This window comes from Mycobacterium venezuelense, from assembly GCF_054919535.1.
Genome location: NZ_JBONDW010000007.1, coordinates 112350 through 167836 on the forward strand (window position 1 = coordinate 112350; position 55487 = coordinate 167836).

General features: G+C 67.1%; 58 protein-coding genes (2 of these 58 cut by a window edge). 31 read left to right on the plus strand and 27 right to left on the minus strand.

Annotated elements, in window-relative coordinates; all coding sequences use genetic code 11:
• Window positions 1–1430 carry the 5' portion of an FAD-dependent monooxygenase gene (locus tag ACRCUN_RS13520; protein ID WP_462142155.1) on the minus strand. It extends 34 nt beyond the left edge of the window, so the window shows 1430 of its 1464 coding nt (coding positions 1–1430); the start codon lies at window positions 1428–1430; its stop codon lies beyond the left edge, outside the window.
• A gap of 88 nt (window positions 1431–1518) precedes the next feature.
• On the opposite strand from ACRCUN_RS13520, the gene thyX reads away from it, so the two are divergent.
• From thyX to ACRCUN_RS13535, 3 genes are all read left to right on the plus strand, one after another.
• Window positions 1519–2271 carry an FAD-dependent thymidylate synthase gene (gene thyX / locus ACRCUN_RS13525; RefSeq protein ID WP_462142156.1) on the plus strand — a complete coding sequence of 251 codons (753 nt, stop codon included), beginning with the start codon at window positions 1519–1521 and terminating at the stop codon, window positions 2269–2271.
• Between the two features lie 114 nt (window positions 2272–2385).
• The gene (gene dapA / locus ACRCUN_RS13530) at window positions 2386–3234 is read left to right on the plus strand and encodes a 4-hydroxy-tetrahydrodipicolinate synthase (RefSeq protein WP_462142358.1); all 849 of its coding nucleotides are present in this window, start codon (window positions 2386–2388) and stop codon (window positions 3232–3234) included.
• Between the two features lie 8 nt (window positions 3235–3242).
• Window positions 3243–4919, plus strand: coding sequence for a ribonuclease J (locus ACRCUN_RS13535; RefSeq protein ID WP_462142359.1), 1677 nt, complete (start codon window positions 3243–3245; stop codon window positions 4917–4919).
• On the opposite strand, the gene ACRCUN_RS13540 is transcribed toward ACRCUN_RS13535, so the two are convergent.
• Genes ACRCUN_RS13540 through ACRCUN_RS13550 form a run of 3 tightly spaced genes read right to left on the minus strand, consistent with a single transcriptional unit; the run spans window position 4916 to window position 6479 of the window.
• Entirely contained in the window at window positions 4916–5341 is a 426-nt protein-coding gene (locus tag ACRCUN_RS13540) for a hypothetical protein (RefSeq protein WP_462142157.1), read from the minus strand. The genes ACRCUN_RS13535 and ACRCUN_RS13540 overlap by 4 nt on opposite strands.
• Entirely contained in the window at window positions 5338–6165 is an 828-nt protein-coding gene (locus tag ACRCUN_RS13545; protein WP_462142158.1) for a mycofactocin-coupled SDR family oxidoreductase, read from the minus strand. The genes ACRCUN_RS13540 and ACRCUN_RS13545 overlap by 4 nt, the downstream gene beginning before the upstream one ends.
• Window positions 6165–6479, minus strand: a complete 315-nt coding sequence (locus ACRCUN_RS13550) for a putative quinol monooxygenase (protein ID WP_462142159.1) — start codon at window positions 6477–6479, stop codon at window positions 6165–6167. The genes ACRCUN_RS13545 and ACRCUN_RS13550 overlap by 1 nt, the downstream gene beginning before the upstream one ends.
• 159 nt (window positions 6480–6638) lie before the next feature.
• Between ACRCUN_RS13550 and ACRCUN_RS13555 the strand changes: the two genes are divergently transcribed.
• Window positions 6639–9170 (plus strand): FtsK/SpoIIIE family DNA translocase, encoded by a 2532-nt coding sequence (locus ACRCUN_RS13555; protein WP_462142160.1) that lies wholly within the window; start codon window positions 6639–6641, stop codon window positions 9168–9170.
• A 113-nt stretch (window positions 9171–9283) separates the two neighbouring features.
• Here ACRCUN_RS13555 and ACRCUN_RS13560 read toward each other — a convergent pair whose 3' ends face one another.
• A complete protein-coding gene (locus ACRCUN_RS13560; RefSeq protein ID WP_084356691.1) occupies window positions 9284–9805 on the minus strand; it encodes an amino-acid N-acetyltransferase in 522 nt (173 codons plus the stop codon).
• Window positions 9806–9847: 42 nt separating this feature from the next.
• On the opposite strand from ACRCUN_RS13560, the gene pgsA reads away from it, so the two are divergent.
• The 5 genes from pgsA to pspM all read left to right on the plus strand — a co-directional run bounded on the left by pgsA (window position 9848) and on the right by pspM (window position 13147).
• Complete coding sequence (gene pgsA, locus ACRCUN_RS13565) at window positions 9848–10453, plus strand: CDP-diacylglycerol--glycerol-3-phosphate 3-phosphatidyltransferase (RefSeq protein ID WP_462142161.1); 606 nt, start codon at window positions 9848–9850, stop codon at window positions 10451–10453.
• Window positions 10431–10919 (plus strand): CinA family protein, encoded by a 489-nt coding sequence (locus ACRCUN_RS13570; protein ID WP_462142162.1) that lies wholly within the window; start codon window positions 10431–10433, stop codon window positions 10917–10919. Before pgsA ends, ACRCUN_RS13570 begins: the two co-directional genes overlap by 23 nt.
• An 83-nt stretch (window positions 10920–11002) precedes the next feature.
• Complete coding sequence (gene clgR / locus ACRCUN_RS13575; protein WP_462142163.1) at window positions 11003–11335, plus strand: transcriptional regulator ClgR; 333 nt, start codon at window positions 11003–11005, stop codon at window positions 11333–11335.
• Window positions 11336–11492: 157 nt separating this feature from the next.
• Window positions 11493–12308 carry a phage shock protein PspA gene (pspA, locus tag ACRCUN_RS13580; protein ID WP_462142164.1) on the plus strand — a complete coding sequence of 272 codons (816 nt, stop codon included), beginning with the start codon at window positions 11493–11495 and terminating at the stop codon, window positions 12306–12308.
• Window positions 12309–12328: 20 nt separating this feature from the next.
• Window positions 12329–13147, plus strand: coding sequence for a phage shock envelope stress response protein PspM (gene pspM, locus ACRCUN_RS13585; protein ID WP_462142165.1), 819 nt, complete (start codon window positions 12329–12331; stop codon window positions 13145–13147).
• A 2-nt stretch (window positions 13148–13149) separates the two neighbouring features.
• Here the strand turns inward: pspM and ACRCUN_RS13590 are convergent, their stop codons facing one another.
• Both ACRCUN_RS13590 and ACRCUN_RS13595 read right to left on the minus strand, forming a co-directional pair.
• Window positions 13150–13566, minus strand: a complete 417-nt coding sequence (locus ACRCUN_RS13590) for a DUF5313 domain-containing protein (RefSeq protein WP_462142166.1) — start codon at window positions 13564–13566, stop codon at window positions 13150–13152.
• A complete protein-coding gene (locus ACRCUN_RS13595) occupies window positions 13563–13997 on the minus strand; it encodes a limonene-1,2-epoxide hydrolase family protein (protein ID WP_462142167.1) in 435 nt (144 codons plus the stop codon). The genes ACRCUN_RS13590 and ACRCUN_RS13595 overlap by 4 nt, the downstream gene beginning before the upstream one ends.
• Window positions 13998–14038: 41 nt before the next feature.
• On the opposite strand from ACRCUN_RS13595, the gene ACRCUN_RS13600 reads away from it, so the two are divergent.
• The 5 genes from ACRCUN_RS13600 (at window position 14039) to recX (ending at window position 17407) form a co-directional block, all read left to right on the plus strand.
• Window positions 14039–15211 carry a glycosyltransferase gene (locus ACRCUN_RS13600; protein ID WP_462142168.1) on the plus strand — a complete coding sequence of 391 codons (1173 nt, stop codon included), beginning with the start codon at window positions 14039–14041 and terminating at the stop codon, window positions 15209–15211.
• 9 nt (window positions 15212–15220) lie between these two features.
• A complete protein-coding gene (locus ACRCUN_RS13605; protein WP_462142169.1) occupies window positions 15221–15415 on the plus strand; it encodes a DUF3046 domain-containing protein in 195 nt (64 codons plus the stop codon).
• A 42-nt stretch (window positions 15416–15457) separates the two neighbouring features.
• Entirely contained in the window at window positions 15458–15661 is a 204-nt protein-coding gene (locus tag ACRCUN_RS13610; RefSeq protein WP_462142170.1) for a hypothetical protein, read from the plus strand.
• A gap of 167 nt (window positions 15662–15828) precedes the next feature.
• Window positions 15829–16878, plus strand: coding sequence for a recombinase RecA (gene recA, locus ACRCUN_RS13615; RefSeq protein WP_066896764.1), 1050 nt, complete (start codon window positions 15829–15831; stop codon window positions 16876–16878).
• Window positions 16847–17407, plus strand: coding sequence for a recombination regulator RecX (gene recX, locus ACRCUN_RS13620; RefSeq protein ID WP_462142171.1), 561 nt, complete (start codon window positions 16847–16849; stop codon window positions 17405–17407). The genes recA and recX overlap by 32 nt, the downstream gene beginning before the upstream one ends.
• A 1-nt stretch (window position 17408) precedes the next feature.
• On the opposite strand, the gene ACRCUN_RS13625 is transcribed toward recX, so the two are convergent.
• The gene (locus ACRCUN_RS13625; RefSeq protein ID WP_462142360.1) at window positions 17409–18014 is read right to left on the minus strand and encodes a LysE family translocator; all 606 of its coding nucleotides are present in this window, start codon (window positions 18012–18014) and stop codon (window positions 17409–17411) included.
• Window positions 18015–18096: 82 nt separating this feature from the next.
• On the opposite strand from ACRCUN_RS13625, the gene ACRCUN_RS13630 reads away from it, so the two are divergent.
• Window positions 18097–18633 carry an AAA family ATPase gene (locus ACRCUN_RS13630; protein ID WP_462142172.1) on the plus strand — a complete coding sequence of 179 codons (537 nt, stop codon included), beginning with the start codon at window positions 18097–18099 and terminating at the stop codon, window positions 18631–18633.
• 10 nt (window positions 18634–18643) lie between these two features.
• Here the strand turns inward: ACRCUN_RS13630 and ACRCUN_RS13635 are convergent, their stop codons facing one another.
• From ACRCUN_RS13635 to ACRCUN_RS13650, 4 genes are read right to left on the minus strand one after another with little or no spacing between them, the layout of a single operon-like run.
• Window positions 18644–19555, minus strand: coding sequence for an amino acid ABC transporter permease (locus tag ACRCUN_RS13635; protein ID WP_462142173.1), 912 nt, complete (start codon window positions 19553–19555; stop codon window positions 18644–18646).
• A gap of 31 nt (window positions 19556–19586) precedes the next feature.
• The gene (locus tag ACRCUN_RS13640; protein WP_462142174.1) at window positions 19587–20267 is read right to left on the minus strand and encodes an amino acid ABC transporter permease; all 681 of its coding nucleotides are present in this window, start codon (window positions 20265–20267) and stop codon (window positions 19587–19589) included.
• A gap of 24 nt (window positions 20268–20291) precedes the next feature.
• Window positions 20292–21122: a glutamate ABC transporter substrate-binding protein gene (locus tag ACRCUN_RS13645; RefSeq protein WP_462142175.1), complete on the minus strand. Its 831-nt coding sequence runs from the start codon at window positions 21120–21122 to the stop codon at window positions 20292–20294.
• A 25-nt stretch (window positions 21123–21147) separates the two neighbouring features.
• On the minus strand, window positions 21148–21876 hold the full coding sequence (locus ACRCUN_RS13650) for an amino acid ABC transporter ATP-binding protein (protein WP_462142361.1): 729 nt from the start codon (window positions 21874–21876) through the stop codon (window positions 21148–21150).
• Window positions 21877–22064: 188 nt separating this feature from the next.
• On the opposite strand from ACRCUN_RS13650, the gene miaB reads away from it, so the two are divergent.
• Both miaB and ACRCUN_RS13660 read left to right on the plus strand, forming a co-directional pair.
• Complete coding sequence (gene miaB / locus ACRCUN_RS13655; protein WP_462142362.1) at window positions 22065–23636, plus strand: tRNA (N6-isopentenyl adenosine(37)-C2)-methylthiotransferase MiaB; 1572 nt, start codon at window positions 22065–22067, stop codon at window positions 23634–23636.
• Window positions 23624–24229, plus strand: coding sequence for an Rv2732c family membrane protein (locus tag ACRCUN_RS13660; RefSeq protein ID WP_462142176.1), 606 nt, complete (start codon window positions 23624–23626; stop codon window positions 24227–24229). The genes miaB and ACRCUN_RS13660 overlap by 13 nt, the downstream gene beginning before the upstream one ends.
• A 3-nt stretch (window positions 24230–24232) precedes the next feature.
• Here the strand turns inward: ACRCUN_RS13660 and ACRCUN_RS13665 are convergent, their stop codons facing one another.
• Window positions 24233–25573 (minus strand): DUF349 domain-containing protein, encoded by a 1341-nt coding sequence (locus tag ACRCUN_RS13665; RefSeq protein ID WP_462142177.1) that lies wholly within the window; start codon window positions 25571–25573, stop codon window positions 24233–24235.
• A gap of 164 nt (window positions 25574–25737) precedes the next feature.
• Here ACRCUN_RS13665 and ACRCUN_RS13670 point away from each other — a divergent pair, with 164 nt between their 5' ends.
• From ACRCUN_RS13670 to hflX, 5 genes are read left to right on the plus strand one after another with little or no spacing between them, the layout of a single operon-like run.
• Complete coding sequence (locus ACRCUN_RS13670) at window positions 25738–26613, plus strand: DMT family transporter (RefSeq protein ID WP_462142178.1); 876 nt, start codon at window positions 25738–25740, stop codon at window positions 26611–26613.
• A gap of 9 nt (window positions 26614–26622) precedes the next feature.
• Window positions 26623–27309, plus strand: a complete 687-nt coding sequence (locus ACRCUN_RS13675) for a class III extradiol ring-cleavage dioxygenase family protein (protein ID WP_462142179.1) — start codon at window positions 26623–26625, stop codon at window positions 27307–27309.
• Window positions 27306–28226 (plus strand): tRNA (adenosine(37)-N6)-dimethylallyltransferase MiaA, encoded by a 921-nt coding sequence (miaA, locus tag ACRCUN_RS13680; RefSeq protein WP_462142180.1) that lies wholly within the window; start codon window positions 27306–27308, stop codon window positions 28224–28226. Before ACRCUN_RS13675 ends, miaA begins: the two co-directional genes overlap by 4 nt.
• A gap of 4 nt (window positions 28227–28230) precedes the next feature.
• The gene (gene dapF / locus ACRCUN_RS13685) at window positions 28231–29109 is read left to right on the plus strand and encodes a diaminopimelate epimerase (protein ID WP_462142181.1); all 879 of its coding nucleotides are present in this window, start codon (window positions 28231–28233) and stop codon (window positions 29107–29109) included.
• Window positions 29110–29154: 45 nt separating this feature from the next.
• Complete coding sequence (gene hflX / locus ACRCUN_RS13690) at window positions 29155–30564, plus strand: GTPase HflX (protein ID WP_462142182.1); 1410 nt, start codon at window positions 29155–29157, stop codon at window positions 30562–30564.
• 11 nt (window positions 30565–30575) lie between these two features.
• On the opposite strand, the gene ACRCUN_RS13695 is transcribed toward hflX, so the two are convergent.
• Together ACRCUN_RS13695 and ACRCUN_RS13700 are read right to left on the minus strand one after the other, a co-directional pair.
• The gene (locus ACRCUN_RS13695) at window positions 30576–32078 is read right to left on the minus strand and encodes a PE-PPE domain-containing protein (RefSeq protein ID WP_462142183.1); all 1503 of its coding nucleotides are present in this window, start codon (window positions 32076–32078) and stop codon (window positions 30576–30578) included.
• 85 nt (window positions 32079–32163) lie between these two features.
• Entirely contained in the window at window positions 32164–34452 is a 2289-nt protein-coding gene (locus ACRCUN_RS13700) for a molybdopterin guanine dinucleotide-containing S/N-oxide reductase (RefSeq protein ID WP_462142184.1), read from the minus strand.
• Between the two features lie 121 nt (window positions 34453–34573).
• On the opposite strand from ACRCUN_RS13700, the gene ACRCUN_RS13705 reads away from it, so the two are divergent.
• Window positions 34574–35734 carry an acyl-CoA dehydrogenase family protein gene (locus ACRCUN_RS13705; protein WP_462142185.1) on the plus strand — a complete coding sequence of 387 codons (1161 nt, stop codon included), beginning with the start codon at window positions 34574–34576 and terminating at the stop codon, window positions 35732–35734.
• A 177-nt stretch (window positions 35735–35911) separates the two neighbouring features.
• Window positions 35912–38236, plus strand: coding sequence for an LGFP repeat-containing protein (locus ACRCUN_RS13710; RefSeq protein ID WP_462142186.1), 2325 nt, complete (start codon window positions 35912–35914; stop codon window positions 38234–38236).
• A gap of 18 nt (window positions 38237–38254) precedes the next feature.
• Here the strand turns inward: ACRCUN_RS13710 and lexA are convergent, their stop codons facing one another.
• Window positions 38255–38983, minus strand: coding sequence for a transcriptional repressor LexA (gene lexA / locus ACRCUN_RS13715; protein ID WP_462142187.1), 729 nt, complete (start codon window positions 38981–38983; stop codon window positions 38255–38257).
• A 219-nt stretch (window positions 38984–39202) separates the two neighbouring features.
• On the opposite strand from lexA, the gene ACRCUN_RS13720 reads away from it, so the two are divergent.
• Both ACRCUN_RS13720 and nrdR read left to right on the plus strand, forming a co-directional pair.
• Window positions 39203–39685 carry a LysM peptidoglycan-binding domain-containing protein gene (locus tag ACRCUN_RS13720; protein WP_462142188.1) on the plus strand — a complete coding sequence of 161 codons (483 nt, stop codon included), beginning with the start codon at window positions 39203–39205 and terminating at the stop codon, window positions 39683–39685.
• Window positions 39686–39846: 161 nt separating this feature from the next.
• Window positions 39847–40296 carry a transcriptional regulator NrdR gene (nrdR, locus tag ACRCUN_RS13725; protein WP_462142363.1) on the plus strand — a complete coding sequence of 150 codons (450 nt, stop codon included), beginning with the start codon at window positions 39847–39849 and terminating at the stop codon, window positions 40294–40296.
• Window positions 40297–40303: 7 nt separating this feature from the next.
• On the opposite strand, the gene ACRCUN_RS13730 is transcribed toward nrdR, so the two are convergent.
• Genes ACRCUN_RS13730 through ACRCUN_RS13740 form a run of 3 tightly spaced genes read right to left on the minus strand, consistent with a single transcriptional unit; the run spans window position 40304 to window position 43128 of the window.
• The gene (locus ACRCUN_RS13730; protein WP_462142189.1) at window positions 40304–40990 is read right to left on the minus strand and encodes a PhzF family protein; all 687 of its coding nucleotides are present in this window, start codon (window positions 40988–40990) and stop codon (window positions 40304–40306) included.
• Window positions 40991–41040: 50 nt separating this feature from the next.
• Entirely contained in the window at window positions 41041–42063 is a 1023-nt protein-coding gene (locus tag ACRCUN_RS13735; protein WP_462142190.1) for an alpha/beta fold hydrolase, read from the minus strand.
• A gap of 39 nt (window positions 42064–42102) precedes the next feature.
• Window positions 42103–43128, minus strand: coding sequence for a proteasome assembly chaperone family protein (locus tag ACRCUN_RS13740; RefSeq protein ID WP_462142191.1), 1026 nt, complete (start codon window positions 43126–43128; stop codon window positions 42103–42105).
• Between the two features lie 115 nt (window positions 43129–43243).
• Here ACRCUN_RS13740 and ACRCUN_RS13745 point away from each other — a divergent pair, with 115 nt between their 5' ends.
• Window positions 43244–44041, plus strand: coding sequence for a trypsin-like serine peptidase (locus tag ACRCUN_RS13745; RefSeq protein WP_462142192.1), 798 nt, complete (start codon window positions 43244–43246; stop codon window positions 44039–44041).
• On the opposite strand, the gene sthA is transcribed toward ACRCUN_RS13745, so the two are convergent.
• Window positions 44038–45444, minus strand: coding sequence for a Si-specific NAD(P)(+) transhydrogenase (gene sthA, locus ACRCUN_RS13750; RefSeq protein ID WP_462142364.1), 1407 nt, complete (start codon window positions 45442–45444; stop codon window positions 44038–44040). The genes ACRCUN_RS13745 and sthA overlap by 4 nt on opposite strands.
• A 187-nt stretch (window positions 45445–45631) precedes the next feature.
• Here sthA and ACRCUN_RS13755 point away from each other — a divergent pair, with 187 nt between their 5' ends.
• Complete coding sequence (locus tag ACRCUN_RS13755; RefSeq protein ID WP_462142193.1) at window positions 45632–46693, plus strand: DUF4192 domain-containing protein; 1062 nt, start codon at window positions 45632–45634, stop codon at window positions 46691–46693.
• Between the two features lie 10 nt (window positions 46694–46703).
• On the opposite strand, the gene ACRCUN_RS13760 is transcribed toward ACRCUN_RS13755, so the two are convergent.
• The 3 genes from ACRCUN_RS13760 to ACRCUN_RS13770 form a co-directional block, all read right to left on the minus strand.
• Entirely contained in the window at window positions 46704–47399 is a 696-nt protein-coding gene (locus ACRCUN_RS13760) for an iron-dependent transcriptional repressor DtxR (RefSeq protein WP_462142194.1), read from the minus strand.
• A gap of 190 nt (window positions 47400–47589) precedes the next feature.
• Window positions 47590–48579 carry a sigma-70 family RNA polymerase sigma factor SigB gene (sigB, locus tag ACRCUN_RS13765; protein WP_462142195.1) on the minus strand — a complete coding sequence of 330 codons (990 nt, stop codon included), beginning with the start codon at window positions 48577–48579 and terminating at the stop codon, window positions 47590–47592.
• A 117-nt stretch (window positions 48580–48696) separates the two neighbouring features.
• Window positions 48697–49113 carry a DUF3099 domain-containing protein gene (locus ACRCUN_RS13770; protein ID WP_462142196.1) on the minus strand — a complete coding sequence of 139 codons (417 nt, stop codon included), beginning with the start codon at window positions 49111–49113 and terminating at the stop codon, window positions 48697–48699.
• 77 nt (window positions 49114–49190) lie between these two features.
• On the opposite strand from ACRCUN_RS13770, the gene ACRCUN_RS13775 reads away from it, so the two are divergent.
• Entirely contained in the window at window positions 49191–49427 is a 237-nt protein-coding gene (locus tag ACRCUN_RS13775) for a DUF3039 domain-containing protein (RefSeq protein ID WP_067851152.1), read from the plus strand.
• On the opposite strand, the gene ACRCUN_RS13780 is transcribed toward ACRCUN_RS13775, so the two are convergent.
• Window positions 49417–50400, minus strand: a complete 984-nt coding sequence (locus ACRCUN_RS13780; protein ID WP_462142197.1) for a YihY/virulence factor BrkB family protein — start codon at window positions 50398–50400, stop codon at window positions 49417–49419. The genes ACRCUN_RS13775 and ACRCUN_RS13780 overlap by 11 nt on opposite strands.
• A 75-nt stretch (window positions 50401–50475) precedes the next feature.
• Complete coding sequence (locus ACRCUN_RS13785) at window positions 50476–50667, minus strand: DUF7455 domain-containing protein (protein WP_462142198.1); 192 nt, start codon at window positions 50665–50667, stop codon at window positions 50476–50478.
• A gap of 159 nt (window positions 50668–50826) precedes the next feature.
• Here ACRCUN_RS13785 and ACRCUN_RS13790 point away from each other — a divergent pair, with 159 nt between their 5' ends.
• Window positions 50827–51189: a DUF952 domain-containing protein gene (locus ACRCUN_RS13790; protein ID WP_462142199.1), complete on the plus strand. Its 363-nt coding sequence runs from the start codon at window positions 50827–50829 to the stop codon at window positions 51187–51189.
• Between the two features lie 204 nt (window positions 51190–51393).
• A complete protein-coding gene (locus tag ACRCUN_RS13795) occupies window positions 51394–54285 on the plus strand; it encodes an AfsR/SARP family transcriptional regulator (RefSeq protein ID WP_462142200.1) in 2892 nt (963 codons plus the stop codon).
• On the opposite strand, the gene ACRCUN_RS13800 is transcribed toward ACRCUN_RS13795, so the two are convergent.
• Together ACRCUN_RS13800 and ACRCUN_RS13805 are read right to left on the minus strand one after the other, a co-directional pair.
• Window positions 54265–54975 carry a phage tail protein gene (locus ACRCUN_RS13800; protein ID WP_462142201.1) on the minus strand — a complete coding sequence of 237 codons (711 nt, stop codon included), beginning with the start codon at window positions 54973–54975 and terminating at the stop codon, window positions 54265–54267. The two genes, ACRCUN_RS13795 and ACRCUN_RS13800, sit on opposite strands and share 21 nt — an antisense overlap.
• Window positions 54972–55487, minus strand: the 3' end of a protein-coding gene (locus tag ACRCUN_RS13805; protein WP_462142365.1) for a putative baseplate assembly protein. 1452 nt of this gene lie beyond the right edge of the window; only the last 516 of its 1968 coding nucleotides appear in the window; its start codon lies off the right edge, out of view; the stop codon is at window positions 54972–54974. Before ACRCUN_RS13805 ends, ACRCUN_RS13800 begins: the two co-directional genes overlap by 4 nt.

A 55487-nucleotide genomic window follows, 5' to 3' on the forward strand; every position in this document is an offset into this window, starting at 1 on the left:
TGCAAGTCAGCCGGGTCGGAGCCGAGCCACGCCAGGTGTCCATCGGGCCGGATGAGTCGTGCTTGCGAGGTGTCCGCGCCGTCGTGCAGCGCGGTGACGTCGCCAAGTCGGTCGCGTGCCGCGTCGGCGTACTCCGGCGCGCCGAGCACCGCCCATGACGGGCCGAGCGCCTCATACAACCGCACTGCCGACCCGTCGGCGGCTACGCACTCCCGGTCAGCTACCCGGTCGCCCGGACGTATCCCGGGCGACCACCGAGACGCACCCCACGGACCACGCCGATACGAAACCTGAAGCTGTGACGACTTTTCGGCGATGAGCCGCCGCATCCATGCCCGGTTGAGCAGTGGAACCGCGATGTGGTCCCGGATGAACCGCGCCGTCCGGCCCGGCCCGGCCACGATCTCGGTCAGGCCACTCGTCGTTTTCAGCACGTCGCTGGCGATCGGGCGTCGTTCGGCCTCGTAGGTGTCCAGCAGTTGCGCATCGGCCCGGCCCGTCACGACGAGTGCGAGCTTGAACGCCAGGTTCTCGGCGTCGCCGATGCCGGTGTTCATCCCTTGGCCGCCGAACGGGCTGTGGATGTGCGCGGCATCGCCGGCGAGCAGCACTCGACCGCGCCGGTAGGCGTCGGCGAGGCGGCGATGAATCCGGAACGACGACGTCCAGACGATCGAGTCGATCGTTCCTTCGGTCTCCTCGGCGAGCCGCGACCCGAGGTAGCAGGCGATGTCGTCGGCCGCCGGGTCGTCGGGCACGCCAGGAGGAGCCGGCGTCATCAGCCGCCAGAGATTGTCACCGGGCAGTGGGAATGCGGCGAGCAGCTTCTGCCCGCGAGCCCACGCCGTCGCGCCCTCGCGGGTCTGATCGATTGCGGCGTGGACATCGGCCAGCAGGAAGCGTTCGATGATCGGCACCCCGGGGAACCCGATACCGGCCGCCTTGCGCACGACGCTGTGTGCCCCGTCCGCGCCGACAACCCAGCCGCATCGCACGTCGGTATCGGTGACGCGCAGCGTCACGCCGTCCGGGCCGGCTGTGAGGCCGGTCACCGGCATGCCCCACTCGACGGTGCCACCGAGTTCGGTCAGTCGCTTCCGGAGCGCACCCTCGATGTCGGCCTGCGACATCAACAGCGCAGCGGGCCCGTGCAGGCGGACGGGCCGCCCGATCGGCAGCATTGCCAACGGCCGGCCGTCGACGTGGACGGCCACTCGCGCAACCGGCAACCCATGCTCCGGGAGATCGCCCAGCGCGCCGAGCCGATCGAGGACCTCGACCCCGCGGGGTTGCAGCCCGAGGGCACGCGACGTCACGGCGGGTCCGTCGGCCTTGTCGAACACCCGCACCGTGACGCCGGCGGCCTGTAGGGCACAGGCCGCCGCCAAGCCGCTCGGTCCGGCTCCCACTACGACGACATCGACTGTCATGTCAGCTCCTGATGTTAGTAACTAACATGTTAGGTGACTAACATCAGTCGGGCAAGGCGCGCGCCGATCGGGACACTAAGGTGAGGCCGTGGCCGACATCGCGCCGCTGCGCGTACAACTGATCGCCAGAACCGAGTTCTCGGCGCCGCCTGACGTTCCATGGGAGACCGACGCCGACGGCGGATCCGCGCTCGTGGAGTTCGCCGGCCGGGCGTGCTATCAGAGCTGGTCGAAGCCCAATCCGAGGACCGCGACCAACGACGCTTACATCCGCCACATCATCGATGTCGGGCATTTCTCGGTTCTCGAGCATGCGTCGGTGTCGTTCTACATCACCGGGATCTCGCGGTCTGCGACCCACGAATTGATCCGCCACCGGCACTTCTCGTACTCGCAGCTGTCACAGCGGTACGTACCCGAACACGATGCCGAGGTGGTCGTGCCACCGGGGTTCGAGGACGATCCGGAGCTGGTCGAGATCTTCACCGCTGCCGCCGACGCGAGCCGCGCCGCTTACACGGAGTTGCTGGCACGGCTCGAAGCCAAGTTCGCCGATCAGCCCAACGCTGTCCTGCGTCGCAAGCAGGCCAGGCAGGCCGCCCGAGCGGTCCTGCCGAATGCAACCGAGACCCGCATCGTCGTGACCGGCAATTACCGGGCGTGGCGCCATTTCATCGCCATGCGGGCCAGCGAGCACGCCGATGTCGAGATCCGCCGCCTCGCCATCGCGTGCCTGCGGGAACTGGTCGCCGTCGCCCCGGCGGTGTTCTCGGATTTCGACATCTACACGCTCGCCGATGGGACCGAAGTGGCAACCTCGCCTTTGGCCACGGAGGCTTGACGGAGTGGCCCGCCGGTATCGCGACAGAAGCGTGACAACGACCGGGTAATCTTGGTGCCCGTGAGCACCAGCGCAATTGACGTAACCGCCCAGTTGGGCACCGTGCTGACCGCCATGGTTACGCCCTTCAAGCCCGACGGCTCACTCGATCTTGACGCTGCCGCACGCCTTGCGGCCCATCTGGTGGATTCCGGATGCGACGGGCTCGTGCTGTCCGGCACGACCGGTGAATCGCCGACCACCACCGACGACGAGAAGCTCGCGCTGCTGCGCGCTGTGCTCGAAGCCGTCGGCGACCGGGCCCGCATCGTCGCCGGTGCAGGCAGCTATGACACCGCCCACAGCGTGCACCTGGCGAAAGCCTGTGCCGCGGAGGGCGCGCACGGATTGCTCGTCGTCACCCCGTATTACTCGCGGCCGCCGCAGGCCGGCCTCATCGCGCACTTCACGACGGTGGCCGATGCCACCGAGCTGCCGGTCCTGCTCTACGACATTCCGCCGCGCTCGTCGATCCCGATCACCTGGGACACCATGCGCACGTTGGCCACGCACCCGAACATCGTCGGCGTCAAGGACGCCAAGGGCGATCTGCCGGGCGGCGGGCAGATCATCGCCGAGACCGGCCTGGCGTACTACTCCGGCGACGACGCGCTCAACCTGCCGTGGCTGGCCATGGGGGCGGTCGGGGTCGTCAGCGTCTGGGGTCATCTCGCCGCCGGTCAGCTGCGAGACATGTTGTCGGCGTTCAACTCCGGTGACATCGCCACGGCGCGCAAGATCAATGTCGCGCTTGCTCCGCTCGCGGCAGCCCAGGCGCGGCTCGGTGGCGTCACGATGTCGAAAGCCGGGTTGCGGTTGCAGGGCTTCGAGGCAGGCGAGCCGCGGTTGCCGCAGATCCCCGCGGCAGCCGACGAGATCGAGGCCTTGGCCGCCGACATGCGAGCCGCGGCGGTGCTCAGGTAGTGACGGTAGTGAGCGCCGAACTCCCGCCGCCCGCGCCTCTGGCCCCAGGAGGTCTGCGGGTCACCGCACTGGGCGGAATCAGCGAGATCGGCCGCAACATGACCGTTTTCGAGCATCTTGGCCGGCTGCTCATCGTCGACTGCGGTGTCCTGTTCCCCGGGCACGACGAACCCGGAGTCGACCTGATCCTGCCGGACCTGCGTCATATCGAGCATCGCCTCGACGATGTCGAGGCTTTGGTGGTCACGCACGCCCACGAGGACCACATCGGCGCAATCCCTTTTCTGCTGAAACTGCGGCCCGACATCCCGGTCGTCGGTTCGAAGTTCACGATCGCCCTGATCCGGGAGAAGTGTCGCGAACACCGCATCAAACCGGTGTTCGTCGAGGTGGCCGAGCGGCAGAGCAGCACACACGGGGTATTCGAATGCGAGTACTTCGCGGTCAATCACTCGATCCCGGGATGCCTTGCCGTCGCCATACACACCGGTGCGGGCACCGTCCTGCACACGGGTGACATCAAGCTCGACCAGCTGCCACTCGACGGCCGCCCGACCGACCTGCCGGGAATGTCGCGGCTCGGTGATTCGGGTGTCGACCTTTTCCTCTGTGATTCCACCAATTCCGAGCATCCGGGCGTCAGCCCGTCGGAGAGTGAAGTCGGCCCGACGTTGCACAGGTTGATCCGCGGTGCCGAGGGCCGGGTGATCGTTGCCTGCTTCGCCTCGAATGTCGATCGCGTGCAACAGATCATCGACGCCGCCGTGGCGCTCGGCCGTCGGGTGTCGTTCGTCGGCCGGTCGATGGTGCGCAACATGGGCATTGCGCGCGAGCTGGGATACCTGCGGGTCGACGATGCCGACGTCCTGGATATCGGTGCGGCCGAGATGATGCCGCCGGACCGGGTTGTGTTGATCACCACCGGTACTCAGGGCGAGCCGATGGCGGCACTGTCCCGGATGTCGCGCGGCGAGCATCGCAGCATCACGTTGACGGCGGGCGATCTGATCATCCTGTCGTCCTCACTCATCCCGGGCAATGAGGAAGCCGTCTATGGCGTGATCGACTCACTGGCCAAGATCGGTGCCCGGGTGGTCACCAATGCCCAAGCGCGCGTGCACGTTTCCGGCCACGCCTATGCCGGCGAACTGCTGTTCCTCTACAACGGCGTGCGGCCGCGCAACGTCATGCCGGTGCACGGAACGTGGCGGCATCTGCGTGCCAATGCCGCGCTGGCCGCCCGCACCGGGGTACCGCCGGAGAACATCGTGCTGGCCGAGAACGGGGTCAGTGTCGACCTCGTCGCGGGCCGGGCGTCCATATCCGGGGCCGTCACGGTCGGAAAGATGTTCGTCGACGGCTTGGTCACGGGTGATGTCGGTGATGCGACGCTCGGCGAACGGCTCATCCTCTCTTCGGGCTTCGTGGCCGTGACGGTCGTGGTGCATCGCGGCACCGGACGCCCCGCCGGCCCCGCACATCTGTATTCCCGTGGGTTCTCGGAGGATCCGAAAGCGCTTGAGCCCGTGGCCCGCAATGTCGAACGCGAGCTGGAAAGCCTTGCGGCCGACAACATCACCGATCCCACACGGATCGCCCAGGCGGTGCGCCGCACCGTCGGCAAATGGGTGGGGGAGACATACCGCCGGCAGCCGATGATCGTGCCGACGGTCATCGAGATCTAGGCCGACAACAACAGGATTCCACCGGTCAACAGGGCGATGACCTTGACGGCCTCCAACGCGACGTACGCGTAATGCGCGCGCGACCGCGGCGCATCGCTGCCGGCCAACACGGCATCCGACCGGCGCGTGAGGCGGGGCCGCACCGCGAGCAGTTGAGCGGCCAGCGCGACCACCGCGAGCCCGACCGCCACGTTGACCGAAGTCGACGGGGGATCAGCCGCCAGTGCGATCAACATGACCACGGCGAAGAGGATCTCGACGGCGTTGAGGGCCCGGAACACCAATCGTCCGATACCGAGGCCGATCTGCAGCGTCACCCCCGGCGCCCGGAACTTCAGCGGCGCTTCCACAAAGGAGATCGCCAGCACCATGCCGAGCCACACGAACGACACGGCGACGATGATGGCCGCGGTGGTGCTCATCGCTTGTTCACGATGCCTGCGTCCACCGGAAGTGTCACCCCAGTGACATAACGCGCCTGATCGGACACCAGCCAGGCGACCGCGTTGGCGATGTCCTCGACCTGTACCACCTGCACGGGAAGTGCGTTTCCGAAATCCGTCGGCGCGTTCAACTCCTCGGACACGTGTTTGAGCCACTGCCGGGTGAACTCGTTGTTGATCATCGGCGTATCGACGCCTGTGGGATGGATTGAATTGACCCGGATGCTATGTGGGGCAAGGAAATTGGCATAGGCGCGCATCAACCCGACGACGCCGTGTTTGGCCGCGGTATAGCCGAGCGACCCGCGGTCGCCGCCGCCGACGCCGATCAGGCCGGCGGCCGAGCTGATCAACACGATCGACCCGCCGTCGCCCTGCTCGACCATCGTCGGAATCGCGACTTCGACGGTGTGGTGCACGCCGGTCAGGTTCACGTCGACGACGTCGCGCCAGCCGTCAGCGCCGGACTGCATGGGGGCGATGCCGGCATTGGCGACGACGATGTCGAGGCGGCCCAGCGCGTCGACACCGGCCTGAAGCGCCGAGGCCAGCGCGGCCTCGTCACGGACGTCGGCCGCAGCCGCGACGATCCGCGCGCCGGTGTCCTCGACGAGTTTGACCGTCTCGGCCAGGTCATCCGGCGTCGCCATGGGGTAGGGGACCGAGGCGATCTGATCGCACAGGTCCACCGCGATGACGTCGGCCCCGTCGGCGGCCAGCCGGATAGCCTCGGCGCGGCCCTGACCGCGCGCGGCACCGGTGATGAACGCGACCTTGCCCTTGAGGGGACCGTCGGTGGGCATTAGGGCCGCAGCTGACCCTTGGCCGGGTCTCCGGCGACGACCGGCTGCAGCACCTTGATGTCCGGCGCGCCGTCGAGCAGTTCGCCGACCGTGCCGAACAGGGTGCCGACCGCGGGCGCCGAACTGTGGGTCTTGAGTGCGTCGGCGTCGGCCCACTGCTCGACGAACACGAACGTCCCGTCTGCCTCGTGCAGTGAATAGAGCTCGCATCCGGGCTCGTCGTGCACCGCCTCGATGGCTTTGGTGCAGGCCTCGCGGACCGCGTCCACGGACTCGGGCTTGGCCTTCATGGTGGCGACGACGACAACAGGCATATGAGCAGAACTCCTCGATGAGTGCCAAAGCTGGACGAGTGTCCACCCTACCGACAAACAACCTGAACTCGGTTCGTATGGCTAAGTTGTTATCGATACCAGTCTGTGACCCGTGTGGCAGATGGTGAATATGGGGCCTATGCGACTAGGCTTGCGGACATGGCTAACAAGACCGCCGCCCGATCCGGAGCGCGTTCGAGCAGGTCAAAGGCCGGTTCGCGGGGCGGGTCCCAGCGTCAGTCGCCGGCCCGGCCAGCCGCGCCACGGCGTAAGCCGGCCCGACGGCCGCAGGCTTCGCCAGTGGCCGTCGCCGGTCAAAAGCTCGGCCGCGGCGCACGCGCCGGCTGGTTGATGCTGGCCAGGGGTGCGGGGTCGACGGCCCGCTCGGTCGGACGTGCCCGCGAGATCGAACCCGGCCATCGCCGTGACGGCATCGCCCTGGCCCTGCTCGGTATCGCGGTCGTCGTCGCCGCGAGCTCCTGGTTCGACGCCGCGCGGCCGGTCGGAGCCTGGATCGACACGTCGTTGCGCACGCTCGTCGGCGGTCCGGTCGTCCTCGTCCCGATCGTGCTCGGCGTCATCGCCGTCACCCTGATGCGCACCGAGCCCGATCCGGAAGCGCGCCCGCGCCTCATCCTCGGCTCGGCGATGATCGCTTTGCCCGCGCTTGGCCTGTGGCATCTGTGGTCGGGTTCGCCAGCCGATCCGATCGCCCGCCAGCACGCCGCCGGGTTCATCGGCTTTGCGATCGGCGGTCCGCTGTCCGACGGTCTGACGCCCTGGATCGCCGCGCCGCTGCTGTTCATCGGCGTCCTGTTCGGCCTCCTGCTGATCACCGGCACGACGATCCGCGAGGTGCCGTCGACCCTGCGCGCGATGTTCAGCACCCGCGCATTCCGTGACGACGACGAGTACTACGACGAATACGACGACGAGTACGCCGACGGCGAGCCCGACGATTTCTCCGACGGCTACTACGACGCACCCGCCGACGACGAGGCCAAGACCTGGCCGACCGCGGCCATCGAGGCGCCCAAGCCGGCAGGCACGCCGATGGACAACTATCCGCTCGAGGACGCCCCGACGGTTCCCGAGCCGGCCGTCACACCCCGACGCAAGAAACCCGAAGCCGCCAAACCCAAGAAGCCCGACGAAACCTTGGTGCTCGACCGCGTCGTCGAGGGGCCGTACGTGCTGCCGTCGCTGGATTTGCTGGTCGCCGGTGACCCGCCGAAGCTGCGAACCGCCGCCAACGACCAGATGACCGACGCGATCACGTCGGTGCTCGAACAGTTCAAGGTCGACGCCGCGGTCACCGGTTGCACCCGTGGCCCGACCGTCACGCGTTATGAGGTCGAACTGGGGCCCGGCGTCAAGGTCGAGAAAATCACGGCGCTGCACCGCAACATCGCCTACGCGGTGGCCACCGAAAGCGTCCGCATGCTCGCGCCGATCCCGGGCAAGTCGGCTGTTGGCATCGAGGTGCCCAACACCGATCGAGAGATGGTGCGGCTGTCGGACGTGCTCACCGCGCCGTCGACGCGCCGCGATCATCACCCGCTGGTGATCGGCCTCGGTAAGGACATCGAGGGCGATTTCGTCTCGGCCAACCTGGCCAAGATGCCGCACCTGCTGGTGGCCGGTTCGACCGGCTCGGGTAAGTCGAGCTTCGTCAACTCGATGCTGGTCTCGCTGCTGGCGCGGGCCACCCCGGAGGAGGTCAGGATGATCCTGATCGACCCCAAGATGGTCGAACTCACGCCATACGAAGGCATTCCGCACCTCATCACGCCCATCATCACGCAGCCCAAGAAGGCGGCCGCCGCGCTCGCCTGGCTGGTCGAGGAAATGGAGCAGCGATACCAGGACATGCAGGCCTCGCGCGTGCGCCACATCGACGTGTTCAACGAGAAGGTGCGATCGGGCGAGATCACCACACCGCTGGGCAGCGAGCGGGTGTACAAGCCTTACCCCTACATCATCGCGATCGTCGACGAGCTCGCCGACCTCATGATGACCGCGCCCCGGGACGTCGAAGACGCGATCGTGCGCATCACCCAGAAGGCCCGGGCCGCAGGCATCCACCTGGTGCTGGCCACCCAGCGCCCGTCGGTCGACGTGGTCACCGGTCTCATCAAGACGAACGTGCCGTCACGGTTGGCGTTCGCTACGTCGTCGCTGACCGACAGCCGCGTCATCCTCGACCAGGCCGGCGCCGAGAAGCTCATCGGCATGGGCGACGGCCTGTTCCTTCCCATGGGCGCCAACAAGCCCATCCGTATGCAGGGCGCGTTCATCACCGACGAGGAGATCCACGCGGTCGTCGCGGCCACCAAGGAACAGGCCGAGCCCGAATTCGTCGAAGGCGTCACCAAGGCCAAGCCGAGCGGTGAGCGCACCGACGTCGACCCCGACATCGGCGACGACATGGACGTGTTCCTGCAGGCCGTCGAGCTCGTGGTGTCCTCACAATTCGGCTCCACCTCAATGCTGCAGCGCAAGCTGCGCGTCGGCTTCGCCAAGGCCGGCCGGCTCATGGACCTCATGGAGACGCGCAACATCGTCGGCCCGTCCGAGGGTTCCAAGGCGCGTGAGGTGCTCGTCAAGCCCGACGAGTTGGCCGGCACGCTCGCGCTCATCCGTGGCGGGGCCGACGCCAACGGAGCCGACGCCGACGACGAGGAGTTCTGAGGCGGGCTGTAACTGGCCTCAGCGCTCGGCTCAGCGCTCGAATGTCACGCTGGAGTGGCTGTCGCACCCGGCAGCCACTCCAGCGTGACAATCGCGGCCAGAGCGGCAGAACGCTAGAGCGTCAACAGCATTCGGGTGTTGCCCAAGGTATTGGGCTTGACGTAGGAGAGGTCGAGGAACTCGGCCACGCCGGTGTCATAGGAGCGGCACATCTCCTCGAACACCTCGGCGGTCACCGGCGTCCCGTCGATCTCCTCGAAGCCGTGCCTGCTGAAGAACTCGACCTCGAAGGTCAGCACGAAGATCCGTTGCAGATGCAGGTCGCGTGCGACGTCGAGCAATCGCTCGACAAGCAGATGGCCGACGCCGGCACCACGGACTTTCGGATGCACCGCGACCGTGCGCACCTCGCCGAGATCGGACCACAGCACGTGCAGCGCACCGCAGCCGACGAGTTCGCCGTCGAGCTCGGCCACCCAGAATTCCTGGACCGCCTCATAGAGCGTCACGAGGTTCTTCTCCAGCAGGATTTTGCCTGCATAGATGTCGACGAGGCCCTTGATCGCGGGTACGTCGGAGGTGCGGGCGCGGCGCACCACCGGGCGATTGGCCGCTTTTGCACTGCCTCCGTTCACAGGTGGAAGAGTATCCGTTTCGGCAACCGATATTCTGTTGCGGTGCCGGGGCAACCTTCTACCGATCCGGTGGTCCCGCGTGCGCGCGTGGCCAACCTCGCCAACGTGCTCACCGGCGTGCGGCTGGTGCTCGTGCCAGTCTTCCTGGTGCTGCTGTTCGTCGACGGTGGCCATGAAACAAGTTGGCGCATAGCGTCTTTCGCAGTCTTCGCGGTCGCGGTGATCACCGACCGGTTCGACGGTGCACTGGCTCGCAGCTACGGCATGGTGACCGAGTTCGGCACCCTGGCCGACCCGATCGCCGACAAGGCGCTGATCGGTGCGGCGCTGATCGGGCTGTCGATGCTGGGCGATCTGCCCTGGTGGGTGACCGCGGTGATCCTGGCTCGTGAGATCGGAATCACGGTGCTGCGTTTCGCGGTGCTACGTCACGGGGTCATCCCGGCGAGCCGTGGCGGCAAGCTCAAGACGCTCGTGCAGGCGGTCGCGATCGGTCTGTTCGTGCTGCCGCTGCAGGCCTGGCCGGACATGTGGTTGACGGTGGCTTGGGTGATCATGTGGGCCGCGGTGGTGCTGACCGTGCTCACCGGTGCCGACTATGTGATCTCGGCGATCAGGGATTCACGTGGACGACCCGCTCGTAACTGACGACGCGCGTGCGCTCGTCGCCGATCTGACCGTGCGCGGCCAGAGCGTGGCGACGGCCGAATCGCTCACGGCCGGCCTGCTGGCGGCCACGTTGGCGGGTGTTCCCGGCTCCAGCGCGGTGCTGCACGGCGGGCTGATCACCTATACCGAGGACACCAAGATCTGGCTGGCCGGAGTCGCGCCGCAGGTGCTCGACGCCGTCGGCCCCGTCGCGGGTCCCACGGCCCGCGCGTTGGCGGTCGGTGCGCGCCAGCGGTGTGCGGCCACCTGGGGCGTCAGCCTCACCGGGGTGGCCGGGCCCGAGGCGCACGGCGGGCATCCGCCCGGCACGGTGTTTCTCGGCCTGGCCGGCCCGGTGGACACCGAGGTGGTCGAGTTGGCGCTTACCGGTTCGCGGTGGGAGATCCGCCAAGCCGCGGTCAACGAAGCCATCGCGCGGTTGCGCGCCCTCGTCGATCGCCAGTGAGTTCGGGCCGTCGGGAACCTTAACGGTGGGTATCACCGTTCTGCAGATAGCGAATCCGCGCAAAGCCACCGAAGGAGGGCACTATGACGGCATTGCTGCGCGAGGTGATTGGCGACGTGCTGCGCAACGCCCGCACCGACCAGGGCCGCACCCTGCGGGAGGTGTCCGACGCCGCCCGGGTCAGCCTGGGCTATCTGTCCGAGGTGGAACGCGGCCGCAAGGAGGCGTCGAGCGAACTGCTCAGCGCGATCTGCGACGCCCTCGACGTTCCGTTGTCACAGGTGCTGACCGACGCCGGGGAAGGCATGGCGCGCCGGGAGCGCGCCGCCGCGCAACCCGCGCCGACCAACGTCGCGCATATCGACGTCACGACCAAGGTCGTCATCCCGCAGGCGGTCTCGATGGCGGTCGCCTGACCGCTGTTCGGGGCGATTTTGCGAAACACACGCTAGAACACGCTGCGGGACTGTGGAGCCATGCCCGAAACCGATAGGTTGGCACCAGAGAAGTTGCGGCAACCCGGAAACATGAGGCCCGAACTCAAGGCCCGATACGACAAGGCGGAATGAACCCATGGCCAATCCGTTCGTCAAGGCGTGGAAGTACCTGATGGCGCTGTTCAGCTCCAAGGTCGACGAGTACGCCGACCCGAAGGTGCAGATCCAGCAGGCCATCGAGGACGCGCAGCGTCAGCACCAGGCGCTGACCCAGCAGGCCGCCCAGGTGATCGGCAACCAGCGCCAGCTGGAGATGCGGCTCAACCGCCAGCTCGCCGACATCGAGAAGCTGCAGGTGAACGTCCGTCAGGCGCTCACGCTGGCCGATCAGGCCACCGCCGCCGGTGACGCCGCGAAGGCCACCGAGTACAACAACGCCGCCGAGGCCTTCGCCGCCCAGTTGGTGACCGCCGAGCAGAGCGTCGAGGACCTCAAGGGTCTGCACGATCAGGCCTTGCAGGCGGCGAGCCAGGCCAAGAAGGCTGTCGAGCAGAACGCGATGATGCTGCAGCAGAAGATCGCCGAGCGCACCAAGCTGCTGTCGCAGCTCGAGCAGGCCAAGATGCAGGAGCAGGTCAGCTCGTCACTGCGGTCGATGAGTGAGCTGGCTGCCCCTGGCAACACCCCGAGCCTCGATGAGGTCAGGGACAAGATCGAACGCCGCTACGCCAATGCCATCGGTCAGGCCGAGCTCGCACAGAACTCGGTGCAGGGCCGCATGATGGAGGTGCAGCAGGCCAGCGTGCAGATGGCGGGCCATTCCCGGCTCGAGCAGATCCGCGCCTCGATGCGCGGTGAGGCACTGCCCAGCGGTGGAGCCACCCCGGCGACGCCGGCCGCTCCTGCGACCAACCAGACCCCGGCTGCACCCGAAAACCCGCTCAGCCAATAGTGATTCGAGTGTTCTAGATCATGGCTACCAAGACCGGTCGACCAGAAGCCTGGCGGTCACTGCTTCAGCGGGGCGTCGATACCGCCGCCGACCTGTCCGGTGCGCTGGCCGAGAAGCTCAGTGCCGCCGCCGATCCGCGCGCCAAGCTGCTGCGCAAACGGCGGTGGGCGCTGCGGCTCGGCGTGTTCTTCACCCTGTCGTGCGGGTTCTGGGTGTTCGTCACCGCGGTGCTGGCATCGTGGAGCACCCCGGTCTGGGTCCTGATCATCACCGGCGCGATCGCCGCGGGTGCTGCGTTCCCGGCGACGTTGCTGTGGTTGCGGTACCGGTGGCTGCGCGCCACGCCGCTGCCCGCTGAGCGTCCCGCCGCGGGGCGTCGTCTGCCGCCGTGGGGCTCGGCGGCCCGTCAGCCCATGGCGGCGCTGCTTGCCTCCGAGCGTGGGATGTTCTCGTTACTCGGCGTGATGGAGCGCGGGCGGATGTTGCCGGCCGACGAGCTTCGGGAGCTGACCGCGGTGGCCAACCAGACCGCGCGCACGATGGCGGGCACCGCCAACGAGGTGGTGTCCATGGAGCGCGCCATCAGCAACGCGCCGCAGTCGCGGGCGCATCTGGTGCCCACGATCAACGCGTTCACCGCGCAGTTGAACCAGGGTGTCCGGCAGTACAACGAAATGGTCACGGCCGCAGCCCAATTGGTTTCGTCCGCGAACAACGGTCCGGCGTCGGCCGCGCCGCTGGCACAGCACCGCTACCGCACCGAGTTGACCGGCGCCACCGATCGGCTGACTGGGTGGGCGCAGGCCTTCGACGAACTCGGACAGCTGCGCCGGGCCTGACCTCAGACGTCGTGGCTGCTGGGTGGCCCCGACCGGGGTCCGTACTTCTCGATGTACGCCGCGTGGATGTGCGCATTCTTGTGCCGTGACAGCGCGTCGACGAGATCGGGGTCGAGCCCGTGTTTGGCCAGCATGTGACGGCGCCACACCTTGTTGAGGGCATGCGAGAAGAAGACGAACGGGATGAAGATCGGCAGCGTCATGCTGATGTGGACGTACAGCGTCGTCGGAATCAGCCAGAACGGTGCCAGGATCATCAGGGCGGGCACCGCCATCCGCACCATCATCCGGATGGTGGCACCTTCGCCCGCGAGATCGTTGCTTACCCAGTCCCGCATGGAATCGGGCAATCGCCGCCCGTAGCAGTACGTGACGTATTCCCAGAAGCTCGGCTTGGAGCGCGCGGACGGTTCGCTCACAGCGTGCTACGGAGCGACGGAATCACCGCACCCGCCAGTCCACGCACAATCGCCTTGGTGAAGTCGAATACGTCGAAGTAATCCCGCCACAGCGTGATTCGCCCCTCGTGTACCTCGAACACGCCGCATACCCAGAACTGCAGCCGGACCGGTCCGAAGACCAGTGCGTCGGTGCGTTCGGTCAGTACGGACGCGCCGTCGGCGGCGATCCGATGGATCTTCACCTCGAACCCGGCCCGGCCCTGCATCGACCGGAACAGCTTCGCGACCCGAGCCCGCCCGTAGATCGTCGGGAATCCGACATTCTGGTAGACGAGGTTCTGGGCGAGCGTGCCCTCGGCCGTATCGATGTCCTGATCCTGCAGTGCGTTCAGGAAGGTCTCGACTGTGCCGGTCGTACTCTGCACGGTCGCGGTTGATTGGTCAGCCATGCCGGAAGCCTAGATGCCCGAGGCTGTGGCAGGGTAGGCCGGTGCGCGTAGCTGTGGTTGCCGGGCCCGATCCCGGGCATGCCTTTCCGGCGCTGGCTCTGTGCCGAAAGTTCCTGGCCGCAGGGGACTCGCCGACGCTTCTGACGGGCGTGCAATGGCTGGACACCGCCCGTGCCGCGGGTATTGACGCGATCGAGCTCGACGGCCTGGATCCGACCGAACTCGACGACGACGCCGATGCCGGAGCCAAGATCCATCGGCGTGCGGCCCGCATGGCGGTGCTCAACGTGCCGCGGCTGCGTGAACTCGCGCCCGACCTGGTGGTCTCCGACGTCATCACCGCGTGCGGCGGTCTGGCCGCTGAACTGCTCGGACTGCCGTGGATCGAACTCAATCCCCATCCGCTGTACCGGCCGTCGAAGGGGCTCCCGCCGCTCGGCAGCGGTCTGGCGCCCGGCGTCGGCGTTCGCGGCCGGTTGCGGGACGCCGTGATGCGGGCGCTGACCGCGCGGTCGTGGCGCGCCGGGCTGGCCCAACGCTCGGCGGCACGGGCGCAGATCGGTCTGCCCGCCGACGATCCGGGACCGCTGCGCCGGCTGATCGCGACCCTGCCCGCCCTTGAGGTGCCGCGCCCCGACTGGCCCGACGAGGCCGTTGTCGTGGGTCCACTGCATTTCGAGCCCACCTCCGCGGTGCTGGACGTGCCGGCGGGTTCCGGTCCGGTGGTCGTGGTCGCGCCGTCAACCGCGGTGACCGGAGCGCAGGGGATGGCCGAGCTGGCACTGGAGTCGTTGCGGCCGGGGGAGACGTTGCCCGCGGGCGCGCGCGTGGTGGTCTCGCGCCTCGCCGGGGCCGATACGCAGGTGCCGCCGTGGGCCGTAGTCGGGCTGGGCCGCCAGGACGAACTGCTCGCGCATGCCGACCTGGTGATCTGTGGTGGCGGGCACGGCATGGTGTCCAAGACGCTGCTGGCGGGCGTGCCGATGGTGGTCGTTCCGGGCGGGGGCGACCAGTGGGAGATCGCCAATCGCGTTGTGCGCCAAGGCAGTGCACAGCTGGTGCGGCCGTTGACGGCTGAGGCGTTGACGGCGGCGGTCGGCGCGGTGCTCGGCTCACCGGCCTACCGGGAGGCCGCGGCGCGCGCGGGAGCCTCGGTGGCCGAGGCGGCAGATCCGGTACGGGTGTGCCATGACGCGCTGTCGCGGGCTGGGTAGGTTGGGGCCGTGCGGTTGACGGAATTCCATGACCTTGTCGAAGGCCAGTTCGGCTCGATGCGGGGACGCTCACTGCTCGTCGACCATGTGCTGAGCAGCCTCGGCGGACGCACTGCCGCGCAGGCCATCGAAGACGGGGTGGAACCTCGCGAAGTGTGGCGGGCGCTGTGCGCGGATTTCGATGTGCCGCGCGATCAGTGGTGAAGCGCTCTTTTCCTGATCGCCATTCCGGCGTATACCGGAGCTATGGGTCTCGGTGACCATCCGATGCGGACGCCGTTCTACGGTGTGCTGTTGGTGATCGCCGCAGTTCTGTTGGCATGGCTGGTCGCGTCGGCACTGACCGGATGGCCCGCGGCGGTCGGGTACTTCCTGGCGATCGCCGTCGGCGCGGTCGGGTTCGTCATGACGCTGCGGGATCTCGACAACTTTCCGAACTGGCGGCACTGACCGCCGCGCCGTGCACGGCGTGTCTACTTGAATCGAACAGATGTTCGTCTAGTGTGGTCGGCATGCGATGGCTAGATGCTGGTCAGGCCGACTTGTCGGTGGCTACCTCTAGCGTCACGGCCAACTGATCGAAAACCGGTCAACCACCCACAAGGACGGAGATCACCATGGCGCAGCAGGCACCTGACCGCGAAAAAGCGCTCGAACTGGCGATGGCGCAGATCGACAAGAACTTCGGCAAGGGTTCGGTGATGCGCCTCGGTGACGAGGTACGCCAGCCGATCTCGGTCATCCCCACCGGATCGATCGCGTTGGATGTGGCACTCGGTATCGGCGGTCTGCCGCGGGGCCGTGTGGTCGAGATCTACGGCCCGGAGTCCTCGGGTAAGACGACGGTCGCGCTGCATGCGGTGGCCAACGCGCAAGCCGCGGGCGGCATCGCGGCGTTCATCGACGCCGAGCACGCGCTCGATCCCGAATATGCCAAGAAGCTCGGCGTGGACACCGATTCGCTGCTGGTCTCCCAGCCCGACACCGGTGAGCAGGCGCTGGAGATCGCCGACATGCTGGTGCGCTCCGGTGCGCTGGACATCCTGGTCATCGACTCGGTGGCCGCCCTGGTGCCCCGCGCCGAGATCGAGGGCGAGATGGGCGACAGCCACGTCGGCCTGCAGGCCCGCCTGATGAGCCAGGCGCTGCGGAAGATGACCGGTGCGCTCAACAACTCCGGCACCACGGCGATCTTCATCAACCAGCTCCGCGAGAAGATCGGCGTGATGTTCGGCTCGCCCGAGACCACAACGGGCGGTAAGGCGCTGAAGTTCTACGCCTCGGTCCGCATGGATGTCCGCCGGATCGAGACACTCAAGGACGGCACCGACGCGGTCGGTAACCGCACCCGCGTCAAGATCGTCAAGAACAAGGTGTCGCCGCCGTTCAAGCAGGCCGAGTTCGACATCCTCTACGGCCAGGGCATCAGCCGCGAAGGCTCGCTCATCGACATGGGCGTCGAGCACGGCTTCATCCGCAAGTCGGGCTCGTGGTTCACCTATGAGGGTGAGCAGCTGGGGCAGGGCAAGGAGAACGCCCGCAAGTTCTTGCTGGAGAACGTCGACGTGGCCAACGAGATCGAGAAGAAGATCAAGGAAAAGCTCGGTATCGGCGCCGTCGTGACCGCTGAAGCTGATGACGTCCTACCCGCCCCGGTTGACTTCTGAGCCGTCCGGTAAGCCCGAGGGGGAGCAGGCGCAGGATCCCCGCGCCCGCGAGGAGCAGGCCAAGAATGTCTGCCTGCGTCTGCTCACCGCGCGGGCTCGTACCCGCTCCGAACTCGAGGCGCAGCTGGCCAAACGCGGTTACCCCGGTGACGTCAGCGCGAGGGTTCTGGACCGGCTCGCCGAGGTCGGACTGATCGACGATGAGGATTTCGCCGAACAGTGGGTGCGTTCTCGGCACGCCAATGCCGGAAAAGGCAAGCGCGCGTTGGCCGTTGAACTGCGCAAGAAGGGCGTCGACGACGAGGTGATCAACTCGGCGCTTGCCGATCTCGACCCGGCCGCCGAGAGGCAGCGGGCCGAGGAGTTGGTCCGGGACAAGCTGCGCCGGGAACGGCTCGCCGATGACGACGACGTGAAGGTGACGCGCAGGTTGGTCGGCATGCTCGCTCGCCGCGGCTACAGCCAGTCGATGGCGTTCGACGTGGTCAGTGTCGAGCTCGCGAGTGAGCGTGAGCGGCGCCGGGTGTAGATCAGTCTTTTCTGCCGGTGGCGGCGACGGTCACGCCCAAGCCGATCATGGCGAGCCCGCCAACGCCGCCCACCATCGCGAGCCGTCGCGGTGAATGCGCGAACCAGCTTCTCGCAGTTGCCGCGACGAGGCCCCACACGGAGTCGGATGCGATCGCGATCAGGTTGAAAACCAGTCCGAGGATCAATATCTGGGTGATGACGCCGTGACCGCTGCCGTGGTCGACGAACTGTGGCAGGACAGCGGCGAAAAACACAATCGTCTTCGGATTGGCGACGCCCACGGCGAATCCATCCCACAGTGCGCGAGACGCGCCGCGTTGTGGATCGCCGCAATCGAGGTCGGCTTGCAACTCGCCGCGATGGCGGATGGCGGTGACACCGAGATAGACCAAGTACGCCGCGCCGGCGAGCTTGAGTGCTGTGAACGCGACGACGGAGTGCTCGACGACGGTGCCGACGCCGAAAGCCACGGCGACCACAAGGACGTACGCGCCCAACGCGTTGCCGGCAACGGTGGTCAGAGCGGTCTGGCGGCCATGCGCCAGCGCTCGGCCGATGACGAACAAGACGCTCGGCCCAGGCACGACGATCAGAACGAACGACATCGCCGCGAACGCCAGCAGTCTGTCGGCAGACACCACGGGGGCAGCTTATCGGCCGACCGCCTGCACGGTAGCTTGAGTCAACGTGAACGGCGACGTGGTGATCCTGTCCGGTCCGCCCGGAAGCGGCAAGACCACGGTGGCAGAGCTCATTGCCGGCGCAGCCGATCGACCGACTGTGCATCTGACGACCGACCAGTTCTACCGCGCGATCCGCGCCGGGTACATCGCGCCGTATCTGCCGGCGGCGCAAGCCCAGAACGAAGTGGTCATCGATGCGATCGTGGCAGCGGTGTCGGCGTATGCCGGCGGCGGATTCGACGTCGTCGTCGACGGCATCGTCGGGCCGTGGTTCCTCGCACCCTTCCGCGACCTCGCGGCACGGGTCGGACTCACGCTGTCCTACATCGTGTTACGGCCCACGCTCCAGACCGCGCTGGCACGCGCCCAAGCGCGCAGCGGCGCTGACCTGAAGGACCCCGACGCCATCACCGGGCTGCATTCGGCGTTCGCCGAACTCGACGAGCTCGAGAGCCATGTCATCGACAACAGCGCACTCGACGCATCCGGCACGGCCGAGCGGGTGCGCCAGGCGATCGCCTCGGGCCGTTACCGCCTGTGATCCGACAGGTCTAGTCGCCGCGGGACTGCTCGCCTGCGGATGCCAGCTCCACATGGGCGCCCGGGGCGCCTTCCTGCTCGATGGCTTCGGCAGCCAGGGGAGTCGGTGCCCGGCGGGAGCTGCGTAGCCGGCGTTCGATCCGCGTGGCCAGCGCCGACAACGCGAAGTTCACCGTGATCATCAAGATTGCGATGACGATCAATGCGGGCAGGTAGTTGCCGTAGGACGAACCGATGTTGGTGCCCTGTCGCACCATCTCCACGAATGTGATCTGGTAGCCGATCGCGGTGTCCTTGAGCACCACCACGAGCTGCGAGATCAAAACCGGCAGCATGGCCGTAACCGCCTGCGGCAGCAGGATCATGCGCATGGTCTGCGTCCACGACAAGCCGAGAGACCACGCGGCCTCACTCTGCCCGCGGGGCAATGAGCTGACACCGGCGCGGACGATCTCGGCGATCACCGCGCCGTTGTAGAGCGTCAGACCCGTGATGACACCGGCCAGCGCAAGGTGTTTCGACGGGAAGACGTCGTACGTCGCGTACAGGAAGTACGCGAATATCATCATGATCAGCACCGGGACCGCGCGGAAGAACTCGACGATCACGGCACTGATCCAGCGGATCGGACCGATCGGCGCGAGTCGGCCCACGCCGAGGATCAGGCCCAGCGCCAGTGCCAGCACGATCGACACGGCCGCCGCCGTCAGCGTTCCCTCAACCCCGGGCAACACGTATGTCATCCAGAGGTCTGACGTGAGAAACGGCTTCCACTTGGCCGCTTCAAGCTGGTCCCGGTTCCACAATTGGTAGATCACGAACGCGATCACCACCGCGGTGACCGCCACCGTCAGCGCCGTCAACACATGGTTACGTACCCGGGCTCGCGGGCCGGGCGCGTCGAAGAGAACCGATCCGCTCACCTTGGCCGTCCGTTCTTCGCGCAAACGCTCATCACCTGGCAACCGCCAATCGCTTACCGAGCCATCCGAAGAACAGTCCGAGCGGCAGCGTCAGCAGAATGAACCCGACCGCGAAGATGGTGCCGACGGTGATCAGCGCGGCAGTGTTCTCGATCATCTCCTTCATCAGCAGCGCGGCCTCGGCGACACCGATGGCCGAGGCGATCGTGGTGTTCTTCGTCAAGGCGATCAACACCGAGCCGAGCGGAATGATCACCGCGCGAAAGGCCTGCGGCAGCAGGATCAAACGCAGGTTCTGCCCGAACGTCAAACCCAGTGACCGCGCGGCCTCGGCCTGCCCCAAGGGCACGGTGTTCACGCCCGACCGCACCGTCTCGCACACAAACGACGCGGTGTAGACCGTCAAGCCGAGCACCGCCAGCCGAAAGTTGCTGTCGGTGATGGACGTTGGCGAATTCGGGTCGACGAGGGTGATCCGCAGCGTCTGCCCCACGCCGAACGAACAGAACAGGATGATGAGCGTCAGCGGCGTGTTTCGGACGATGTTGACGTACGTCGTGCCGATCCAATTCATCACCGGTGTCGGCGCAAGCCGCATCGCGGCCAGCACGGTGCCCAGAATGAGCGCTCCGACCGCGGAGTACACGGTCAGCTGGATGGTCGTCCAGAACGCCGCGAATATCTCGTCGCGGTACTCAGTGAAGATCTCCACGGTCGGAGCTGTGCCTCCGGCGGATCAGTAGCGGTCGACGGGCGGCGGCGTGGGGGCCTGGATGCCGGCCGGCCCGAGGTTCTTGTCGAACGCTTCCTTCCAGGCGCCGCTGGACTCCATCTTCTCGATGGCGTCGTTGATCTTGTTGCGCAGTTCGGTGTCGCCCTTCTTGAGGCCGATGCCGTAGCGCTCCTCGGAGAACGTGTCGCCGACGATCTTGAACGTGCCCGGGGTCTGAGCGGCGTAGCCGGCCAGGATGACCTCATCAGTCGTCACGGCGTCGATGACACCGTTCTTGAGCGCATCGATGCACGCCGAGTAGGTGTCGAACTGCTGCAACTGCACCTTCGGGTACTCGTCCTTGATTCGCTGCGCTGGAGTCGACCCGGACACCGAGCACAGCTTCTTGTTGTTCTCCAGCGATGCCGCCCCGGTGATGTCGGTGTTGTCGGCCCGCACCAGCAGGCTCTGGCCGGTCAACAGGTAGGGTCCGGCGAAGTCGACCTTCTCCTTGCGCGCATCGGTGATCGAGTAGGTGGCGGCGATGAAGTCGACCTGGTCGTTCTGGATCAGCGTCTCGCGCTGGGCGGACGGCGCTTCCTTCCACTCGATCTGGTCCTCGTTGTAGCCGAGTTCCTTTGCGACGTACTTGGCGACGTCGACGTCGAATCCGGAAACCGAGCCGTCCGGATTCTTCTGACCGAGGCCGGGCTGGTCGTACTTGGTTCCGATGACGATGGTGTTGCCCTCGTCACCACCGCCGCCGCCACCGCACGCGGTCACGGCAAGCGGCAGCGCGACGGCCAGTGCGACCGCACCGACGACTCGCATCCGTCGAGTTGGGATGGACGCCATATTCCTGGTTCCTTTCACCGGAGCATTAGTGATGGAGAATCTTGCCGAGAAAATCTTTGGCGCGATCGGTTTTCGGATTGTCGAAGAACTCGGCGGGCGCGGAATCTTCGACGATCGCGCCGTCGGACATGAACACCACCCGGTCGGATGCGCGGCGGGCAAAGCCCATCTCGTGGGTCACCACGACCATCGTCATCCCCTCGCCGGCCAGCGAGGTCATCACCGCGAGTACTTCGTTGATCATCTCGGGGTCGAGCGCACTGGTCGGCTCGTCGAACAGCATGACCTTGGGGTTCATCGCCAGTGACCGTGCGATCGCCACCCGTTGCTGCTGGCCGCCCGACAGCTGTGCGGGGTACTTGTCGGCCTGATTGGCCACCCCGACCCGCTCCAGCAGCGCCATGGCGCTTTCCCTGGCCTTGTCCTTGGATGCCTTGCGGACCTTCATCGGCGCGAGCGTGACGTTCTCCAGGATCGTCTTGTGCGCGAACAGATTGAAGGACTGAAACACCATCCCGACGTCTGAACGCAGCTGCGCGAGCTTGCGTCCCTCGGCCGGTAGCTGTTCGCCGTCAACGGAAATGGTGCCCGAGTCGATCGTCTCCAGCCGATTGATGGTGCGGCACAACGTCGACTTGCCCGAACCGGACGGGCCGAGAACCACGACCACCTGGCCGCGGCCCACATCCAGGTTGATGTCCTTGAGGACATGCAGCGAGCCGAAGTGCTTGTTGACTCCGTGAAGTGAAATCATCGGCACCTCTGGTGGCGCCGGATCGTCGACCTGCGGCTGCGCGCCGGGGCTTCCCATGGGTGCAGACCTTACCCAGGGAACGCCCAGCGTGCTCGCATTCGTGCATCCGCGCCGCAGCCGCCCCGGCGACGACCCTCCTGCCCGGTTGACGTCTGTCGCGCGTCCGTACCATTAGGGCCGTGACTTCGATGGTGACCCGGGATGCCGCGCAGGGTTGGGCCGACGGCCCTGCCCATGTCGGGGACCCGTCACGGGTGCGCACCTATCAGGTCCGCACGTACGGCTGCCAGATGAACGTCCACGACTCCGAGCGGCTTTCCGGGCTGCTTGAGGAAGCCGGATACCGGCGGGCCGCCGAGGGCACCGACGCCGACATCGTGGTGTTCAACACCTGCGCGGTGCGGGAGAACGCCGACAACAAGCTTTACGGCAACCTCAGCCACCTGGCCCCACGCAAGCAGTCGGATCCGAACATGCAGATCGCGGTCGGCGGCTGCCTGGCGCAGAAGGACCGGGACGCGGTGCTGCGCCGCGCGCCGTGGGTGGACGTGGTGTTCGGCACCCACAACATCGGCTCGCTGCCGACACTGCTGGACCGGGCCCGCCACAACCGCGAGGCTCAGGTCGAGATCGTCGAGGCGTTGCAGGAGTTCCCGTCCACGCTGCCGGCAGCGCGGGAGTCCGCCTACGCCGCATGGGTTTCCATCTCCGTGGGCTGCAACAACACGTGCACGTTCTGCATCGTGCCGTCGCTGCGCGGCAAGGAGGTCGACCGCAGGCCGGGCGACATCCTGGCCGAGATGCAATCACTCGTGGACCAGGGTGTGCTGGAGATCACCCTCCTCGGGCAGAACGTGAACGCATACGGCGTGTCGTTTTCGGACGAGCGCTTGCGCGAGGACCCGACAGCCCCGCCCGAGATGCCGCGCGATCGCGGTGCGTTCGCCAAGCTGCTGCGGGCGTGCGGCACGATCGACGGGTTGGAGCGAGTCCGGTTCACCTCACCGCATCCGGCCGAGTTCACCGACGACGTCATCGAGGCCATGGCGGAGACGCCGAACGTGTGCCCCACCTTGCACATGCCACTGCAGTCTGGTTCGGACCGCATCCTCAAGGCCATGCGGCGGTCCTACCGGGCCGACCGGTATCTCGGCATCATCGAGAAGGTCCGTGCCGCAATCCCGAACGCCGCGATCACCACCGATCTCATCGTCGGATTCCCGGGGGAGACCGAGGACGACTTCCAAGCCACCCTCGATGTCGTCGAGCAGTCGCGGTTCGCGAGCGCATTCACCTTCCAGTACTCGAAGCGGCCAGGCACCCCGGCCGCCGATATGGCCGATCAGTTGCCGAAAGCCGTTGTGTCCGAGCGTTATCAGCGGCTCATCGAGCTCCAGGAGCGGATCTCCCTCGAGGAGAATCAGGCGCAGATCGGCCGTGTCGTCGAACTGCTCGTCGCGACCGGCGAGGGCCGCAAAGACGCCGCCACCGCACGCATGTCCGGGCGAGCCCGCGACGGCCGGCTGGTCCATTTCCTCCCTGGCGACAACGAGATCCGTCCTGGCGACATCGTCACGACCACTGTCACCGGCGCCGCGCCGCACCATCTGATCGCCGATTCGGCGATCGTTCAGCACCGGCGCACCAGTGCCGGTGACGCACATGCGGCGGGACAGCGTCCGCGCACCGGAGTCGGCCTGGGGATGCCGCGCATCGGTGCGCCGGTGCAACCGCCGTCCTCGGGAGGATGTGGCTGTTGACCAACCACGGTGACTTCGAGCAGTTCAAGGGTGACCTCGACGCCGTCGAACGCAAGATGGCCCGGGAGTTCGACCCGGGTGCCCGCGCGCTGGTGGTGGCGATCCTGGTGTTCATCGTGCTGCTGTCGTTCGTGCTGCCGCACACCGGTGGCAGCAAGGGTTTCGACGTTCTGGTCGGTGATGCGGCGGCAGTCCGCGACGGCGTGTCGCTGCCCTCGCGGGTGTTCACCTGGCTTGCACTGGTGTTCTCGGTCGGCTTCTCGACGCTGGCGTTGTTGACCCGCCGCTGGGCGCTGGCCTGGGTGGCACTCGCCGGTTCGGCCGTGGCCAGTGCGCTGGGCATGCTCGCGGTGTGGTCTCGCCAGACCGCGACGGGCTATCCCGGGCCGGGTTTCGGTCTGATCATCGCGTGGCTCGCCGTGATCGTGTTGACGTTCCACTGGGCGCGCGTCGTGTGGTCGCGCACCGCGGTGCAACTCGCGGCCGAGGAGGAGCGCCGCCGCGCCGCCGCGCAGCGTCAGCAGCGCGGACTGCTCGACGACATCAACAAGCCGAAACCCACGAAGGATCCGGACCAGCCGGACCAGACGTAGCGGTCAGCGGCGCTTACCCAGCGATTCGGCCGCGGCGTCGGCCCACTGGCGCCACTGCTCGGCGCTGGCCCTGGCCGCCTCGGCGTCTTTCGTCCGGCCCGCGGCCGCGGCCTTCTCGGCCTGCTTCTCGAACTGCTCGGCGCGGGCACGGAACTGATCGGCGCGGGCCTGCGCTTCCGGATCGACACCGCCGGCGGGGGCGTCGCGGATCTTCTTCTCGACCGCCCGCAGCCGGCGTTCCAGGTCGGCGGCGCGCTCGCGGGGCACCTTGCCGATCGCGTCCCACTTGTCGCCGATCACACGCAGTGCTGCGCGCGCCGCGTCGAGATCGGTGGTGTCGATCTTCTCGGCCTCGGCGAGCAGTGCTTCTTTGGCTGCGGCGTTCGCCTTGAATTCGGCGTCGCGTTCGGCATGGGCGGCGTTGCGTGCCGAGAAGAACGTGTCCTGGGCGGCCTTGAACCGCTGCCACAGGGCATCGTCGACGTCCTTGGCCGCGCGGCCCGCGGCTTTCCACTCGGCCAGCAGATCCCGGAACGCAGCACCGGTCGCGCCCCAGTCGGTCGAACCGGCCAGTTCCTCGGCGCGCTCGCACAGCGCCTCCTTGGCCTGCCGGGCTCCGAGCCGGTTGCGGTCGAGTTCGGCGAAATGCGATCCGCGCCGCCGGTTGAACGTTTCGCGCGCGGCCGAGTAGCGCTTCCACAGCGCGTCGTCGATCTTGCGATCGAGCCCCGTGATCGTGCGCCACTCATCGAGAATTTCGCGCAGCCGGTCACCGGCGGCTTTCCATTGCGTGGCGTTGGCGGCCAGATCCTCGGCTTCGGCGGCGAGCGCCTCCTTGCGGGCCGTCTGTGCCGCGCGGTGTTCGTCGCGCTGTGCGCGTTCGTTCTGGGCGGCCGCGTCGGCTTGCTCAAGGATCGCTGTCAGCCGCGCGCCGAGGGCATCGACATCGCCGAGTACCGCTGCGGTGGGCAGGGTTTCGGCAAGGGCGGCCGCTGCCGACTTGACCTTGCGGGCATCGCCGGTTCCCGACGTCAGGCGGCGCTCGAGCAGAGCCACCTCGGTGTGCAGGTCGTCGAAGCGGCGACCGAAGTGGGCGAACGCCGATTCGGTGTCGCCGGCCTGCCATGAGCCGATGACGCGCTCACCGGAGCCGGTGATCAGCCATACCGTCCCGTCGGCGTCGACCCGGCCGAACCGGTGGGGGTCACTGGTCGGGGCCGGCGCGACCACGGGACTGGCTGCCCGGCCGGGGTGGGGCACGGGGCGGGGTGGTCCTGGCCTTGGGATGGGACCGGGTGTGGGCCGGGGGGTGGGCTTGGGGGTGCCTGGCTCACTGGATGTCATATCCGCTCCTCGTACTCCGCGCGGTTGACCCGCGCATCTGCCGCGCGACGCGGCGCCTGTTGCTGTCAGCTTCGACCGCTATTCAAGCAGGTCGTGCTGTGCCGTGCCCATGCCTTTAGGCTCAATGGCTCCACAAACTCGAAAGGGCGGCGATGGACGTGGGCATGGCACGCGCGGATCTGGCGGCCCTGCTGGCCCTCGGCGCGGCGCTGTTCATCGCGATCGGCGACGTCATCCACCAGCGCTCGGCGCATGAGGTGACCGACGAACCGGTCAGCCACGTCGGGTTGTTCGCGAGGTTGCTGCGCGACCGGCAGTGGTGGCTGGGCAGCCTGGTGGCAGCACTCGGTTTCGCCCTGCAGGCGGCCGCACTCGGTCTGGGCTCGGTGTTGCTCGTGCAGGCATTGCTGGTCACGTCGCTGCTGTTCGCCCTGCCGATCAACGCCCGGCTGGCGCACCGGCGGGTCACGCGCTGGGAGTGGCTGTGGGCGGCCCTGCTGGCCGGTTCCGTCGCGGTCATCGTGATCGTCGGCAATCCGACCGAAGGCCATGCCAGGGGGCCGCTGGAAGCCTGGACGATCGTGATCGCCGTACTGGGCCCGGCACTCGTGCTCTGCCTGATCGGCGCGCGGATCTGGTCCGGTGCGGCAAGTGCGGTACTGCTCGCGGTCGTGTCCGGTGCGTTGTGGGGCCTGTTCGCGGTGCTCACCAAAGGCGTGGTCGATCGCCTGGACGCCGGGGTGTGGGCGCTGCTGCGCACGCCCGAGCTCTACGTGTGGGCGGTGGTCGCCGTTGCGGGCACCGTGATGCAGCAGTCCTCGTTCCGGGCCGGCGCACTCACGGCATCGCTTCCCACCATGACCGTCACCGAACCGATCGTCGCCTCGGTGCTCGGCGTCGTCGTGCTCGGCGAAACCCTTAGGCCCGGCGAGGCTGGATGGCTGACTCTGATCGTCGCCGTCACGGCGATGGTGGTGGCCACTGCGGCGCTGGCCCGAGGGGAGGCCGCCAGCGAACAGGCCGCGACATCGGCGCACTAGTTTGGTGACGTGCTCAGCGCCATAGCGATCGTCCCCGCGGCACCGCTCATCGTGCCCGAACTGATGGGTGGCGCCGCCGAGGAGATGGCCGGGCTGCGCGAGGCCGTCCTGGCCGCAGCCGGCGCCCTGCCGGCGCGCTGGCTGGCTGTCGGTGCCGGTCCGACCGACGCCGTGTTCGGACCAGGGCGGGCCGGGACGTTCGCCGGTTACGGCGTCGACGTGCCCGTCGCGCTGAGCCCGGACTCCGATACCGCACCGACGGAACTGCCGCTGTGTGCGCTCATCGCCGGCTGGGTCCGCGGGCAGGCCGACGCGCGGGCCGTTGCCGAGGTGCGGGTCTTCGCCGATACGTGCCCGGCCGACACCGCGGTGGCGCACGGCACGCGGCTGCGGGCCGAGATCGACGAATCCGGCGATGCGGTCGGCGTTCTCGTCGTGGCCGACGGGGCGAACACGCTCGCCCCTGCCGCTCCCGGCGGCTACGTGCCGGAGTCGGTTCCCGTGCAGCAGGCCCTCGATGCCGCCCTGGCCGGCGGTGAAGTCGCGGCGTTGACGCGGCTGGACGACGGCATCGTCGGCCGCGTGGCCTACCAGGTGCTGGCCGGCCTGGCCGAACCGGCGCCGCGCGCCGCGCGTGAACTCTTCCGTGGTGCGCCCTACGGGGTCGGCTACTTCGTCGGCGTGTGGACGCCGTGACGCGACCGCTGGCTGTGATCGGGCCGACCGGAACCGGCAAGTCGGCGCTGGCATTGGACTTCGCCGACAGATTGAGCGGAGAGATCGGCGTTGAAATAGTGAATGCCGACGCCATGCAGCTCTACCGCGGCATGGACATCGGAACCGCCAAGCTCACGGTGGCCGAGCGCCGCGGCATCCCACATCACCAACTCGACGTGCTCGAGGTGACCGAGACCGCCACGGTGGCCCGCTACCAGCAGGCCGCGGCCGCCGACATCGAGGCCATCGCGGCGCGCGGCGCGGTGCCGGTGATAGTCGGCGGCTCGATGCTCTACATCCAGTCGCTGCTCGACGAATGGTCGTTCCCGGCCACCGATCCGGCGGTGCGGGCCCGTTGGGAGGAGCGACTCGCCGAGATCGGTGTCGCGGCATTGCATGCCGAGCTGACTCGGGTGGACCCGGCGGCGGGCGCGTCGATCCTGCCGACCGACGGCAGGCGCATCGTGCGCGCGCTCGAGGTCGTCGAGCTCACCGGGCAGCCGTTCGCGGCGTCCGCGCCGCGCATCGGCAGGCCTCGTTGGGATACCGCGATCATCGGATTGGATTGGGAGACAGAGGTTCTCGACGAACGGCTGGCCCAGCGTACGGACAAGATGTTCACCGATGGACTTGTGGACGAGGTCCGCGGTCTGATCGGTCACGGCCTGCGCGAAGGCGTGACGGCCGCGCGGGCGCTGGGGTATGCGCAGGTGCTCGACGACCTCGATGCCGGGGGCGACGGATCCGGTGCGCGGGAGCCGACATTCATCGGAACGCGCCGCTACGTCCGGCGGCAACGGTCCTGGTTCCGGCGTGACCACCGCGTGGCGTGGTTGGACGGGTCGGCCGACAGGCCGGTGGACGACGCGCTGCGGGTCTGGCGGCACGTATCCTGATCAGGTGATCTTCGCTAAAGGGCACGGCACGCAGAACGATTTCGTCGTGCTGCCCGATGTCGAGGCGCGGCTGTCACTCGCGCCCGCCGCGGTCGCCGCGCTGTGCGACCGCCGCCGCGGCCTTGGCGCCGACGGTGTGCTGCGCGTGACGACGGCAGGTGCCGCACTGGCGGCGGGCGTGTTCGACCGGCTGCCCGACGGCGTCGATGCCGGCGACTGGTACATGGACTACCGCAACGCCGACGGGTCGATCGCGCAGATGTGCGGCAACGGAGTACGGGTTTTCGCCCACTACCTGCGCGCATCGGGGCTGGAATCGGCCGACGAGTTCGTCGTCGGTTCGCTCGCGGGACCGCGTCCGGTGGTGCTGCACCGTTTTGATCAGACGCGCGGCGCCACCACCGCCGACGTCACCGTGGACATGGGCAAGGCCAACCAGTTCGGTACCGGGTCGGCGATGGTCGGCGGCCGCAGCTTCACCGGGTTGGCGGTCGACGTCGGTAATCCGCATCTGGCCTGCGTCGGGATCAGCGGCGAGGAGCTTGCTGCGCTCGACGTCGCCGGGCCGGTGTCCTTCGACGCCGAACAGTTCCCCGAAGGGGTCAACATCGAGGTGCTGACCGCCGCGGTCGACGGTGTGGTGTCGATGCGCGTGCACGAACGCGGCGTCGGCGAAACGCGATCCTGCGGCACCGGAACCGTCGCTGCGGCCGTCGCTGCGCTGGCCGCCGACGGCGCCGACACCGGAATGCTGCGGGTACGAATCCCCGGCGGCGAGGTGGCGGTCACGGTCACCGAATCCACCAGCTACCTGCGCGGACCGTCGATCTTGGTGGCGCGCGGTGAGCTGTCCGAAGAGTGGTGGAACTCTGCCCAGAGCTAATTGGGGTGCGCGACGGGCCGACGACGTGCCAACCTGGAAGTACATATGACGTATCCAGAACATTCCGTCGCGCCCAGCACCGGTGAGCTGGCCCTCGAAGATCGCGCCTCATTGCGCCGCGTCGCCGGGCTGTCGACCGAGCTGGCCGACGTCTCCGAGGTCGAATACCGCCAGCTGCGGCTGGAGCGGGTCGTGCTCGTCGGCGTGTGGACCGAAGGCAGCGCAGCCGACGCCGACGCGAGCCTGGCCGAGTTGGCCGCGCTGGCCGAGACGGCCGGCTCCGAGGTGCTCGAAGGCCTCATCCAGCGACGCGACAAGCCTGACCCATCCACCTACATCGGCTCGGGCAAGGCCGCCGAGCTCCGCGAGGTGGTGCTGGCGACCGGCGCCGACACCGTCATCTGCGACGGCGAGCTGTCACCGGCCCAGCTGACCGCGTTGGAGAAGGCCGTCAAGGTCAAGGTCATCGACCGCACGGCGCTGATCCTCGACATCTTCGCCCAGCACGCCACGAGCCGCGAAGGCAAGGCGCAGGTGTCGCTCGCACAGATGGAGTACATGCTGCCGCGGCTGCGCGGCTGGGGCGAATCGATGTCCCGGCAGGCCGGTGGCCGGGCCGGTGGCGCCGGCGGCGGCGTCGGAACCCGTGGCCCCGGTGAGACCAAGATCGAGACCGACCGTCGCCGCATCCGCGAGCGGATGGCCAAGCTGCGCCGCGAAATTCGCGACATGAAGAAGATCCGCGACACCCAGCGCAGCGGCAGGCGGCGCAGCGAGATCGCGTCGGTCGCGATCGTCGGCTACACCAATGCGGGCAAGTCGAGTCTGCTCAACGCGCTGACCGGGGCCGGTGTGCTCGTCGAGAACGCGTTGTTCGCCACGCTCGAACCGACCACGCGCCGTGGTGAATTCGACGACGGCCGGCCGTTCGTGCTGACCGATACCGTCGGGTTCGTCCGGCATCTGCCCACGCAGCTGGTCGAGGCATTTCGGTCGACGTTGGAAGAGGTGGTCGACGCCGACCTGCTGGTGCATGTCGTGGACGGCTCCGACGTCAACCCGCTCGCCCAGATCAATGCGGTCCGAACGGTGATCAACGAGGTCGTCGCCGAATACGACATCGCTGCGCCGCCGGAGTTGTTGGTGGTCAACAAGATAGACGCGGCGACCGATGTCGGCCTGGCGCAGTTGCGCCGCGCGCTACCCGAGGCGGTGTTCGTGTCGGCGCATACCGGCGACGGGTTGGACAAGCTGCGCTCGCGCATGGCGGAGTTGGTGCCGCCGACCGACACCACCGTGGACGTCACGATTCCGTACGACCGTGGAGATCTCGTCGCCCGGGTGCATGCCGAGGGCCGGGTGGATGCCACCGAGCACACCGCGGCAGGCACCCGGATAAAGGCACGGGTACCGGTCCCGCTGGCGGCGGGTCTGCGCGACTACACCACGTTCTGATCTCCGGCGAGTCAGGCGGCGGGCTCCGACGCGTCGCGCGCCGACGCGTCGTCGGCCTTCTCGTCATCGTGGCCCAGTGCCTTCCGGATCGAGCCTTGGACCGATTTGGCGAAGTCCCGCACGGGATGGCCCTTGATGCCCAGCGCTTCACGCAGCGACGGCCGCTCGGTCTCGGTGTCCTCCTTGGGCTGCGTGAGCCCTTCGGCCGGTCGAGCGATCGCGCTGAGCCGGGTCAACGGTTTGCGGTCGGTTTTCGTCGTGACCTGCTTGCTGACCGCCACGGTGTCGTCGTCGACGGTCGCGTCCGGCGATTGCGCGGCGTCGTCCTCGGTGGGATCGGTCCAGCCGGGCAGCGGATCGAGGCCGGGATTGAGTGCGGCGTTGATTCCCTCGGGGATGTCGCCGGCCAGATCGTTGACCAACTTGACCGGGTCGATCTTCGGCAGCAACTGGAACGGGGTCGGCTTGCCGTAATCGCTGCGGTCATAAGCCGTTTCGATCAGCGTCTGGGCCAAGGGCGAGACCAGGTCGACGATCGGGATCACCAGCGCGGAGGTGCCTGTCGACTCCGCGAAGTCCAGGAACGGCTGCATGATCGGCAATACCTTGGCCGGCAGCGTGATGTAGAGCGTGTCGCCGTGCTCCTGGCAGTGCGTCGCGGCGGTGCAGCTGTCCTGGGCGTTCTCGATCGCGGCCTGCACCTGTTCCGGGGTGTAGCCGTACGGCGTTTCGGTCGGCGGGTCGTCGCCGTCGGGCGCCAGATACGTGGGATGGGTGTATTCGAACCCGGCGAGCGCGTTGACCAACGCCAGGGGATTGAGCAGCCAACTGGGCGCGTCGGCGACCCCGTCGTACTGCAGCGCGATGTCGTAGGTGTTGACTTCATCGGATGTGTTGGTCGGCGTCGGCTCGCCGAACGTCGCGTCGAGGATCGGGACGGTTCCCAGGACGGCGAGCCGCTCGAACAGCCCGCCGTTGGGGCGGTTCGGGTTGCCGATCACGACGAAACTGATCCAGTCCGGGATGGTTCCGCCGGTGTCCTCGGCCAGTTGGCGTTTGACGATGCTGGTGACGGTCGCGCCCTGCGAGTAGCCGAAGATGACGACGGGGTTGTCTTCGTCGGGGCCTGCGAGGTCGAGTTGATCGTTGAGGCTCTCCACCCCGCTGGCCACCGAGACGTTCCACTTCGCGCCTTGCAGCCCGCCCCACCCTTCGAACGGGAACGGCCAGAACTGCGCGATGTAGGGGACCGGCACCGGGGCGGTACAGCCGTCACCGCAACTGCCGCTCGTCTCGACGTAGTACGCGACGGCGTTTGCCATGTAGTTGTTCGAGTTCGCGGGGTTTGGCGTGCCGGTGCCCGGCACGACGAGCGGCGTCGTGGTGACCACGAGCCCAAGGGCAGCGGATATCGCTGCCGAGAAGGCCGCGGTCATACCGAGGGCGACCGTGGAGGCCAGCACCAGGATGGCTACGAGAAGCGATCGGACTGTGGATAGGGCGGTCGCACGCACGGGACACCATCTCCTTCTTGTGACGCGGGCGTCAGCAGAAGGAATCTTTGCACCGTCAGATACCGGTCACGCGAAAACGCGGAGATTACCGCTGCGCGATCACCGGTGGCTCGTGGGCACGCACGGGCGGAAGCGGTTGATCGAACTTCTCGACCTGCACGAGCACATGGGCGCCGGTGCAGCCGCGCGCAAGCGAGGAGGTTCCGACGTCGTCGGTCAGGACGTTCGGGTTGCCGTGCACGCACATCGCGTCCGGGTCGGCCGGATCCGCCGGGTCGAACCAGGCCCCGGTCGACAGCTGCACCACGTCGCGCCGCAGCCGGTCGTCGAGCGTGACGCCCGCCAGGCAGGCTCCGCGGTCGTTGAACACTCGAACCACGTCGCCGTCGGCCAGTCCGCGTGCGGCGGCGTCGCGTGGGTGCATCCGGATGGGTTCGCGCCCTTGCACTTTCGACGTCTGGCTGACGGCGCCGCCGTCGAGCTGGCTGTGCAGCCGCGAGGCGGGCTGGTTGGCCAGCAGATGCAACGGGTAGGCCTTGGCACGCGCACCGCCCAGCCATTCGCTCGGTTCGTACCAACGCGGATGGCCCGCGCAGTCGTCGTATCCGAAGCCGTCGATGTCCTCGGAGAAGATCTCGATGCGCCCGCTCGGTGTGCCGAGGCGGTGAGTCTGCGGGTCCGCCCGGAAATCGCCGAACAACGTCAGGCCCGGCTCGGTCGGCAGCCGCAGGTGGCCGGCATCCCAGAACCCGTCGAAGTCGGGAACTTCGAAATCCAGTTCGGCCGCCCACTTTTCGTACAGGTGGGCCAACCACTGCCGTGCGGTGCGGCCCTCGGTGAACTGCTCACCGAAGCCGAGCCGGTCGGCGAGAGCAGCGAACGTGGTGTAGTCGTCGCGGGACTGCGCGTACGGGTCGGCCAATGCGCGCATCGCCACCATCAGGGGGTCGTTGCGCGAACCCGAGAAGTCCTCACGCTCGTAGGCGGTGGTCGACGGCACGACGATGTCGGCGTGTTTGGCCATCGCGGTCCAGTAGGGGTCGTGCACCACGATGGTGTCGACGCGGGCCAGCGCCCGGCGCAGCCGCGGGATGTTCTGATGGTGGTGAAAAGGGTTGCCGCCGGCCCAGTACACGCATTTGATGTCGGGATACGTCAGTCGCAGTCCGTTGTAGTCGTACGACTCACCCGGGTGCAGCAGCATGTCCGAGATCGCGGCGACGGGGATGAATGTCCGTACGGGGTTCAGCCCCTGCGGAAGTGCGGGCAGCCGGCAGCGTAGGGGTGCCAGCCCCGGCTCGTTCATCGACCCGTATCCGTGGCCGAAACCGCCTCCGGGCAAACCGATCTGGCCCAGCATCGCGGCCAGTGTCAGCCCCATCCACGGGGCTTGCTCGCCGTGCCGGACGCGCTGCAGCGACCAGCTGACCGTCACGATCGTGCGTGCGGTCGCCATCTGCCGGGCCAGTGCGGTCAGTTCGTCGGCCGCCAGGCCGCTGATCCGCGCGGCCCACTCCGGTGTCTTCGCGATGCCGTCGTCGCGCCCGAGCAGATAGCGCTCGAACCGCTCGTATCCGGTGCAGTAGGTCGCCAGGAAGTCTCGGTCGGCCAGGCCCTCGGTCGCCAGGACATAAGCCAGGCCGAGCATCACCGCCACGTCGGTGCCGGGAACCGGTGCCAGCCAACGGCACTCGCCGTCGACATCGTCGCGCAGCGGGCTGACTGACACGATCCGCCCACCGCGATCGCGGAACCGGCGCAGGGCGTCGCGGGTCGGATGCGCCGTGGTGCCGCCATGGTTGGTGCCGGTGTTCTTCAGCGCGATGCCCCCGAAGCACACCAGTAGATCGGTGTGCTCGACGATGACATCCCACTGCGTCGAGCGCTTGAACAGATCGTCATGTGTTCCGACCACGCGGGGCATGATGACCCCGGTAGCCCCAAGGCTGTAGGAGTGGCGAGAAGAGGTATATCCACCAAGCATTTTCAGGAAGCGGTGCACCTGGCTCTGTGCGTGGTGGAATCGCCCGGCGCTGGCCCAGCCGTACGAGCCGCCGTAGATCGCCTCATTGCCGTGGGTGTCGACGACGCGGCGCAGCTCGCCGGCGAGTAGTTCGGTCAGCTCGTCCCACGACACCGCGACGTATTCGTCGGCGCCGCGTTCGTGGCTGGGTCCGGGTCCGTCGCGCAGCCAGCCCCGCCGCACCGCGGGCCCGGCGATACGTGAACGGTGCCGAATCGACCCGGGCAGGTTTCCCAGCAGCGGCGAGGGGTCGGCGTCGCCGGGCAGCGGGGTGACGGCGGCGATGTCTCCCGCCGCGATGTCTGCGCTGAACGCACCCCAGTGCGCGAGGCTCGTGGGGCTTTGGCGCATGGCCGCAGTTTACGGTCCGCGCCGCCGCCGCTCTCCACACGCAGTTGACCCAGCTGCGACCAACCATCCGGTTGGTATAGGTTGGCCCACAAGTCCACAACCCAGTACCGGAGGTCACACCATGGGTAGTGCGGTGAAATACCAGCGCACGCTTTTCGATGCCGAGCACGAACTGTTCCGCGAGTCATACCGGGCCTTCCTGGAGCGCCATGTCGCGCCGTATCACGACGAGTGGGAGAAGGACAAGATCGTCGACCGCGGCGTCTGGCTAGAGGCGGGTAAGCAGGGCTTCCTCGGCATGGCGGTGCCCGAGGAGTACGGCGGTGGCGGCAACCCCGACTTCCGCTACAACACCATCGTCTGCGAGGAGACGGTCGCCGGCCGCTACAGCGGCATCGGCTTCAGCCTGCACAACGACGTCGTCGCGCCCTATCTGCTGCGGCTGGCCAACGAGGAGCAGAAGCAGCGCTGGCTGCCGAAGTTCTGCACCGGCGAGTTGATCACGGCGATCGCGATGACCGAGCCTGGAACCGGCAGTGACCTGCAGGGCATCAAGACGCGTGCGGTCAAAGAGGGTGACCACTACATCCTCAACGGATCGAAGACGTTCATCACCAACGGAATCCATTCCGACTTCGTGATCGTGGTGGCCCAGACCGATCCGGACAAAGGCGCGCTCGGCTTCTCGCTGCTCGTCGTCGAGCGCGGCATGGAGGGCTTCGAACGCGGTCGGCACCTGGACAAGATCGGCCTGGAAGCCCAGGACACCGCCGAACTGTCCTTCACCGACGTCAAGGTCCCCGTCGAGAACCTGCTGGGCGAAGAAGGCCAGGGCTTCGTCTACCTCATGCAGAACCTGCCGCAGGAGCGCATCTCGATCGCCATCATGGCCGCAGCGGCGATGGAGGCGGTCCTGGAGCAGACGCTGCAGTACACCAAGGAACGCAAGGCGTTCGGCAAGCCGATCGGAAGCTTCCAGAACAGCAGGTTCCTGCTGGCCGAGCTGGCGACCGAGGCGACCGTGGTCCGCATGATGGTCGACGAGTTCATCCGGCTGCATCTGACCGACGAGCTGACGGTCGAACAGGCCGCGATGGCCAAGTGGTACTCCACCGAGAAGCAGGTGGAGCTCATCGACCGCTGCCTGCAGCTGCACGGGGGATACGGCTACATGCGCGAGTACCCGGTGGCTCGGGCCTACCTCGATGCCCGGGTGCAGACCATCTACGGCGGCACCACTGAGATCATGAAGGAGATCATCGGGCGCAGCCTCGGGGTTTAGGCGTCAAAATTCCCCGCGAAGCCGGGTCTTGGGGCCCTATGACGCAGGTTTCGCGGGTTTTTTGGCCTAGTACGGCCATGTCCCTTGGTTATCGTCTCGTACTGACGCAAAGTTGTCGGGCGGGATGTTTTCAGGTGAACCCTGTGTGGGGAACTTTGCCGAATGAGCGGAGGGTGCATGACGAGGCCGGGTGCGAGGCTGAACACGGCCGTTCGGCGGATGACAGTCGGCGTGCTTGCGGTGGGGCTCGCGGGTCTGTTGGCGCCGACCGCGTCGGCAACCCCGGAATCGGACGCCGACGCCGCAATCACCTCCGCCTGGGATGTGAGCGGCGGTGACGGTGGCCCGCTTGGTGCCCGCCAAGGTGGCGTCTACGCCGTCGGGCCGGGCTTCGGTCAGAACTTCGCCGCAGGCAAGATGTTCTTCACGCCCGATACGGGCGCGCATTACGTGCAAGGCGCGATCCTGGAGAAATACGAGTCGCTGGGCGGCCCGGCCGATGGTGATCTCGGGTTTCCCACGATCGACGAGGGCGCGGGCCGCGCACCCGACAGCCGGAACTCAACATTCAGCGCGGCCGACAAGCCGGTGATCTTCTGGACCCCCGCCACCGGTGCGAGGGTCGTGCGCGGCGCCATCAACGCCGCATGGGACAAACTCGGCGGGTCGGCCGGCGTACTCGGCGTACCTGCCGAGGACGAAACGTACGACGGTGATGTCGTCTCCCAGAAGTTCACGGCCGGCGAGCTGTCATGGAACCGTAAGACCAAGGCGTTCACCACCGTTCCGCCGGAATTGGTCGATCAGCTGGCGGGCCTGCAGGTGCCCGACGATCCGACGTCGGCGATCGATGCGGCGCGGCGGGCCGCAGGCGGAGCGCTCGGTCCGCTCGGCGCCAAGGACGGTGACCAGTATCCGATCGGCAACGCGGGCGGTCTCGGCCAGAACTTCGCCGGCGGCAAGATCTTCTACAGTCCCGAAACCGGTGCCAACGTCGTGACGGGCCAGGTGCTGGAGAAGTACGAGAGCGTCGGCGGCCCGCAGGGCGATCTTGGCTTCCCGACGAGCAGCGAGACCGAAGGCGGGCTCGGACCGAACAGCCGGGTCAGCACGTTCGCCGCTGCGGACAAGCCGGTGATCTTCTGGACGCCCGACTACGGCGCGGTGATCGTCCGCGGCGCCATGAACGCTGCTTGGGAGAAGCTCGGGGGAGCGACCGGCACACTGGGCGCGCCGATGGCCGATCAGACCGAGGACGGCAGTGTCGTGACACAGCGGTTCAGCGGTGGCGCGATCTCGTGGGACCGCTCGGACAACACGTTCACGACCGAGCCGCCCAATCTCGCAACTGAACTGGCCGGGCTCGAGATCCCCGGCCTGACGCAATCGCCGCAAGCCGGCAGCCCGCAGGCGTCCGATGACAACGAGTCGAAGCCGTTCTCGTGGCAGTGGAACTGGTGGTGGCTGCTCGCACTGATCCCGGTTCTGTTGCTCGCCGGGCTGATCGTCGGCGCCGCACTGTGGCATCGGCGCCGCGACCGTGACGACGACGGCTTCGACCACGACCCGTTCGGCGACGATCACTACGACGACGACGATCGCTATCCGGGACGCGACTACGACGAAGGTCGTTATGAGTCGTCGCACTACGACGAGAGTCGCTTCGCGGACGACACCTATGCCGACGACAGGGGTGGGGATCGCACCAGCCCGTATCAGCCGACGGCGGACTACCAGGGTGCCGAAACCCCGACATCGCGGTTGGTCGCCGAGCCCTACCGCGACACGGCTACCGGCGAATCCCCGTTCGACGGGCCCACCGACGCGTCGATGCCGGTGAGTCAGTGGGCGGCGCCCGGCGGTTTCGGATCGCGTGAAGACGATGAGGACGAACTGCCGGAAGAATCGGCTGAGCTCGTCGACACCCATAGCGACGAAGAGGACTTCGACGAGGACGAGTACGACGACCGCGACGAATTCGTCGATGGTGACGAGCTCGACGAGGACGAGGATCTCGAGGACATCGGCGATCTCGATGAGCAGGATCGGCTCGACGACGAGGCGGACTTCGACGACGAGGACGACCTCGACGAAGTGGGAGACCTCCAGCGGGAGGATCAGAATCTGCGTCCCGCGCCGGGGATCCCGAGCAGCCTGATCGCGGGCGTGCCCGCCGCTGCGGCGTTCAGTGCCAACGACGACCAGGACGACATCGACACCGCGCCGACACGTGTGGTGACAGAAGCCGATCTCCGTAGCAGCGGGCCGCCCAGTGGTCGGCATGCCGCGATCGAACTCGATGAACCGGTGCCAAGCGCCACCGCCATTCATCTGCCGCTCGACGACCCGCAGCGGGCGCCCCAGGGCTATCCGATAAAAGCGGATACGAAATCGGGCTTGTACTGGTCGCCGGACAGCAGCCAGTATGACGACGCGATCGCTGAGATCTGGTTCGCGAGTGAGGAGTTCGCACGTACGAACGGCTTTGTACGCGCCGACTGAGTGAGCCTGGGCCGTCGCTCAGATCTTGCGGATGACCGTGACGACCTTGCCGAGCACGGCTGCGTCGTTGCCCGGGATCGGGTCGTACGCCGGGTTGTGCGGCATGAGCCAGACCTGACCGCGGGTGCGCTTGAAGGTCTTGACGGTTGCTTCGCCGTCGATCATGGCCGCGACGATGTCGCCGTTGTCGGCGACGTTCTGCTGACGTACCACGACCCAGTCGCCGTCGCAGATGGCCGCGTCGACCATCGAATCGCCGACGACCTTGAGTAGGAACAACGAGCCTTCGCCGACGAGTTCGCGAGGCAGTGGGAAGACATCTTCGACGGCTTCCTCGGCCAGAATCGGCCCGCCTGCGGCAATGCGGCCGAGGACGGGCACGAACGTGGGTTCGGGCAGTGAATCTGACCCGGCCACGTCGGTGGACACCAATGGGGTCGCCGGATCGTCGGCGGCTCGAACGTCGACCGCACGGGGGCGGTTGGGGTCGCGACGCAGATAACCTTTGCGCTCCAGGGTGCGCAACTGGTGAGCGACCGACGAGGTTGATGTCAGACCGACGGCATCGCCGATCTCACGGATGCTCGGCGGGTAGCCGCGACTGGTGACCGACGCGCGGATGACCTCGAGAATGGTGCGCTGGCGCTCGGTGAGGCCGCCGTCGACCGCGCGAGGACGACCGGCGCCCTCGGTCCCGGCCGGGCTGTCGGTGCTGCCGTCCGTGATGTCGCTGCTGTCGTCGCTCATGGCGCCGAATGTAGTCGCCTGACGCAAGATAATCAAACATGTGTTCGACGCGTGTCGGGCATGTCGCCTGCCGGCGGGCTGCCGTCGGTTGCCCGGCCGAACTTGTCGGTACCCCGCTCTATCGTTTGGCAACAGTTCGATCACACGTTCTACTAATCGAACATGTGAGCGACTATATTCGAACACAGGAGCGAATACGCCGGACCGAAAGGCAGACAGATGGCCATCCTCGAGATCCCCACCGAACGCCGTGACAGTGCTTTCCGCGCCGCTGTCGAGCCCATGCCGCGCCGGTACCGCGTGCGGGCCAACGCTCACCGCCCGGTTTCGGGGCCGCGCCCGGAGCGCCCGAATGGAGCGGCACTGCGGCATCGCGGAACCGGAGTGCTGATGTCGCGGGCCTCGCATCGCCGGCGTCCCATCACCCCCATCACGACGGTCATGCTCGCGCTCGTCGCGGCGGGGATCACGGTGTGGCTCGGCCTGGTGGCGCAGTTGGGCGGCGTGATGGGGCCTGCCGAGTCGGTACCCAGCGAGCTGGCGGTGGTTCAGGTTCAGTCGGGTGAGACGTTGCAGCACGTGGCCCGGCGCGTCGCGCCTGACGCTCCGGTCGGCCAGGTGGTGCAGCAGATTCGCGATCTCAACCAACTCGAGTCGGCTGCAGTCGAGGCCGGTCAGACCCTCATCGCCCCAATTGGCTGAGCTGAGAGATGAGCGATGAAACGTCCTGGCGGGCAAGCGCACTGACTTTTGGTGCCGCGACGTACGCACCATTGGACCCGGCGGTGACCTATCCGAAAGTCGCGCGGGTACGCTCAAGGGCGCTCGAACTAGTTGTCTGGCGGCGTGACGAAGGAGCGGTGATGCACTGTCCGTTCTGCCGTCACCCTGACTCCCGAGTGGTGGATTCCCGGGAGACCGATGAAGGCCAGGCAATCCGCCGTCGCCGGTCCTGCCCGGAATGTGGCCGCCGGTTCACCACGGTCGAGACGGCCGTGTTGGCCGTGGTCAAGCGAAGCGGCGTCAGCGAGCCGTTCAGCCGGGAGAAGGTCATCCGGGGCGTGCGGCGGGCCTGCCAAGGGCGGCAAGTCGACGACGACGCATTGAACGTGCTGGCGCAGAAGGTCGAAGACGCCGTGCGCGGGCTGGGCACCCCGGAGATCCCGAGTCACGAGGTCGGGCTGGCAATCCTGGGGCCGTTACGTGAGCTCGATGAAGTGGCCTACCTGCGGTTCGCATCGGTCTACCGGTCGTTCTCGTCGGCCGAGGATTTCGAGCGCGAGATCGAGGCGTTGCGGGCGCACCGCAGCTAGCGGCGGCTCAATCGAGCTGCGTGGTGCCGTCGTTGGCCACCCGACCGGCTACGCGTACCCATCCTTCGGGGCTCCATCGAGTTTCGATCACTGAACCTTTGCCCTGGATGATCGTGAGGTCACGGCTCAAGTAGTCGGTCATGCGAACGGCCGCCGAGCCGGTGGCTTCGTCTTCGGGAATGCCGAGATTGGCAGCGAACACCCGCGACCGAAGGACGCCCTCTTCCCGGTCGACCCAGGTCCACAGGTAGTGCTCGACATCGTCGGCATAGTCGTCGGGCTCCGCGGCGAACAGCTCGTCGGTGGAGGGCAGGTCGTGAATGGCGACCTCGGGCGCCCATTCCGAGCGTGCACTGATGGCGGCGACGTCGTCGTCGTAGGAGACCTGCACGATCCCCGCCGGAACCTGCAGGGTGTGGATCGGTGTACCGATGTCGCGCAGCCACCACGATGCGCCGACCGTGGGATGTCCCGCGAACGGTATCTCGGCGGCCGGGGTGTAGATGTGCGCATGCGCCGACGTGCCGCCCGGCTGCGGTAGATCGATGAATATCGTTTCGCTATAACCCAATTCGGTGGCGATCCGCTGGCGATCCGTGGGTGTCACCGTGCTGTTGTCCACTACGCCGAGTGGATTGCCGAATTTGCCGTCAGAATCGGTGAACACACGCAACACGGTCACGTCGATGGCCATAGACCGATGCTACGTCGTGATGACCCTCCGGCAGGGGCGCCCCACGAAGGTCAGGTCGCGCTGCGCTCGTCGCCGCCCATCGCTTCAAGCACTGCCACCTGCGTGTCGAGCGGGCCGCTGATCGTGGATTCGCTGAGCCCCGTGCGCAGCAGGCTGCGAAGCATCTCCTGGTCGTAGACGGCCGGTTCGGTGGAGTCGATGAAGCGCTCGACCACCTCGACGAACCGATCGGGATCGTCGTGGAACGGGAAATGCCCGGACCCCTTGAAGATCTCCAACTGGGAACCGGGCATTGCCGCGTGTGCCATCCGGGCGTGGCTGACGGGGATCACGGAATCGGATTCGCCCCAGATCAACTGCACGGGAACGGATTCGGTCAGGTAACAGCGATCCAGCATGGTAACCACCTGGCCGCGCCAGTCGACCACCGCGCGCAGCGTGCGGGCGAACGCCGAGGACGCCGTCGGCTCGGGTAGATCGGCCAGTATGCGCAACATGTCCGGGATGTCGCGGCCTACGCCGGTCGATCCGAACACGGTCCCGACAGCGCGTCCGAAAACCTGAAGTGCCGGCAGCATCAGCGGCAGGCGCAGCAGCGCGAGGGCTTCACTGCCCATCGGCAGCGACGCGATCCGCAGGGCCACGTTGACGTCCTTGGTGACCCCGCCGGCACCGACCAAAATCAAGCGGTCGACCAACTGAGGGAACTGGTAGGCGAATTGCATTGCGACGCCGCCCCCGAGCGAATGGCCGACCACGGTCACCCGGTCGATGTCGAGCACGCTCAGCAAATCCCGCATGCCGTTTGCGTAAGCCGCGACGGAGTAGTCGGCTCGCGGCTTGTCCGAGCGTCCGTGCCCGAGGAGGTCGGGGGCGATCACGGTGAACCGCTGAGCCAGCGTGGACTGCACCGTATGCCACGTCGTCGAGTTGTCACCGATGCCGTGGATCAACAGGATCGCCGGGCCCGATCCCGCGGTCCGAAAGGCGCGACGGTAGCCGTGGATCGTGCGGAACTCGAGTGTCGGCGTGACCTCTCGCACGGTCCGCAGGTTGGGTTTGCGTTCGGTCATGTTCGCCAACCTCGATGTCGGCCCGGCTCCGGGCTGCTGTCAGTGGTTGTCGCCATGTGGGAATCCGTCTCCGAACCCTTCAGAATGTCCGTCCCGGTACTTGTCTTCCTTGAACTTCTCGCCGGCCTGCTGGGCGAGGAACTTCTCGAACTCCGCGCCCAGCTCGTCACCGCTGGGCAGTTCCTCGTCGCGTGCCAGCAGAGACCGATTCTCCTGTGCGGCAACGAAAGCATCGTACTGTCGCTCCAGTGCGGTCACCACTTGAGCGACTTCGGCGCTGGCCTCGACCTGCTCGTTGATCTTGGAGTACACGTCGGCGCCCGCCTCGGAGAGTGCGGCCAGCGGCAACTGCAGCGAACCCGTCCTGGACACCTCGGCCAGGAGGGCCTCGGCGGCGGGCGGATATGCCGTCTGCGCAAGATAGTGCGGAACGTGCACCGTGAAACCGACCACCTCGTGCCCGTGCTGGGCCATGCGGAACTCCAGAAGGTTGGACACGCTGGCCGGAACCTGCACCTCGCCGACCCATGGGGTGTGGTCGGAGATGAGCTCCTTGTTGTTGGCGTGTGCGGTCAACGTGACCGGTCTGGTGTGCGGTACCGCCATGGGGATGGTGCCAAGGCCGATCACCTGACGTACGCCGAGCTGCTCGGCGAGCAGGCGCACGGCGGTGATGAATCGCTCCCAGCGCAGATCCGGTTCGAGGCCGGCGAGCAGAAGAAACGGCGTACCGACGCTGTCGTGCAGTGCGTACAGGTTGAGTTCGGGTTCTTCGTAGCCCGTGAAATGGTCGGTCTTGAACGTCATCAGCGGCCTGCGGGACCGGTAGTCGAGCAGTTCGTCGATGGCGAACGATGCCACCAGTTCGGTGTCGAGGGTGTTCTTGAGGTGTTCGGCGGCAAGCCGGATCGCGTGGCCGGCGTCGGAGAAGCCCTCCAACGCGTGGATGAGCACCGGCCCGCGACCATCTGTCGAGGTCAACTGCGGCGCCGGAAATTCCAGCTCGTACATCCCGCTCTGGTCGGGCTGGTAGTGCTGTTCGGGGTTATTGCTGCTATCGGCCATTTTCGTCTCGTCTCCTCGCCACGGCAGAGCGTTGCGTAAACCTCCTGCCGTGTCATCTAGTGTCGCGCATTCGCGTGGGACGGGCTCGCGCCGCCCCGCGTGTTGGTTCGAACGCGTGATCGTCGCACCGGCATTCCGGGCCGCCCGTGTCCCGGTCGGGCACTATCGATGGGTGTGGGTTGTTCGGGCTGCCGTGGTGGCGGCCGTGGTGGCCGTCGTCGCATCGGCGTGTAATGACTCGGAGCCGGCCCACGACAGCGCGCCGCCCGGAGTGCCCGATCCGCGGGTGGGCGCATTGTTCTTGGGCGGCGGTTCTTTGCACACCTGCACGGCTGCGGTCCTCGACAGCAGCTCGGGTGATCTGATCCTGACCGCGGCCCACTGCCTCGTGGACGGTGTCGAAACCGACTTCATCCCCGGATTCCGGCAAGGCGTCGACGACGCCTGGCGCGTGACTGCGGTCTATCTGGATCCGCGCTGGCTCGCCGACCAGGATCCGCAGACCGACTTCGCCATCGCGCGGGTCGTTCGCGACGGTGCCGCACCGGTTCAACAGCAGGCGGGTGGGGGTTTGACGCTCGGCGCGGCGCCGGCCGAGGGCAGTACGGTGACCGTGACCGGTTACCCGACCGGAACGGGCGGGGGTCCGCAGGTTTGCCGCGGCCCGACTTCGGTACGGCATCAAGGCTTCCCATCGTTGGCGTGCGCCGGTCTGGGGGACGGTTTCAGCGGCGCGCCCTGGGTTGTCGGATCGACGGTGACCGGACTCGTCGGTGGGCTCGACGGCGGCGGATGCGACGACGACGTGTCCTACTCACCGAGGTTCGACGACGGTATCGTCCGGCTGCTGCACCGTGCGGAAGCGGGCGGTGACGGCGACACCGTCCCGACCGTTCTTGGATCCGACTGCTAAGAGCGGAACTGGTTGAGTACCCGCAATTTGTTCATGACGTCCAGGGCGGCGACCTTGTAGGCCTCGGAGAACGTCGGGTAGTTGAACACGGCGTCGACCAGGTACTCGACCGTGCCGCCACAGCCCATCACCGCTTGGCCGATGTGCACCATCTCGGTGGCATTGGTACCGAAGATGTGCACGCCGAGCAGCCGCAGGTCCTCGGTGGACACCAGCAGCTTGAGCATGCCGTATGAGTCCCCGGCGATCTGGCCGCGCGCCAGCTCGCGGTATCGCGACACCCCGACCTCGTACGGGATCGAGTCTTTTGTGAGCTCCACCTCGGTCGCGCCGACGTAGGACACCTCGGGGATGGAGTAGATGCCGATCGGCTGGAGGTCCATCATGCCCTTGGTGGGCTCGCCGAACGCGTGGTAGGCGGCCAGCCTGCCCTGTTCCATCGAGGTCGCCGCGAGTGCCGGGAATCCGATCACGTCACCCACGGCGTAGATGTGGTCGACCTTGGTCTGGAAGTTGTCGTCGACGAACACTCGGCCCCGGTTGTCGGACTCGAGCCCCGCGTTGGTGAGGTCGAGGTGGTCGGTTTGTCCTTGACGGCCTGCCGAGTACATGACGGTTTCGGCGGGGATCTGCTTACCGCTGGCCAGTGTGGTCACGGTGCCTGCCGATCCGACGTCGACGCCCGTGACCTCCTCGCCGAACCGGAACGTCACCGCGAGATCGCGCAGGTGGAACTTCAGGGCCTCCACGATCTCGGGGTCACAGAAGTCGAGCATGTTGCCGCGCTTCTCGACCACCGTCACCTTCGTGCCGAGCGCGGCGAACATCGAGGCGTACTCGATGCCGATGACCCCGGCGCCGACGACGACCATCGAGGCGGGCAGAGATTTGAGTTCGAGGATCTCGTCGGAGTCGAGGACGCGTTCGCCGTCGAACTCCACGCCGGCCGGACGCGCCGGCTTGGTGCCGGTGGCGATCACGACGTAGCGGCCGCGCACGGTGATCAGTTCGGCTCGGCTGGGATCCTCCACATGGACGGTGTGTTCGTCGACGAACCGGCCGTGCCCGGTGTAGAGCTCGACGCGGTTCCGCATCAGTTGTGACCGCACGACGTCGATCTCTTTGCCGATCACGTGTTGCGTCCGCGCGAGCAGGTCGGCCGGAGTGATCTTGTCCTTCACGCGGTAGCTGGCCCCGTACAGTTCGCGCTGGTTCATCCCGGTCAGATAGACCACGGCTTCGCGCAGCGTTTTCGATGGGATCGTTCCGGTGTTGACGCACACGCCGCCGAGCATCATGCCGCGCTCGATCACCGCGACGGATTTGCCGAGCTTGGCCGCCGCGATGGCGGCCCGCTGACCGCCGGGACCGGAACCGATGACGACGAGGTCGTACTCCTGCATCGAACCCATGGGAGTGTGTCTACGCCGGTTGCTCAGTTCTCGCACGCCGGCAACGCCAAATTGCGCGTGAACAATTGTTTCGTCCAGTTATCCCCAACATGGACTTCGTCCACAGGTCGCGGCCCGGCGCAGAGTTTGCGCTCGTCGCCGAGAACGCGGCGACGGTGCCGGATGCCACGTTGGGGCCATGACACCTTCACCCCACATCCCGGAGTTCGACGTCCGCAGCCCCGGTTCATTGATCGCTGCGGTACCTGCCGTGCTCGGCTTCGTCCCCGAGCAATCCCTCGTCCTGGTGAGCATCGACGATGGACAATTGGGATGCGTTATGCGCCTTGATCTTTCGCTGGTGCTGACGGAGGCTGTCGATCAGCTTGCCGAAGTGGCTGCCGCGTCGCAACCGCATGCGGCGATCGCGGTCATCGTCGATGAGACCGGAGCGGACTGCCAGCACTGCTGCGACATCCACGCCGAGCTGGCCGACACGGTCGAGGAAGCACTGTCGCTGCACGGCATCGAGCTCACCGCGGCTTACGTGGTGGACCGTGTGGCGGCCGGCGGACGCTGGCACTGCGCCTACGGGTGCGCCGCGCACGGTGTCATCGAGGATCCGTCGGCATCGCCATTAGCTGTGGCGGCCGTGCTCGACGGCCGTCGGCTCTATCGGCGACGCGCCGACCTACAGGAGATCGTCGAACCCGACGAGAGCCGGGGCGAGCGGATGCGGGCGGTGATCGGCGGTCTCCCCGCACCGGCGCCGTCGCGCCGTCGGGCTGACGTGCGTGCCGACATCGAATCGGCGCTCTCGTCGGCGACCCGGCTCGCCGACGGGCAGTACCCGGCCGATGCGGAGCTGGCCCGGTTGGCGGTGGCGTTGACCGATCCCCAGGTGCGCGACACGATGTACGCGCTGGCAGTCGGGGAGCTGGCAGGCCAGGCCGAATCGCTGTGGGTCGAACTGTCGCGCGCGCTGCCTGCCCCGTGGCGTGCGGAGGCATTGGTGTTGTTGGCGTTCTCGGCGTACGTGCGCGGCGACGGGCCATTGGCCGGAATTTCGCTCGATGCGGCACTACGCTGCGCACCGGACCACCGGATGGCGGGCATGCTCGATCGCGCGTTGCAGTCGGGAATGCGGCCGGATCAGATCCGCGAACTCGCGCTCAGCGGATACCGGCAGGCGGATCGGCTCGGGGTGCGGTTACCGCCGCGGCGGACCTTCGGCGGTGAGACCCGTAAGGCCGGTGCCTGATGCGGCCCGATCAGACCTTTTCCACCTTGACGGCATGTGCCATGTGGTGGGGGAGCTCGACCTGTTCGTGGCCCGGGATCAGGATCATCACGCCACCGTGGTCATTGGCCTCGACGGTCACGCGTGCGTTGGGCACGACGCCGGCGTCCTTGAGGCGGCCGATGAGTTCGGTGTCGCCCTGTACGTGCTCGGTCAGCTGCCGGACCACGACAGCGACGGGCAGGCCGACCGGCAATTCGGTGAGCCGGACCAGGCTGACGTCGTCGGACCCGAACCCGGCAGCGCCGACGCCGAGCTCGGACAAGCCCGGGATGGGGTTGCCGAACGGCGACGTGGTGGGGTTGTTGAGCACCTGCACCAGCCGGCGCTCGACATCCTCGCTCATCACGTGCTCCCAGCGGCACGCCTCGGCGTGGACGTCTTCCCACGGCAGTCCGATGACGTCGACCAGCAGCCGCTCGGCGAGCCGGTGCTTGCGCATGACCGCGACGGCCAGCGAGCGGCCCTTGTCGGTCAACTCCAGGTGCCGGTCACCGGCGACGTGCAGCAGGCCGTCGCGTTCCATCCGTGAAACCGTCTGGCTGACGGTCGGCCCGCTCTGGTCCAGCCGTTCGGCGATGCGTGCACGCAGCGGCACCACGCCCTCTTCCTCGAGGTCGTAGATGGTCCGCAGGTACATCTCGGTGGTGTCGACAAGATCGTTCATTCGCGCCTTCCCAGCCCAAACGTCACTGCACAGTCTACCGTTCTCGCGGCCCGAACTGAGGTCCAACATTGCGGTGCCGCTCACGCAATCCGAACCGGGATTTCGCCTGCAAGTCGGGGCCAAACCCGGTCGGCACGCAGACACGAATGTGCCCGCCCGTATCAACGGGCGGGCACATCCAGGGGTTCAGCTAGCTGGCGTAGGACCGGAGCCGATCGGCACGCTCACCGTTGCGGAGCTTGGCCATCACTTCGCGCTCGATCTGGCGGACCCGCTCCCGGGACAACCCGAAGAGCTTGCCGATCTGGTCGAGCGTGCGAGGCTGGCCGTCGTCGAGACCGAACCGGAGGCGGATCACCTGCTGCTCGCGCTCGTCGAGTGTGGCGAGCACGTGGCGGATGTCGGTGTGGAGCAGCTCGGAGATGACGGCGTTCTCCGCCGACATGGCCTCGGAGTCCTCGATGAAGTCGCCCAGCGGAGCTTCCTCGTCGGTGCCCACCGGCATGTCGAGGCTCACCGGATCACGGCTGTGCTCCAACAGGTCGTTGATCTTGTCGACCGGAATGCCGGACTCGGCTGCCAACTCCTCGTCGGTGGCCTCCCGCCCGAGGTTCTGGTGCATCTCGCGCTTGATCCGGGCCAGCTTGTTGACCTGCTCGACCAGGTGGACGGGCAGTCGGATGGTGCGGCTCTGGTCGGCCATCCCGCGGGTGATCGCCTGGCGAATCCACCAGGTGGCATACGTGGAGAACTTGAAGCCCTTGGTGTAGTCGAACTTCTCCATCGCGCGGATCAGGCCCAGGTTCCCCTCCTGGATCAGATCCAGCAGCGGCATACCGCGGCCGGTGTAGCGCTTCGCGAGTGACACCACCAGGCGCAGGTTGGCCTCGAGCAGATGCCGCCGGGCCGCCTCGCCGTCGCGGACGACGGTCGCGAGATCGCGTTTGCGGTTCTCGCCCAGACGCTTCTTGGTGTCCAGCAGATGTTGTGCGTAAAGGCCCGCCTCGATGCGCTTCGCGAGCTCTACCTCATCGGCAGCATTGAGCAACGCTGTTTTGCCGATGCCGTTCAGATACACGCGCACGAGGTCGGCAGCCGGGCTCTGGGCGTCCAGATCGCTGTCAACGCGGCTTGTGGTGGCATTTGCCATGACGGCCTCCTGATCGGCTCGAACTGTCATGACTTACAACGCGTCATGCCCCCGAAGAGTTCCCACTGCCGATTGGATTCATGCCTATTGACCTGCTGTTTTTTTGCGATGACCTGAGATTCTCCTGAGAATAGCGATAGAAGCGTCTCAGCTCGGAACGTCGCGCTGCGTTTCCGCCGTCCCCGGTTGCGGTGGCACGACCGGGCCAGGTGCCAGTGCCGGCCGCTCGGCTGTCGGGAACAACGGGATGCGGTTCTTGCTGCCGGCGTAACGGCGCGGTTCTTCGGCGCTACGCGGCGGACGGTCGTTGGCGATCAGAACGGCCATCCACGGCAACGGCACCGACACCAGAATGATCGCGAGCGAGATCAACCCGTTCTCCCAGACGCTGTAGGCGACGGCGGCCAGGATCAGTGCGGGTATACGGAACGCCATCAACGTCAGGTATTTGCGTACGCGCTGGCGGTGTTGTTCTTCGTACGCGGGCGCGGCGCGAGTGATGAGGACCGGGCGAGCTTGACCATCGAAGTCGTCGTCGAAACTCAGCTCGTGGCTTTGTTTCATGCCTCTACTGTTCCACACCTGGGCCTTGCAATGGCAGTTGGATTTCCCCGCATTCTTTCGCCGGGCACAATATGGCTATGCAGACCGACACCCTCGAGCGCACCGACGCCGACGAACGCGTCGACGACGGGACCGACAGCGACACCCCTAAGTACTTCCATTACGTCAAGAAGGACAAGATCGCCGAGAGCGCTGTCATGGGTACGCACGTCGTCGCACTCTGCGGCGAGGTGTTTCCGGTGACGAAGGCCGCCAAGCCCGGTTCACCGGTGTGCCCGGACTGCAAGCGAATCTACGAGACCCTCAAGAAGTAGACGGCTGGTCGGCGGCGTCGGGCACCGGTTGAGCCGGTGCCTGCACACTGCCGCCGTTGTTGGCCTTGTCCTCCAGCCACGACCGGAGCCGTTTGGCGTGGGTGTCCGCCGCAGGCCATTCCTCTTGAATGGCGGCGTTCAGTTCGGCGCCCAGCATCACGGCGAATCCGAGGAAGAACGCGAACAACAAGAACGCGATCGGCGTCGCCAGGGCACCGTAGGTGTATCCGGTGCTGGTGATCCAGCCCAGATAGATGCGCAGCCCCACGGTCGCCACCAGAAACACGACGGTCGCCAGCACCGAACCCAGCAGCAGCCGATGCGTCGGCAGCGGTTTCGGCAGAGAAACCCGGTACAGCACCGTGACGCCGACGATGACCGCGAGGAACAACGCCGGGTAGTAGCCGTAGCGCAGCATGTGGTCCCAGCTGTCGGGTATGTGCTCGGCGATCGTGCGCGGCCCCAGCGCGACGAACGGCGCCGCGGCGATCGCGCACACGAGCATGATCACGTAGAGCCCCAGGGCGTAGAACCGCTGCCGCACCGGGTGCCGCAGCGGTGTCTGGTCGTGGGCTTCCACGATCGAATCCACGAACGCCGACACCGCCGACGAGCCCGCCCACAGCGATATCACGAAACCCACCGAGACGACCTCGCCGCGAGCGCCCCTCACGATGTCGCGGATCGTCGGTTCGATGATCTCGTCGACGACGTTGGGGGAGAAAAAGCTGTTGGCTGCATTGATCAGTTGCTGCTGGATGGTCGGCAGGGTGTCCGGGCCGAACAGCGGTGCGATGTAGGCCAGGCTGCCGAGCATGCCCAACAGCAGTGGGGGTAGTGACAACGCGCACCAAAACGCCGCCTGTGCCGATTCGGAAAAGATCGAATCGTCCCAGCTTTTCGACAACGTGCGTCGTGCGATATGTCGAATGTGGTGGCGTGTTGGTGGTACCGGTAGCGGCTGGCCAGTCATGACCAGACCAGCATTACTGACGAAACGTGCTCCTGCCCAGGCGGGTGCTGTTCAGTCGGCGTGTCAAAGACGCGATCAGGCGTCGACCGGGCGGACTTCCAGCACGGCGGCCAGTTCGATGAGCTTGGCCTCGTGCTCGTTCGCGTGGTGCTGGCAGAAGAGCAGCTCGGCGCCCGAGGGCAGCTTCGCGCGTACGCGCGCTGCCGCTCCGCAACGATCGCAGCGGTCAGCTCTGGTTAGCTCGGGGCTTGTCAGAGTTGCGTTCATGGCTCCTCCGTCTTCTGCTCTGCGCAACGCCGGCAAAGTGCCGGGTTTGCGTATCTCTACTGTGTCAGACGTTTTGGGTTCCGGCCTTGTTCCCTAGGGGTTTACCGGTGTGTCGTGTCTCACGTCCGGGACGTGTTGCCCGACAGGCAAGCTGGCAGTATGCCTCCGATGCCGCGCGTCCTGGTTCACCTCTGCAGTGCCGACGAGTGGCAGGCCGCCCGTGGCTCCGGTGCGCACCGACCTGACTCGTTGACCGCACAGGGGTTCGTGCACCTTTCGGCGCCTGAACAGGTGCATCTGCCGGCGAACCGGCTCTACGCGGGGCGTACCGATCTGCTCATACTCCAGATCGATCCGGCCAGGCTGTTCGATCCCGTGCGTTGGGAACCCGGTGTACCAACGGACCCCGAGGCGATGTTGTTCCCGCATCTGTACGGACCGCTGCCAGTCGCTGCTGTGATGAGTGCCACGCCCTACCCGCCCGGTGACGACGGCAGGTTCTCGCCACTTAAAAGTGCATAGCGGGCTGGGATTTCATCGTGCCCGAACAGAGCGCCGGCTGACAGTCCCTGCCAAATTCGAGTAGTCCACTACTCAAGTCCAGGCCCCGATCGCGACCATATGCTCTCGGCAGAGGGCTTCGGATGCGTGAGCGGGGATGGCCGGCAAACATGAATATCTATTCGTCAGGTAGCGGCGAATGTTCGATCGGACGGTCGAACGTCCATGACTGACTGCGTCGTCCTGCGAGAGAAGCTCCGCGTGCCGGAGGTGTCCGGTCTGGTCCGCGCGCGACTCGAGCAGCCCCTGCTGTCCGGTCGGCAAACCATCGTTGACATGGTGGTCGCGCCGGCGGGGTGCGGGAAGACGACATTGCTGTCACACATCGCGACCGCGTCGGAGCGACCTGTCGGGTGGTATCGCCTCACCGCGGAAGATTCCACCGAGCACCGCATGGTGGCCTATCTCGGCGCCGCCCTGTCGAAGATCGCCGAAACCGGCGGCGCCGAATCGATGGCTGAGCTGCTGGCGGCCCTGGATCAGTGGAGCGGCGCCGGCGCTGTCCTCGTCCTCGATGACCTGCACGAGATCGCCGAAACGCCTGCCGAGCGCGCATTGGAGCGATTCATCTCCTTGCGGCCCCGCCGGCTCCAGTTGATCTGCGGATCGCGCCGGATGCCAGATATCAACGTCCCGCGCATCCGGGTGTCCGGCTCCATCTCCGAGACCGGCAGCGATGATCTCCGGTTCCGGTCGTGGGAAGTCGAGGAACTGTTCGCCTCGGTGTACCGCGAGCCGCTGCGGCCGGAAGCGGCCGCGGCGCTGACCCGCCGCACCGGCGGTTGGGCGGCCGGGTTGCAGCTGTTTCACCTCGCCACGGTCGGCCGAACCGCGGCTGAACGTCACCAGGCCGTCGCCGGGCTCGGCGGCAGGTCCAAGCTGGTGCGCTCGTACCTGACGCGCAACGTGCTGGCCGAATTGCCCGCGGAGAGGCGCGATTTCCTGTTGCGCACATGCACGCTGGGCCGCTTGTCCGGGGAGTCATGCGATGCGTTACTCGGCGCGACCGGTAGCCACCGCATCCTGGAGGAGCTGGAGTCCGCGCAGCTGTTCACCTCCACCGACGACGGCGGCGTGTACTTCCGCTACCACGAAGTGCTGCAGTCTCATCTCGAGCTGGCGTTGGTCGAGGAGTACGGGCCCGCGGCGGCCCGGTCCTATTACCGCAAGAGCGGTGACGTGCTCGAGACGTTGGGGGAGCTGCGGCCGGCGGTGCGCGCGTACGCCAAGGCCGGCGATTGGGCCTCGGTGTCACGTCTGGTGGCCGACACGGGCGGCGCTCGGATCGATGCAACAGTCGTCGATGACGCCCATTTGCTGCCGGCGAGTACGTGGCAGCATGACCCGTGGCTGGCACTGGCGAACGCGCGCCGCCTGGTACGGGAAGGGGCGCTGGCTCGCGGGGTGGAGGCCTATCGGCAGGCCGAGACGCTGTACGACGAGCCCAATTACCGCCAGATGTGTCGCCAGGAGTCCGCGGTTGCCCTGCTTTGGTTGCCCGGGACCAAGACTGGGCGAGCGCGCGAACCGCTGGTCCAGCACTGGGCCAACCCACTGCGGGAGGCGCTGCGGCGCGCGCCGGAAGTCACCGGTTGTTCCGGAGCCGACGGCTGGACGCGGCTGGCGCACGCAGTCGCGGCGGTAGTCGCGGGCGAGCTTCGACCGGCCCGCGAAATCCTGCAGGCCGTCGTGGGCGACGGTCAACCCGACCCGTCGCTGACCATCTGGGTGAGCCTCGCAGCGGCCGCCCTCGATCTGGTCGACGGCGGGCCGAAAGACCCGGCTGCCCGGTTCAGCACGATCGCTGCGGACGCGGAAAGCGAAGGGCTTCCCTGGGTTTCGCGTCTGTGTCATGGTCTGGAGCAGGTTGCGCTTATCGTCTCACGCGACGCGATGTGGCGTTTCGAGAGTTGTGCCGACCTGATCTCGACCGCCGACCGGATGGGGGACAGCTGGGGTGCTGCGCTGCTGCTGTTCGCCGTTGCGCTGGCCAAACAACGTGTCGGTGAAGATGGAAAGTCCGAACTGGCCACTGCCGAAGCGAGATTCGGCCAGCTCGACGCGCCGGTGCTGCAGTTGTGGTGCCGGCTGCTCGCGGTGATCGACCCTCAAACGACAGTGACGGCCGCCCGCAGGGTGGCCGACGACAGCCACGCACTGCGGTGCCGGGGTGCCCACGCCTTGGCCCTCGCGGTGTTGCAACACGTCTCGGATCGTGACGTCCCCGAGGCTGTCGGCGCTGCCGCGCTGGCCGAACAATGTGGTCTGCCGGTACTTTTCGCCGGCAGCGTGGACGATGCCGAACCGCCCAGCGCATTCACCGCGGCCGCCGAAGTCGTGGAGGCCAGCCTGCCTCCGGTGGCGATCACCTGCTTCGGCGGCTATCGCATCGCGATCGACGGCGAAATCGCGGCTTTGAGTCAGCTGCGCCCGCAGGCGCGCTGGGTGCTGCAGATCCTGTCGTTGAACCCCGACCACGATCACCACCGCGAACTGCTGGAGGACATCTTGTGGCCTGGTGTCGACCATTCCGTGGCATGCCATCGCCTGCAAGTGGCCGTGTCAAGCGTGCGCGGCTTGTTCAGCGAATCCGATCTCGTGATCCGGCGGCGAGGCGAATCGTATCGGTTGTGCCTTCCCGACCGGGCGACGGTCGACGTCCGGGATTTCGCCGACGCGCTCGCCCGGGCGGCGACCGCCTCGGCCCGCGGTGACGTGCGGGGCCGGGTCGTCGCGCGTCAGGAAGCCCTCAACCTGTACACCGGTGAGCTGCTGCCGGAGATCTCGGGAGCACAGAGCATCGACGACGAACGGGAACGGCTCCATCGATCGGCGGCGGCCGCCGCTGCCGCACTCGCGTCGGACTACCGGACGCTGGGGGAGTACGAGCAGGCACTCGTCATGGCGCAGCGGTCGGTACAGCTCGATCAGTATCAGGAGAATGCCTGGATGGTGCTCGCCGACCTGCACGAGACGCTGGGTGATCTCAGTTCGGCGGAATATGTTCGCCGCGAACACGCCCGGATCCGGGCCGACCTAGAGGTCGCGGTCTTCTGAGCCGTTCGGCGCTTCGGGATTCCCCGCGTTCAGATCGGTGATTCTGAGTTTGCGGGTCTGCGGGTCGTCCGGCGGTTGCTGTGCGGGCCGTCGGGCCTCGGGCGCCGCGGTGACCGGTGGTGCGGGTGCCGTGGTGACCGGCGGCGACGGTGCCGCGCGGGTCACCAACTCGACGCGGTGGGGGATGTGAGCGGGCTTGACGGCGTCGACGAGGGCTTCGACGCTACGCACGTCGACGTCGTCGCCGGGGTCCACCGTGACGCGCACCAGAAGACTGGGCGTGGCCCGGCCCCCGGGTTTGGAGTCCGGTGTCAATGACCATGTCGCACTTCCGGATTCGATCACCTCGGTGTCGCGGTTGAACGCAGCCGTCACGGTGTCGCGGATACTGCGTGCGGTGCCCTGCCAACGCAACATGGCCGCGCCTGCCGCGATCAGTTCCCGCTTGTGGGCGGTCTCGCGGCCACCGAGGTGCAAGCCGATCCACCCGGCCAGCCAGTCGAGCATGTCGCTCGGAACGGTCTTCGGATCGAGGTATGCCGGGAAGCAGTCCAGGGTGGCGAAGATGGGCGCCAACACTTCGTCGAACGCCTCGCACAGCCGCTCGGTCAGCGGATCGCCCCAGTACACCGACGGCATCGTGTCGAGGAAGGGCTGGGGTGAATCCAGCTGCGGTACACCGGCTCTCATCTTTCCACCACCCGAACGCTGTGTCGCCCGAACGAGTACGCAAGCTCATTGCGCCCCAACGGGATCACCTCGACCGGCTCGGTCGACCGCTTTCCGGTCGCCGGGTCGACACCGAACAACTGGACCGTGACCTTTCTGGCCATGTCCACCCCGGGGATTCGCGCCAGCGCGGCGGTGACCTCGTGTACCTGCACGGCGCGGCCGATGGGCCAGCCCACACCGTCCGGGCCGCCTTTCAAGGGATGCAGCAGGCCGTTCAAGGCCCGGGCCACATCGAGTTTGACCTGATCGCGGGCGTAGCCGGCCAGTACGGCGAGGGTGACAACCACGGTGACACCCCGATAGTGCGGAGGCTCGACGATCAACCGAGTGCCGACGAGGCGGCGCTCATCGAGGTGGTTCTTGATCCGCTGGATCGTCTCGGGCAGCGGTATGAGGTCTTCGCGGCGCACGAGGTCCATGGCATCGCTGGCCACATGCGGTACGACCAACACCCGCACGGCGCCCGCTTC

Bases quoted from the DNA above. Each gene is read 5' to 3' on its own strand.
- dapA (WP_462142358.1), top strand. From the start codon at position 2,386: ATGGTTACGCCCTTCAAGCCCGACGGCTCACTCGATCTTGACGCTGCC.
- ACRCUN_RS13540 (WP_462142157.1), bottom strand. From the start codon at position 5,341: ATGAGCACCACCGCGGCCATCATCGTCGCCGTGTCGTTCGTGTGGCTC.
- ACRCUN_RS13545 (WP_462142158.1), bottom strand. From the start codon at position 6,165: ATGCCCACCGACGGTCCCCTCAAGGGCAAGGTCGCGTTCATCACCGGT.
- ACRCUN_RS13550 (WP_462142159.1), bottom strand. From the start codon at position 6,479: ATGCCTGTTGTCGTCGTCGCCACCATGAAGGCCAAGCCCGAGTCCGTG.
- ACRCUN_RS13555 (WP_462142160.1), top strand. From the start codon at position 6,639: ATGGCTAACAAGACCGCCGCCCGATCCGGAGCGCGTTCGAGCAGGTCA.
- clgR (WP_462142163.1), top strand. From the start codon at position 11,003: ATGACGGCATTGCTGCGCGAGGTGATTGGCGACGTGCTGCGCAACGCC.
- pspA (WP_462142164.1), top strand. From the start codon at position 11,493: ATGGCCAATCCGTTCGTCAAGGCGTGGAAGTACCTGATGGCGCTGTTC.
- pspM (WP_462142165.1), top strand. From the start codon at position 12,329: ATGGCTACCAAGACCGGTCGACCAGAAGCCTGGCGGTCACTGCTTCAG.
- ACRCUN_RS13595 (WP_462142167.1), bottom strand. From the start codon at position 13,997: ATGGCTGACCAATCAACCGCGACCGTGCAGAGTACGACCGGCACAGTC.
- ACRCUN_RS13610 (WP_462142170.1), top strand. From the start codon at position 15,458: ATGGGTCTCGGTGACCATCCGATGCGGACGCCGTTCTACGGTGTGCTG.
- recA (WP_066896764.1), top strand. From the start codon at position 15,829: ATGGCGCAGCAGGCACCTGACCGCGAAAAAGCGCTCGAACTGGCGATG.
- recX (WP_462142171.1), top strand. From the start codon at position 16,847: ATGACGTCCTACCCGCCCCGGTTGACTTCTGAGCCGTCCGGTAAGCCC.
- ACRCUN_RS13625 (WP_462142360.1), bottom strand. From the start codon at position 18,014: ATGTCGTTCGTTCTGATCGTCGTGCCTGGGCCGAGCGTCTTGTTCGTC.
- ACRCUN_RS13645 (WP_462142175.1), bottom strand. From the start codon at position 21,122: ATGGCGTCCATCCCAACTCGACGGATGCGAGTCGTCGGTGCGGTCGCA.
- ACRCUN_RS13650 (WP_462142361.1), bottom strand. From the start codon at position 21,876: ATGATTTCACTTCACGGAGTCAACAAGCACTTCGGCTCGCTGCATGTC.
- miaB (WP_462142362.1), top strand. From the start codon at position 22,065: ATGGTGACCCGGGATGCCGCGCAGGGTTGGGCCGACGGCCCTGCCCAT.
- ACRCUN_RS13660 (WP_462142176.1), top strand. From the start codon at position 23,624: ATGTGGCTGTTGACCAACCACGGTGACTTCGAGCAGTTCAAGGGTGAC.
- ACRCUN_RS13665 (WP_462142177.1), bottom strand. From the start codon at position 25,573: ATGACATCCAGTGAGCCAGGCACCCCCAAGCCCACCCCCCGGCCCACA.
- ACRCUN_RS13670 (WP_462142178.1), top strand. From the start codon at position 25,738: ATGGCACGCGCGGATCTGGCGGCCCTGCTGGCCCTCGGCGCGGCGCTG.
- hflX (WP_462142182.1), top strand. From the start codon at position 29,155: ATGACGTATCCAGAACATTCCGTCGCGCCCAGCACCGGTGAGCTGGCC.
- ACRCUN_RS13700 (WP_462142184.1), bottom strand. From the start codon at position 34,452: ATGCGCCAAAGCCCCACGAGCCTCGCGCACTGGGGTGCGTTCAGCGCA.
- ACRCUN_RS13705 (WP_462142185.1), top strand. From the start codon at position 34,574: ATGGGTAGTGCGGTGAAATACCAGCGCACGCTTTTCGATGCCGAGCAC.
- ACRCUN_RS13710 (WP_462142186.1), top strand. From the start codon at position 35,912: ATGACGAGGCCGGGTGCGAGGCTGAACACGGCCGTTCGGCGGATGACA.
- lexA (WP_462142187.1), bottom strand. From the start codon at position 38,983: ATGAGCGACGACAGCAGCGACATCACGGACGGCAGCACCGACAGCCCG.
- ACRCUN_RS13720 (WP_462142188.1), top strand. From the start codon at position 39,203: ATGGCCATCCTCGAGATCCCCACCGAACGCCGTGACAGTGCTTTCCGC.
- nrdR (WP_462142363.1), top strand. From the start codon at position 39,847: ATGCACTGTCCGTTCTGCCGTCACCCTGACTCCCGAGTGGTGGATTCC.
- ACRCUN_RS13730 (WP_462142189.1), bottom strand. From the start codon at position 40,990: ATGGCCATCGACGTGACCGTGTTGCGTGTGTTCACCGATTCTGACGGC.
- ACRCUN_RS13735 (WP_462142190.1), bottom strand. From the start codon at position 42,063: ATGACCGAACGCAAACCCAACCTGCGGACCGTGCGAGAGGTCACGCCG.
- ACRCUN_RS13740 (WP_462142191.1), bottom strand. From the start codon at position 43,128: ATGGCCGATAGCAGCAATAACCCCGAACAGCACTACCAGCCCGACCAG.
- sthA (WP_462142364.1), bottom strand. From the start codon at position 45,444: ATGCAGGAGTACGACCTCGTCGTCATCGGTTCCGGTCCCGGCGGTCAG.
- ACRCUN_RS13755 (WP_462142193.1), top strand. From the start codon at position 45,632: ATGACACCTTCACCCCACATCCCGGAGTTCGACGTCCGCAGCCCCGGT.
- ACRCUN_RS13760 (WP_462142194.1), bottom strand. From the start codon at position 47,399: ATGAACGATCTTGTCGACACCACCGAGATGTACCTGCGGACCATCTAC.
- sigB (WP_462142195.1), bottom strand. From the start codon at position 48,579: ATGACAGTTCGAGCCGATCAGGAGGCCGTCATGGCAAATGCCACCACA.
- ACRCUN_RS13770 (WP_462142196.1), bottom strand. From the start codon at position 49,113: ATGAAACAAAGCCACGAGCTGAGTTTCGACGACGACTTCGATGGTCAA.
- ACRCUN_RS13775 (WP_067851152.1), top strand. From the start codon at position 49,191: ATGCAGACCGACACCCTCGAGCGCACCGACGCCGACGAACGCGTCGAC.
- ACRCUN_RS13780 (WP_462142197.1), bottom strand. From the start codon at position 50,400: ATGACTGGCCAGCCGCTACCGGTACCACCAACACGCCACCACATTCGA.
- ACRCUN_RS13785 (WP_462142198.1), bottom strand. From the start codon at position 50,667: ATGAACGCAACTCTGACAAGCCCCGAGCTAACCAGAGCTGACCGCTGC.
- ACRCUN_RS13790 (WP_462142199.1), top strand. From the start codon at position 50,827: ATGCCTCCGATGCCGCGCGTCCTGGTTCACCTCTGCAGTGCCGACGAG.
- ACRCUN_RS13795 (WP_462142200.1), top strand. From the start codon at position 51,394: ATGACTGACTGCGTCGTCCTGCGAGAGAAGCTCCGCGTGCCGGAGGTG.
- ACRCUN_RS13800 (WP_462142201.1), bottom strand. From the start codon at position 54,975: ATGAGAGCCGGTGTACCGCAGCTGGATTCACCCCAGCCCTTCCTCGAC.